We start from the raw sequence: 56,210 nt of genomic DNA on the forward strand, positions 1-56,210 counted from the left end.
GATCACCCTCGCGCCCGTTGCGGTTCTCGTCGTCACGCTCACGTTGGGGCTCGTCTATAGCGTGGTGACCCCGCCCTCAACCCTGATGCTGGGCCGATGGTTGACGCTCCAGGGCGCGCAGCGCGCAAGCGTGCCCCTGGAGGCGATCGCGCCGGCCCTGGTCCAGGCGGTGATGGCGTCCGAGGATCAGCGCTTCTGCCTGCATAACGGCGTCGATTGGGGGGCGCTGCGCGAGGTGGTGGACGACGAGGAGGGGCCGAGCCGCGGCGCCTCCACGATCACCATGCAGACGGTCAAGAACGTCTTCCTCTGGCCCGGCCGCTCCTACATCCGGAAAGGTCTGGAGATTCCGCTCGCGGTGATGGCCGACGCGCTCTGGGGCAAGCGCCGCACCCTGGAGATCTATCTCAACGTGGCCGAGTGGGGGGAGGGGATCTTCGGGGCCGAGGCCGCCGCGCGTCACTGGTTCCGCAAGAGCGCCCGCGACCTGACCCGGGGCGAGGCGGCCCTGCTGGCCGCCGTGCTGCCGAACCCGATCCTGCGCAGCGCCGGCAAGCCGACGCGCGGCGTGCGGGCGATCGCCGCGCGCATTCAGGCCCGGATGGGGCAGGTCGATGGGTTGATGGGCTGCCTGAAGCGCTGAGGCTTCAGCCGACTTCCGCCTCGCAGAGCCGCGTCACGGCCCGCTCGTAGGCCTTGGCATCGAACTTTCGAAGAGAGTTCTCGCTCTGGTAGCGCACGCTGCCGAAAACCTTGCGGGTCTGCCAGGGGCGGTCGTGCAGGCCGAAGATCCAGGCCACGTTGGTGAAGGAATTCGCGTCGCGCCCGTCGAGGAAGTAGCGGTTGTTGAGCCGCAGCGTCCGGGCGAAGGCCTCCTCCGGCGAGGGGGACCATTCGAGGATCTTCTTGCCCCAGTACATGCGCAGCTGGTTGTGCATGTAGCCGGTCTCCCGCATCTCGCGCATGGCCACGTTCCAGTAATGGTCGTGGGTCTGGCCCTCCGCCAGCTCCTCCTCCGAATAGAGGTGCGGGCGCGGATCGTCGGCGTGCTCGGCCAGGTTCTTGCGCGCCCATTCGGGCACCGCGCGGGCGTAGTCGTCGTAGCCCTCCGTGCGGAAGACGTGGTTCATCGCCAATTCGCGCCGGACGATCAGCTCCTCGAGATAGGCCGAGCGGTCGTCGCGGTCGCCGGCCTTGGCGTCACGGATCGCCAGGGCGATCTCCACCGGCGAGATCTGCCCGAAATGCAGATAGGGGCTCATATGCGAGGCGGCGGCCGCCTCCGGCTTGTTGCGGCCGGCGCCGTAGCCGGCGAAGCCGTCCTTCAGGAAGCGGTCGAAGTGCCGCCGCGCCTCGCCGTAGCCGCCGCGGAAGCGCTTGACCGGGCCGACCACCCTGTCGAGCGTCAGCTTGGCCAGGAGCGTGTCCGGGTCCGAGACATCGAGTCCGCCCTTGAGCCGTAGATCCGTCGCGGGATGCGCGACCTTGCGGATCTCCAGCGGCTCCAGAAAGTCGTCCCAGAGCCTCTGCAGCTTCGGGCGCAGGGTTCGCGCGGCGTATTCGTGCTTGGGCGAGGCGGTCTCGACCGGCACCACGACGTCACCCTCGACCTGGACGATGCGGCAGGCCGCGCCCTGCACGATCTCCTCGTACCAGCGCCGCTGGATCGCGAGGTAACCGCGGTCGAGCACCAGCAGGGCGGCCTTGCCCGAGAGATCGACCGCCACCTCCGCGGGCGTCGCCCGGCGCAGGTGGAAGCCGATGCCGCGCTTCGACAATCCCGCCGCCGCATCCGCCAATCCCTGCAGCAGGAAGGCGTAGTGCCGGGCATTGGCCTCGGGAAAGCCGTTCGCGCCGTCGAGCAGGCCGAAGCAGACCAGGACCGGCAGACCCAGGCGGTTGGCCTCCTCCACCGCCAGTTCCAGCGCCGGGTTGAAGGCGGCCCGCATCGATTGCTGCATCAGGTAGAGGACGTACCCGGCCTCATCGCGGGCCGGGACATCGTTCAGCACGCGGATGCGGCCGGTCTGGATCGCCATGCTCGCTTCAGTCCCTCTCTCGCCCGGTGATGCTTCGACGTCGCACGATCCGAATCACCCGTACCCGTCCGGGTGTGGTGATTCGCATTGCGCGCGAGGGTTGTGAGCCGGTTCCCGGTTCGTCGGGGGCCGAATGCACCAGCGCACAAAAGGTTGCGGCGCAATCTGATCGATGCCTCTGCATAGAGTGCCGCACCGCGCTGGCCCGGCAGGATTCGCGAGACGATCGAGGATCATAGCCGACACGAAGACAGTGCCGGCGCCAATCTCTATTCACGGGGGAAGTGGATTACAGATGGCCCATCTGTGAAACTACCTGCGACATTTTGGAGACAGGGCCTGACAGACGTGCGCGGCCGCACCCGCAAATCCGAATATTGCCGGCTGCCGGTCTTGCAAAAATCCGGCGTCGGATCATTTTGTGCATTGCGGGAACGCAGACGGTTTCTGCCTCCCGCTGCCCTCCTTGGGCGTTTCCTCCCTAGACTTCGGGCCGCCCGCGAGGGCGGCTTTTTTTTGCCCGCTCGCGGCCGTCGCTACCCGCGGGCGCGGGCGCGGATCATGAAGTTGTCGTAGGTGTATTCCGCGACCTGGAACCAGAGGTATTCCTCGTTCCGGAAGGTCCGCATCGCGTCGTAGATCCGCTTGAAGTCCGGGTTCTTGGACGAGAGATCCGCGTAGACTTCGTTGGCCGCTTTCAGGGCCGCCTCCATCACGTCCTGCGGGAAGGGGCGAAGCTGGGCCCCGCCCGACACGAGCCGGCGCAGGGCCTGCGGGTTCCGCGCATCGTAGCGGGCCTGCACGTCGGCATTCACCTGGGCCGCCGCGCCCTGCAGGATCGCCCGGTAGGTCTTGGGCAGGCCCTTCCACGCCTCCGCGTTGATCCAGAAATGCAGGAGCGCGCCGCCCTCCCAGAAGCCGGGATAGTGGTAGATCGGCGCGACCTTCTGCAGGCCGAGCTTCTCGTCGTCGTGCGGGCCGATCCACTCGGCCGCATCGAGCGCCTTGCTCTCCAGGGCGCCGTAGATCTCGGGCCCGGGCGTCGCCTGCACCGCCGCCCCGAGCTTGGCCATCACCGTGGCGCCGAGGCCCCCGATGCGCAGCTTCAATCCCTGGAGATCGGCGACCGTCTTGATCTCCTTGCGGAACCAGCCGCCCATCTGCGCGCCGGTATTGCCGCCCGGGAGCGCGACGAGCGCCTGCTTCGAGAAGATCTCGGCGAAGAGTTCCGAGGCGCCGCCCTGGAGCCACCACGCGTTCTGCCCCCGGGCATTGAGCCCGAAGGGCATGGCCGTGGCCAGCGCGAAGGCGGAGTTCTTGGCCATGCCGACACTGGCCGGCGCGTGACCCATCTCGACCTTGGCAGCGCCCACCGCATCGAGCAGGCCGTCGGCGGGCGTCGTCTCGCCCGCGGCCGAGACCTGGATCTGGAAGCGGCCGTCGGTCGCCTCGGCCACCGCCTTGGCGAGGGTCTCGGAGGCTCCGAACAGGATGTCGAGATTGCGCGCATAGGCCGAGGACAGGCGCCAGCGCAGCTCCGGTGCGCCCTGCTGGGCGCGGGCGGGAGAGGTCAGCGTCGCGGCGCCGAGGCCCGCGGCGAGCAGGGCGCGCCGCTGCAGGGTCTTTGACATGGGTCTCCCGGCTCGTCCCGAGGGCAAAGGCCGTCTGGCGGCCGGCCCCGTGCCATACACGCGATCGGCTACAAGCGGAAACCGCGTTCACGGCCTCGATCCGAGCGGTCGCCTCCTACGGCGGGCCGTGATACCAAGCGCCCCGTGAAGACCGAAAACCTCAGCCTCCATACCGTCTGCGGCCTCGACGAACTCGTCGAGCATCGGGCGGCCGGCGTCAGCCACGTCCTGTCGATCCTCGATCCCGACCGGGCCGACCCCGAGGCGTTCGGCAGCTACGGCACGCATCGGCGCACCGTCCTGCGCTTCCACGACGCGATCGAACCGGCGCCGGGCGTGATCCTGCCCGAGCGCGAGGACGTCGAGACGATCCTGAGCTTCGGCCGCGCGGCGGCGGCCGATGGCGGGGAGGTCCACATCCTCGTTCACTGCCATGTCGGCATCTCGCGCTCGACCGCGGCGCTGGCGAGCCTGTTCGCGCAGGCCGAGCCGGAGACGCCCGCCGAGACGTTGATTGCCCGCCTGCACGAGCAGCGGGAGAAGGCGTGGCCGAACGCGCGGATGATCGCCTTCGCCGACGCGATCCTCGGCCGGCAGGGCAGCCTGAGCGAGGCCGTGCGGCGCCTGCACGCGCTGCAGCTGCGCAAGCGCCCGTATCTCGATCAGGTGATGCGCGATCTCGACCGCGGCGCGGAGGTCGACGCGGCGCTCCGGGATTGACGCGGCGCGGCGTTCGTCCCGCGCGAGCCGTCAGTTCGCCTTGGCCGGCGTGAAATTGCCGTCGCGCCAGACGTAGAGCACGTAGCCCTGAGCGGTGATGTCGCCCTTGGCGTCGAAGCCGACGGGGCCGAGCACCAGATCGAAACGCTCGCCGCGCAGCGCCTTGGCGATCGCGGCGGGGTCGGTGCTGTGGGCGAAGTTGCCCGCTTCCACTAGCGCCTGGAGTGCGGCGTAGCCGTAGATCATCGAGCCGTCCGCCTCGATGCCCTGCCCCTTGAAGGCGTTGACCACGCCCTGCGCCTCGGGCTTGCGGCTCGGATCGAGATAGAAGGTCATCAGCACGCCGTTGCTTGCCGAGCCCGCGATCTTGGCGAAATCCGACGTGGCGATGGCGGAGGTACCGAACCATTGCGGGCGGAAGCCCCGCTCGGCCGCGATGCGCACGAGGCGGCCCATCTCCTGCGCGTCGCCGCCGTAATAGACCACGTCGATCCCCGCCCCCTTCAGCCGGTCGGCCAGGGCCGCGGCGTCGGCGTCGCTCGGCTGAAAGGCGGTGGCGAGCGCCTCGTTCACGCCGATGCGGTTGAGGTTGTCCTTGGTCGCCGCCGCGAGCGCCCGCGAAGCCGGGGAGAGGTCGCTCAGGATCGCGATCTTCCGGTCGCGGAAGCGCTCGGCGAGGATCGCGGCGGAGAGCTTGGCCTGATCGTCGTCCCGGCCGCAGACCCGGAAGATCGTCGGCAGGCCGCGATCGGTCAGCCGCGCGGCGACCGAGGCCGCGGTGATCATCACGATGCCGTTGGCCGCGTAGACCTCGGAGGCGGCGAGCGAGGCGTTCGAGCAGACGTGGCCGACCACGAGCCGGACGCCGGAATGGACGTAGTGGTTGGCGACCGCGGTGGCCTGATTCGAGTCGCAGGAATCGTCCTGCACGTCGAGGACGATGGGTTCGCCGTTGATGCCGCCCCGGGCGTTGGCGTCCTTGGCCGCTGCCTCGACGCCGCGCAGAACCTGCTCGCCGACGGTGACGTAGGGGCCGGTGCGCGGCACGGCGACGCCGACCCTGACATCCGCCGCGGCCGGCGCGGCCGAGAGGAGCCCGGCGAGCAGCGCGAGAGAGGCCGGACCGAGGGCGAAGGAGCGTCGGACGGTCATAGCGCCTCTTTTTCAGCCCGCCGCCCCGTTGCCAAGTCCTGGGCTGACACCTGCACCCAGACTTGAACGGTCCGAGCCTCCGCCGCCATCAGGACAAAGGTCCTGCCCCGCCGAAGCCGGCGCGGCCCTGCGGCCTTGGATGCAGCCGGCCGTTCCTCCCTATGGAACGACGCGGGCGGGGCCGTTGGCAAGTCGCGATCTCGGTCAAGCGGGGGAGAATCGTACGGGACGACGATCCTAACGTGCGACGGAGTAGAGGGATGCGCCGGAGGCGATCGGGGCGGCCACGGTGGAGAACACGCCGAGCACCTTGCCCACTTCGGCGAACGGCGCGCTCGACACGTAGACGAGGTCGCGGTTGCGCATGCGGAAGCTCTGGGTCAGGAACAGCCCCTGCGGATCGCGCAGGTTCACCCGGTACACCACCGGCACCTGACCCGAGGCCAGGAGCGGCGAGTTCGGCCGCAGACGCCGCACCACCGCCGCCGGCTCGTAGCGGAACAGGAACACGCCCTCCGGGTCGGCCTGGGTCTCGCGCAGGCCCGAGGCCCGCGCCAGCGCCTGCGACAGCGACAGCCCGTCGGCCGAGAACGGCACCTCGGTGGTGGCCCCCAGCGCGCCCACCGAGAGGAAGGTCTGCGGATCGCGCACCAGCGTCAGGGTGTCGTCGGGGCGCACGAAGATGTTCTCGCGCGGGTTGGCCACCACCGTGCTCATCGGCACCGTGACCGTGCGGTTGCCGCGCGAGAGCCGCACGAAGGTCTCGGCCACGGGCGTGCGCACGCCGCCGGCCAGGGCGATCACGTCGAGCAGGCGGTCGGCCCGGCCGGTGAGCGGCACGCGCCCGCCGGTGCTGGCCTCGCCGGTGACGGTGACCGAGCGCGAGACCGGCTTGGTGACGGAGACGAGCACCTGCGGCTGGATCGCCTTGCCGGCCAGCTCGCTCTCGATCAGCGTCTGGACGTCCTGGGTGCGGCGCCCGGCGACCTTGATGCGTCCGGCATAGGGCACGGAGATGGAGCCGTCGGGTCCGACGATCTGCTCGGGGATGAGGGCGGATTTGGAGCCGGCGGAGAAGCGGTCGGCCACGAGCGGCCCGGAGAACAGGCCGCCGGAGCCGGCTTCCCAGACCTGGACGGCGACGGCGTCGCCGACGCCGATGACGGGTTCGACGGCGGGGCGGTTGTCGCCGAAGGTGACGAGCAGGCTGTCGAGGGGGCGAGCGCGCAGGGCTTCGACGACGGCGGGGGTGACGTCGATGATCTCGTAGCGGGCGAACAGGCCCTCGGCGGTGGCCACGTCCGCGCCCGTCTCGATCGCCGAGGTGGTCGGACCGGCTGCCGGAAGGAACGAGCAGCCCGACACGGCGAGCGCGGTGCCGATCACCGCAAGGGCGACCGCGCGCTTCATGGGCCGACCCGTCCGGGCCGCGGCCGGCCGACCGGCCCCGCTCGCCCGTTCCTCGTCCTGCGCACCGATGCTGCGATCCATGTAACCGTTGCCCCCGGGGACTCATACTCGCGACGACGCGCAGGCCGCGCGAAGGCCGCCGAGGGCTCACGCAGCAATGCGTCACCACCGTGGCACGGCCACGCTTAACCGACTCATCCCGGTCGATTCGGCGCGAGGGCGTCCCGCAGGACACAGCCGAGGCCCGCCGCCGTGAGGTCGCACCGAACCGGGGCGGCCCCCTCGTTCCGGCCGAAGCGGAACAGCGCGTAGTCGGTCGCCGCCGGACCCTCCGCCGAGGGGGGCAGATCAGGCAGCGAGGGCGCGTGATCGCCGAACACGCACAGGGTCGCCCGCCGTCCGGACAGGCCGTCGATCAGGCGCTCGATGGCCCGACCCGTATTGGCGACGTGGTGGAGGTACTGGTCCAGCGGACGGTCGATGCCGGCGAGCCGTCCGGGCTTCCAGGGGCCGTGGTTCTCCATGGTGACGCTGAAGACGAAGGTGGGGCCCCGGCCCGGCGCGACCTCCTCCAGAATGCGCTCGGCCACCGCGAGGTCGCCCACGTAGGGGCCCACCCGCGTCGCGCCCGAAAAATCCTCCTCCATGACCAGTCGCTCGAAGCCGAGCCGGCGGAACACCCGCGCCCGGTCGAAGAAGTCGCGGTGGAAGGGATGCACGAACACCGTCGCGAAGCCGGCACCGGCGGCAAGCCGGGCGAGGCTCGTCGGCTCCTCACCCTTGCGAGCAAGGTAGGGATCGAAGCGGCCGAAGCCGAGCGTTTCGGGCTCGCAACCGGTCAGCACGGCGTGCTCGGAGCGCATGGTGTAGGCGCCGTGGGCCGGCACCGCGAGGCGGCCGTACTGCGCCGCCTGCGCCCGGATGCGCGCCATCGCGGGCAGAGCGGGGCCGCCGAGGCGGGAGGGATCGAGGAAGGATTCGAGCTGGACGACGACGACCACCTCGTCGCCGGAATCCGCTCTGGCGGCCGGTGACGGCTCGGCTGCCGGCGCCGCCTCCTCGCCCAGGCGGCGCAGGGCGTAGCCCATCATGGTCGCGACGAGCCCGAACCGTTGCACGTCGCGCTCGAGGTCCGGCCGCGGGAAGAGACGGCGCAGCAGGGCCCGGCCCGGCGTCGTCAGGCCCGCCAGCACGAGGCCGGCCAGCGAGACCGGCAGTCCGAGGACCGCGAGGATCGCGGCGCCGGTCGCGTCGGGCAGGGCGGCCGGCTCGATCAGGTACCACGCGACGACGGCGGCGAGGCCGGCCGAGAGCGGCGCCGCGATGCGCAGGTCGGTGAGCGGCAGCGTGTAGTAGAGCTGCGGATGGCGCGGCACCTGGGCGAGCAGGGCGAGATCGCTGAACACCACCGGCTCGCCGATCACCCGGCGCTTGAGCGAATCGACCACCGCGAGGATGGCGAGCGTCAGCAGACAGGAGGAGGCCGCGAGCCAGGGACGCCAGGAGAACTGGAACCAGAACAGCGTGATGAGCGCGTAGCCCGCCAGCCGGATCGCGAGATCGCCCGGACGCAGGCTCGGCCGGCGCGGGGCGGCCGCCGCCTCGATGGCGAGGGCGCCGGCGAGCGCGACCGCCAGGGGCAGGAGAAGGGTCGCCGCGCTCATCGAAGGCCCTTAACGCCGCGGTCCGCCGGACACGCCGCGCCGGGCGCGCAGGCGGCGAAGGATCGGATTGAGGACGGCGTAGCGCAGTCGCATCGTGGCGTGGCGGACGGCGCCGAGCGCGAGCGGCGAGGGCGGGGCGGCGGCGCGGGCCTCGCTGAGGCGATCGAGCAGTTGCTCCGGCGTGCAGGGCTTCATCGCCACCGGATCGAGATAGAGCGGGTAAAGGATCAGCGCACCCGCCACCAGCTCGTCGAGGGAGAGCCGCCGGCCCCGGTCGGCCTCCGGGGCGAGATCCTCGGTGAGACCCCAGCCGGCGTAGAAGGGCCGGCCGTGAACGGCCACGCTCAGGCCCCGGATCAGCGCCTCGAAGCCCGCCAGAGAGGTCATGGTCTCGACGTGGTCGCAGCGGTCGAGCAGATCCACGATCGAGAGGCCGCCCACCACGCGGTCGGCCAGCGCCCGCACCTCGACCTCGGGAATCGTGCCGGGCCTGAAGCCCGCTTCCACGTCGGGATGCGGCTTGTAGAGCAGGAAGGCGTCCGGATTCCGGGCGCGGGCGGCGCGCAGGAGCGCGAGGTTGCCGCGCACCTGCGGCGAACCGGTCAGCACCGAGGCGTCGTCCTCCACCTGCCCCGGCACCAGCACGATCCGCCGGTCCGTGGGCCAATCCTCGCCGGCACCCGCGAGGCCGACATTGTACTTGCTCAGGCGCCGCGCCACGATGCTCTCGCGCAGGGCGGCGGCGCGCGCGGTCACGTCGGGCGGGAACGCCGCCTCCCGGAGGATGCGGGCCAGCCGGCTCTCGACCCGCGGATCGTAGTAGATGCCGAGGTCGTCCACGACGATGGACGCGCCGGGCTGCAGGCTGGCGCCGAGGCCCACCGAGCGCAGGAAGCCGTCCTCGATGCGCGCGAAGGGGAGGCCGGCCTCCGCGCACAGGCCCGGAAGCTGCTCGGGGCAGCGGGTCGCCCAGGCCTGAACCCGGGCGTCGTGGCTGCGCGCCAGCGCGACCGCCTCCTGCGCCGTCATGGTGTGGAGCGGCGGCCCCGCCGGCCCCGCGGCGAAGACATCGAGCGCCGCCCGCTTCCAGCCCGAGACGCCGACGAGGACGACGCGGCGCGCGTTGTCGCGGAAGCGGTCGCGCAGCCACGCCACCCGCTCGGCGGCCTCCGCCAGGGAAATCGGCCTGCGCGTCCAGGGATCGAAGCCGTGCACGCCCGCGCCGAAGCGGCACGCGAGGAGGGCAGCGGCATCGCCGGGCCGGGGGCCTTCCGCGGGGTCGGAGCAATGCGTCTCGAAGCCTGCGGCCTGCGCCTCCCAACCGGCGTCCCACCGCGCCACGTGGATGCGCCCGGCGAGCGGGAACAGCCGCCACGGATCGGCCGGCGCCGTGATGACGGTGAGCCGCGGATCGGTCGGCGCAGCCTCGGCCGGGCAGCCGTCGGGGCCGGCGGCGACGAAACGCGCGGACGGGAAATCGGCCAGGAGCCGCGCCAGGAAGGCGCGCACGGACCCACGGGAAGCCGCCGTCCGCGCGTCGATCAGGGCCAGATCCGGCGCTCCCGCGAACGCCTCTTCGACCGCACCCGCGCCGGATCGAGGCCAGCGGTTGAAGCCGGAGAGGCGAAGCGCGCGCAGGAGATCGCCCAGGTCCGTCGAGGGCTCCTCACCGCCGACCGGGCGGCCGGCATAACTCAGTCTCAGGCTCGCGAAGCCGGTAGCGGGCGAGTCGTAGGGGCTGAGCAGCGGCCCCGGGGCAACGCGCAGGACCTGCAGAGCGCTCGCCGCCGCGGCGGGGGACCAGAGGGCCGGAGCACCCGGGGCGCGCAGGCGCAAGGGCACGCCCGCGGCCGCCTCGATCTCGGCACGCAGATGCCGGACCGTCCTGCCGAGCGGCAGGAAGGAGCGGGGCAGCCCGGTATCCACGTCCGGCTCGATGTGGCGCAGGTCGATCATGGCGAGGCCCGCTCCATAGCCCAAGCCGCGGGCGCGGCCCAGGGCGGTTCGTGCATGGGCGGCGGAGCAGGGAGCGGACGGTCGTCCCGCGGATGGAGCCGATTTTCCAGGGGATGACGACCGGCCGGACACAACGGAGCCGTAATCTGGCGCGAGACCTCCCCCGACCGATCGTCGCAATCTCAAATGACGTGACGAATCGGCCACGGAGGCTCCCGAATCGCTCGGCGCTCCTCTCGCTGTGGTTGCTGCGGCCGGAAGAGCATGAGATTTCGTCAGCCTCGACGCCGTCGGCCCTTCGCTTCGCGCTTCAGGGATTGAGCACCTCGGAATGTCGCAGCCACGTGCCAGTGCCGTTCATGGTCACGCCGCCACGTTCCTGTTCCTGCAGGGGATCGCCTCCCCGTTCTTCTCGATCCTCGGCGAGGCGCTGATCGAGCGCGGTCACAAGGTCCGGCGCATCAATTTCTCGGCGGGCGACTGGCTGTTCTGGCGTCTTCCAGCCGACCATTACCGCGGCAAGCGCGACGACTGGGACGCCTACCTCGAATCCTATATCCGCGAGCATGCGGTCACCGACATCGTGCTGTTCGGCGATTGCCGGCCCTACCATCAGGCGGCGGTGCTGGTCGCCAAGCCGCTCGGCGTGCGCATCCACGTCTTCGAGGAGGGCTATGTCCGGCCCTACTGGATCACCTGCGAGGCGGGCGGCGTGAACGGCAATTCCACGCTGCCGAAGCGCGCCGAGGAGATCCGGGCGATCGCCCGCAAGCTGCCGCAGCCGGGGCGCGCAATGCCGCTGACGGGCGACATGGCCCGGCGCAGTCTGTGGGATATCGGCTTCAACATCGCCAATATCGGCTTCCCGTATCTCTATCCGGGCTTTCGCACCCACCGGCCGAACCACATCGCCGCAGAGTATGGCGGCTGGATCAAGAAGTTCGTGCGCCGCGGCCGCACCCGGCGCGAGGCGGCACGGGTCAACGAGATCTACGCAGCGATCCAGGCCGACTACTTCCTGCTGCCGCTCCAGCTCGACAGCGATTATCAGATCCGCGTCCACTCGCCGTTTCTCGGCGTCGAGGGCTTCATGGACCGGGTGATCGCCTCGTTCGCGAAGCACGCGCAGGCACCGACCCGGCTCCTCGTCAAACTGCACCCGCTCGACAGCGGGATCATGAACTGGCGCAAGCGCGCCCGGCAATCGGCCAAGCGCCACGGCTGCAACGACCGCCTCGACTTCATCGACGGCGGCGACCTGCCCAAGCTGATCGACGGCAGCCGCGGCGTCGTGCTCGTGAACTCGACGGTGGGGATGCTGGCGCTGGAGCGCGGCCGGCCGACCCTCGCCTTCGGCCAAGCGGTCTACAACCTGCCGGGCCTGACGCATCAGGGCGACATCGACACCTTCTGGAGCGATCCGAAGCCGCCGGACATGGCGCTGATGCGCGACTTCACCCGGGTCGTCATGCACCGCACCCAGATCAACGGCGGCTACTTCTCGCGCCCGGCCATCGAGCGGGCGGTGGCGGGCGCCGTGCCCCGGCTCGAGGCAGCCTTGCCGCCCGCGGCGCTGGCCAGCGCCCGCGACACGCTCGACGAGACCGAGCGCGACGGCCGGCTCTCGCCCGCCTATTGACGGCAGCGCGTCGAGGCCGTTCCGGACCTCGACCGCCGGCTCCCCCGAAAGACAGACATCCTTGCCCGTCATCCTCATCACCGGAGCCTCCAGCGGCATCGGCGCGGCCCTCGCGCGGCTCTACGCGCGGGAGGGCACCAGCCTCGTCCTGACCGGCCGTGACCGGACCCGGCTCGAGGCCGTCGCCGAAGAATGCCGGGAGCGGGGGGCCGACATCCGCACGCGGAGCATCGACGTGCGCGAGCGGACGGAGATCGGCGCCTGGATTCGCGAACTCGACGGCGCGACGCCCCTCGACCTCGTGATCGTCAACGCCGCGGTGAACGGCGGCCATCCGAGCGGCGGCCTGGAGACGGAGGAGACCGCCTTCGAGACCGCCGACATCAATCTCGGTGGGGCGCTCAACGTGATGCTGCCCTGCGTGACCCTGATGAGTGCGCGCGGCCGGGGCCAGATCGCGCTGATCTCCTCGCTCGCGGCCTACGCGCCGCTGCCCGATGCGCCGGCCTATAGCGGGGCCAAGGCCGCGCTCCTGGCCCACGGCCTCGCGCTGCGCCAGAAGCTGAAGCCGCTGGGCGTGCGCCTCAGCGTGGTCACGCCGGGCTACGTGAAGACGCCGATGGGCGGCGTCATCAAGGGTTGGCGGCCCTTGGAGATGAGCGCGGAGCAGGCCGCGGCCCGCATCATCCAGGGGCTGGAGCGCGATCGCGACGTGATCGCCTTCCCCGCAATTCTCGCCGCGCTCGCCCGCGGGGCGCTGCTGGTGCCGGAGCGGATTCGCAGCGCGGGCCTGCGCGGGTTCCGCTTTCGCAACCGTCCGCGGCGCTGATGGCCGCGCCGCGTCTCGCCCTGTTCGCGCTGGAAGCCCTGCCGAACGCCCGCGCGGTGCGCCGCTTCGTGGCGGACCACGCGCAGGACATCGCCTTCGTCGGGCTCTCGAACGCGGAGCGTCCGGCGACGGGTGGGCTGACCGGGCAGATCCGGCGCCATCTCGCCCGCTCGGGGCCGGGCTTCCTGCCCTATCTCGGCGTCAATTTCGGCCTGCCCGACCTGCTGCGCCCGCTCGCCCCGCTCACGCAGCGGCTCGCCGGCAGCCGCGCGGCACCCGAGGCGACGCCGCTCGCCGCGCTCTGCCGCCGCCTCGCCCTACCCGTTCACACGGTGGACGACGTGAACGGAGAGGCGGTGGCGAAGGCCTTCGCCGCGCGGGCGCCGGACCTGATCGTCACCTTCCATTTCGACCAGATCCTGTCTGAGGCGACGCTGGCGCGGGCGCGGCTCGGCGGAATCAATTTGCATCCGAGCCTGCTGCCGCAGCATCGCGGTCCCGTGCCGACGATCCACGCCCTGGCGGAGGGGAGGGGGGATTTCGGCGTGACCATCCACCGGCTGGCCGCGGCGATCGATGCCGGGGCGATCCTGGCGCAGGAGGCGGTCGCGTTGCCCGCCGACACCACGGCCACCCGCGCCGCCGTGCGGCTGCACGAGCGGGGCCGCCACCTGCTCGACCGGGTGCTCGACGAGGCGGCGGCGGCGGGAGCGCTTCCGCCCGGCCGGACGGTGCCGGTGCTGCCCTATTGCGGCTTTCCGGATCGGGCCATGCTCGCCCGGATGCGCCGGGAGGGAAGGCACCTCACCGACGGCCGCGACCTGCGGGACGCGCTCACGCTCTCCCGCAGGGATTGAGGCCGATCAGGCCCGCAGGGCCGCGTCGAGATCGTCGATGAGGTCCTGCGGGTCCTCGATTCCGATGGAGAGGCGCACCACCTCCGGGCCGGCGCCGGCCGCCCGCTTCTGCTCGTCGGTGAGCTGGCGGTGCGTGGTCGAGGCCGGGTGGATCACCAGCGAGCGCGTGTCGCCGATATTGGCGAGGTGGCTGAAGAGCTGGAGATTCGAGACGAGCTTCACCCCCGCCTCGTAGCCGCCCTTGAGGCCGAAGGTGAACACCGCCCCCGCGCCCTTGGGCGTGTAGCGCTGCGCCAACGCGTGGTAGCGGTCGCTCTCCAGGCCCGGATAGCTCACCCACTCGACGTCGGCGTGATCCTTGAGGAAGCGCGCCACCTGCAGCGCGTTGTCGGAATGGCGCTGCATCCGCAGTGGCAGCGTCTCGATGCCGTTGAGGATCAGGAAGGCGTTGAAGGGCGAGAGCGCGGGGCCGAGGTCGCGCAGGCTGAGCACGCGCACGGCGATGGCGAAGCCGAAATTGCCGAAGGTCTCGGCCAGCACCATGCCGGCATATTCGGGCCGGGGTTGGGACAGCATCGGGTAGCGCTCGTCGCCCTGCCAGGGGAAGGTGCCGCCGTCCACGATCAGGCCGCCGATGGAATTGCCGTGGCCTCCGAGGAACTTGGTGGCCGAGTGCACGATGATGTCGGCGCCGTGCTCGAACGGCTTGATCAGGTACGGCGTCGCCATCGTGTTGTCGACGATCAGCGGGATGTTGTGGCGCTTGGCGATGACGCTGAGCGCGGCGATGTCGGTGATGACCCCGCCCGGATTGGCGATGGACTCGCAGAAGATCGCCTTGGTGCGGGGCGTGATCGCCCGCTCGAAGGAATCGGGGTCGTCGGTGTCGGCCCAGACCACCTGCCAGCCGAAGTTCTTGTAGGAGTGGTTGAACTGGTTGATCGAGCCGCCGTAGAGCTTGTTGGCCGCCACGAACTCGTCGCCTGGCTGCATCAGGGCGTGCAGCGTCAGGAACTCGGCGGCGTGGCCCGAGGCTACGGCGAGCGCGGCGGTGCCGCCTTCGAGCGCGGCGATGCGCTCCTCCAGCACTGCGTTCGTCGGGTTGGTGATGCGGGTGTAGATGTTGCCGAAGGCCTGGAGCCCGAACAGCGAGGCGGCATGGTCCACGTCGTCGAAGACGAAGCTCGTCGTCTGATAGATCGGCGTCGCCCGCGCGCCCGTGGCCGGGTCGGGGGTCGCACCCGCGTGGATCGCGAGGGTGTTGAAGCCGGGCTGGCGGTCGGTCATCGCGTAAACTCCTCAGGGTCGGCGGTGTACGCCCGCGATCTCCGGACGTGCAAGCGCCCCGCATCCGGGCACCCGGCGGCAAGGTGACCTTCTGGTGACGGTGGGCGGGGAACGTTGCCGCGCTGCACAGTCCTCAAGCGCGGCAGTCTAGACACGTTCGCATCTTGCATGTCAGAGAGCGCCCGGGACGGGATCGGCAATCCGGTGGTGACCGCGGGTCGCATTGATTGCCGGCGCGCGATGGTGTCTGCCGTCGATCCGGATCTTGAATTGTAAAGCCTCCAAGGTATGCCGGATCGAAGCGTCCGCGGTGCCCGGAGAGGCTCGGCACTGCCGGCTGACGGGAGGGTTACCTTGGCAGACGAAGGGCCTCAGGGCACCAAGCGAGATTTCCTGTTCCTCGCCACCGGCGCGGGGCTGGCCGTGGGCGTGGGCGCGGTGGCGTGGCCCTTCGTGGCCTCCATGGCGCCGGATGCCGCCACGGTCGCGGCCGGCGCGCCGCTCGATGTCGATCTCAGTCCGATCCAGGACGGCCAGATCGTCAACGTGTTCTGGCGCGGCAAGCTGATCTTCGTGCGCAAGCTGACGGAGAAGGAAGTCACGGACATGAAGGCCGTGCCCCTCTCCGAGATGATCGACCCGGCCGGATTCGACACCCGCGTCAAGGCGGGGCACGATCGCTGGCTCGTCGCCTACGGCAACTGCACCCATCTGGGCTGCGTGCCGATCGGACATTCCGGCAATTACGAGGGCTGGTCCTGCCCCTGCCACGGCTCGCAGTTCGACGCCGTCGGCCGCGTGCGCCGCGGCCCGGCGCCGACCAACCTGCCGATTCCGCCCTACGCCTTCGAGACCGATACCAAGCTGAAGATCGGCGAAGAAGGCGGCAAGGCGGTCGCCTAAGAACAGGACACGAGAAGCCGGAGCGGGCAACCCGATGAGCAGCGCACACGCGACTTCGACCTACGTCCCCAAGAGCCGCCTCGCGAAGTGGTTCGAGTCACGGCTGCCGCTCGTCGGGCTGGTGCACTCGTCCTTCGTCGCCTTCCCGGTTCCGCGTAACCTCAACTACTTCTGGACCTTCGGCGCGATCCTGATCGCCTTCCTCGGCATCCAGATCATCACCGGCGTCTGGCTGGCGATGCACTACGATCCGAACGCGAGCAACGCCTTCGATAGCGTCGAGCACATCATGCGCGACGTGAACTACGGCTGGCTGCTGCGCTACGCGCACGCCAACGGCGCCTCGATGTTCTTCGTGGCGGTCTACGTCCACATCTTCCGCAACCTCTATTACGGGTCCTACAAGGCCCCGCGCGAGGTGCTCTACCTGCTCGGCGTCATCATCTACCTCCTGATGATGGCCACCGCCTTCCTCGGCTACACCCTGCCGTGGGGCCAGATGAGCTTCTGGGGCGCCACCGTCATCACCAACATCCTGGCGGCGATCCCCGTGGTTGGCGACACGATCCAGAGCCTGCTCTGGGGCGGCTACTCGGTCGGCAACCCGACCATCAACCGCTTCTTCTCGCTGCACTTCCTGCTGCCGTGGATGATCGCCGGCGTCGTCGTCCTGCACGTCTGGGCGCTGCACGTCACGGGCCAGAACAACCCGGCCGGCATCCCGATCAAGTCGAGCAAGGACGCGGTGCCCTTCACCCCCTACGCGACCATCAAGGACGTGTTCGCGGTGGTGGTGTTCATGATCCTGTTCGCTTGGTTCATCTTCTACCAGCCGAACTATCTCGGCCACGCCGACAACTACGTCCCGGCCAACCCGTCGGTCACGCCCGCGCACATCGTGCCGGAATGGTACTTCCTGCCCTTCTACGCGATCCTGCGCGCGGTGCCGGACAAGCTCGGCGGCGTCATCCTGATGTTCGGCGCGGTGCTGATCCTGGCCTTCGCGCCGTGGCTCGACACCTCTCGGGTCCGCTCCTGCAATTATCGTCCGGTCTACCGGGTGTTCTTCTGGGTCTTCCTCGTCAACGCCATCATCCTCGGCTGGCTCGGCGCGAAGCCCCCGGAGGGCGGCTACGTCCTCGCCTCGCGGATCTGCACCTTCTACTACTTCGCCCACTTCCTCATCGTCATGCCCCTCGTCGGCCTGTTCGAGACGCCCGACCGCCTGCCGGGATCGATCCTCGAAACCGTGACCGGCAAGGGCAAGCAGGTGAGCGGATCGGGCATGCCCGCGGGCGCCGCGGCCGAACCGGCCAAGCGCTGACGGGCAGGGGGAGACAACAACGATGCGCATCGCACGCCTCGCCGCCGCGACCCTTCTCGCGGCCTCCCTCGGTGCCGCCTCGGCGCTCGCCGAGGACGGCCACGGCATCAACCCGCCGCGGGAGAAGTGGAGCTTCGCCGGCATGTTCGGCCGCTTCGACCAGGCGCAGCTCCAGCGCGGCTTCCAAGTCTACAAGGAAGTCTGCGCGAGCTGTCACTCCATGCGTCTGGTCGCCTTCCGCAACCTCGCGGAGCCCGGCGGTCCGGGCTTCACCGCGGGGCAGGTCAAGGCGCTCGCCGAGACCTACAGCGTCAAGGAAATCGACGATTCCGGCGCCGAGAAGGAGCGTCCGGCCCGTCCGGCCGATCGCTTCCCGTCGCCCTTCCCCAACGAAAAGGCGGCGGCCGCGGCCAATGGCGGCAAGGCGCCGCCGGACTTCTCGGTGCTGGCCAAGGCCCGCACCTACGAGCGCGGCTTCCCGCTCTTCGTCTTCGACGCGCTGCCCTTCACCGGCTACTCGGAGCAGGGTGTCGATTACATCCACGCGCTGCTGACCGGCTACGAGGATGCCCCGAAGGGCTTCACGATGCCCGAGAGCGGCTACTATAACAAATACTACCCCGGCCACGTCATCGCGATGCCGAACCCGCTCAGCGATGGGCAGCTCACCTATCCCAAGAACGACAAGGGCGAGCCCGTCGTGCCGGAGACGGTGGAGCAATACTCGCACGACGTGGCGGCCTTCATGGCCTGGGCCGCCGAGCCGCACATGATGGCCCGCAAGGCGCTGGGCCTGCGCGTGATCCTGTTCCTGATCGTGCTCGCGGGGCTGCTCTACTACGTGAAGAAGCAGGTCTGGAAAAAGGTCGGTGGCGAGGTGCACGGCCTCCAGCCCGAGCTGCACAAGACCTACTGAGCCGACCCTGCAGGTCAGCACGAACGAACGGGCCCTTCGCGGGCCCGTTTGCGTGTCGGCGCAAGCCTGCGATAAGGGCTGGCAAGTGCCGGACATGGCCGGTCCGGGCGAACTCAAAACGTCATCGCTAGACCATCGTGCCGGATATCGTATCCGGCACGATGGTCTAGCCTCCTGTTTTGCATCGTCTTTTTCCGAAAGCCGGCGGCCACCTTTCGGGACGATGCTCTAGACCCTGCGACGCGTCCCGCGACGGGCGCGCGCGGCGTCGCGCAACGGCCGGAGACAGGGGATTCTCGCATGACGGCAGCGGTTCTCGGCGTGATCGGCGGCTCGGGCGTCTACGACCTGCCCGGCCTGGAGGATGTCCGCGAGGAGGCGATCACCTCTCCCTGGGGCGAGCCTTCGGACGCGCTGCGCATCGGCCGCATCGGCGAGACCAAGGTGGTGTTCCTGGCCCGCCACGGCCGCGGCCACCGGCTCTCGCCCACCGGCATCAACTACCGTGCCAACATCGACGCGCTGAAGCGCGCGGGCGTGACCGACATCATCTCGCTCTCCGCCTGCGGCTCGTTCCGCAACGAGCTGCATCCCGGCCTGTTCGTGCTCGTCGATCAGTTCGTGGATCGCACCTTCGGGCGCGCCACCTCCTTCTTCGGGAATGGCTGCGTCGCCCACGTGCCCTTCGCCCACCCGGTGGGACCGGTGCTCCAGAAGCGCATCGCCTCCGCGGCCGAGGCCGAGGGCATCGCGGTGCACCGGGGCGGCACCTATGTCTGCATGGAGGGGCCGCAATTCTCGACCCTCTCCGAATCGAAGCACTACAAGGCCTCGAACTTCGACGTGATCGGCATGACCAACCTGCCGGAGGCCAAGCTCGCTCGGGAGGCCGAGATCACCTACGCGACCATTGCCATGGTGACCGACTACGATTGCTGGCACCCGAGCCACGACAGCGTGGACGTGGCCTCGGTCGTCGCCGTGGCCCGCGCCAATGCCGGCAAGGCGGCGCAACTCGTCGCCCGCGTCGCCCGCGACTTCCCGGCCGAGCGCGAGGATTGCCCGGCGGGCTCGCACCGGGCGCTCGACGGCGCGATCATGACCGCGCCGGCCCATCGCGACCCGGACCTCGTCGCCAAGCTCGACGCGGTGGCCGGGCGGGTGCTCGGGGGCTGATCGCAGGGGAGCCTCGTCCGAGACTTCAGCCGAAGCGAGCCTGGGCTCTTCCCCTTCGGAATGGTCGCGCCGCCGGACGGTTTTGCTGCCCTCGCAGGGACGGCGAGCGGTAAAAAACTCAGCGCGCGCAGCCGTTGACGCGCTCCTGGCGCTGGATTTCGACGATGTCGGCGCGCTGGCGGGCCGAGAGCGGCACGTCGGCAAGTTCATCGTACCGGCAGCCCGCATTGCCGAAGGCGCGGATCGCGCGCTCGGTACGGAAGCAGTAGCCCGCATCCTTGTAGATCGCGTTGCGCTCGCCCCACAGCGCGTCGCAGGGGAAGGCCGCGAGCGCGGGCGTGGCGGCGGCTGACAGCAGGATCGTGGCGGCGAGAAAGCGCATGGAACGGGCTCCGGTCCGCCGGAGCACGGGCGCCTCAGGCGGCTTTGAGGGTGAGCGAGCGGCTGGGCTCGCGGCCGAAACCGCGGATCTCCATCCGGTCGCCCGCGATCTCCAGCACGGCAAAGGCCGAGGTGTCGGCCGTGTCTACCATGCCGTGGAAGTTGACGTAGTGGATGCCGTCGGCCTGCGCGTAGTTTCCCGCGTGATTGTGGCCGTTGAAGTAGGCGACGACGTGCGGCTGCCGGGCGAGCAGCCCGGAGATCCGGCCCGCATCCCAGAGATTGTGCGGGTTCTCGGGCGCGACCGGATAGTGGCAGAGCACGATGACCCGCTCGCCCGCCGCGCGGGCCGCCGCCAGAACGCCCTCCAGCCACGTCACCTGCGCCTCGCCGAGCGATCCGTTCCAGCCCTGCGCCTGGGCCAGCCCCGCTGCCCTCGCCTCGGCCAGCCGCGTCTCGGCCAGCGCCCGGCGCGGATCGCCCGGCGGGGGGGCGAACAGCGAGACGTCGTTGCCGTCGAGGACGACGAAGCGCAGGCCAACTGCCGCGAAATCGTAGTGGGCGCGCTCCATCCCGAGCCATCCCGGCACGCGGCCGAGATGGTCGGGCCCGACCTCGAAATCGTGGTTGCCGAGCACGAAGCGGGTCTCGTGGCGCAGGGTGCGGTAGATCGGCAGGATGCGCTCGAAGCTCGCCGCGTCGCGGTCGATGACGTCGCCGAGCGTCACGACGAAGCGCAGATCCTCGCCGTTCAGGGTCGCCACGGCGGCGCGCATCTTGTCGAGGCTGTTGGCGTAGTAGCGGCCGAGCTTCAGGTTGGGCGCGGCATCCGCATATTGCGGATCGGCGATCACGCCGAAGCGCAGCACACCGTCCGCCGCGCGGGTCGGCCCGGCGAGGAGAGCGGCGCTGCCGGCGAGGACGGAACGGCGGGACAGCATGGCGGCGGCCTCGAACGGATGCGACGGGGCAGGCTGGCGCGCCCCAATGACCGCCGGATGACGCCCGCCGGGGCGATGCGCGGCCGGCGGGAGGGATCGGTCCGCAAAACCCTTCCCCCGCCGGGCAAAACCACACTACAAGGCAGGCCCGGCCGGCAGGCCGCTCCAGGGTTTCGAGTCTAAGGACGCGATGCGCAACGCCAGCATCAGCCGCCGCACGGCGGAGACCGACGTCTCCGTGTCGATCGATCTCGACGGCACCGGCAAGGCCGCGATCGCGACCGGCGTCGGCTTCCTCGACCACATGCTGGAGCTGTTCGCCCGGCACGGGCTGTTCGATGTCGAGATCAAGTGCGCGGGCGACCTGCACGTCGATCAGCACCACACCACCGAGGATATCGGCATCGCGTTGGGGCAGGCGGCGGCGAAGGCGCTCGGCGACAAGCGCGGCATCGCCCGCTACGCCGATATCCACATGCCGATGGACGAGACGCTGAGCCGTCTGGCGATCGACATTTCCGGCCGGCCGTTCCTCGTCTTCCGCACGAGCTTCCGCGTCGAGAAGATCGGCCAGTTCGACACCGAGCTGGTGCGCGAGTTCTTCCAGGCCTTCGCGATGAATGCCGGCATTACGCTGCACGTCGAGACGCTCTACGGCGACAACGCCCACCACATCGCCGAGAGCCTGTTCAAGGGGCTGGCCCGCGCCTTGCGCAAGGCCGTGGCCATCGATCCGCGGGAGGAGGGCCGCGTGCCCTCCACCAAGGGATCGCTCTAGGAGCCGGGAGACGAGGATGCGGACCTACACGCTGCACGTTCCCGAGGGCTCCGTCCGGGGTGACGCCTCCGCGCTGGAGCGGGCGGAACTCGTGCGGGACGGTTTCTCCTGGAGCGCCTTCGCCTTCACCGTGCTGTGGTTCCTGCGCCACCGGCTCTGGCTCGCCGCGCTGATCGTTCTCCTGGGCCTCGTCGGGCTCGCGCTGGCGGGCCGGGCCCTCGGCCTGTCGCCCTTTGCGGCGTTCCTCGTCACCGGGCTCGCGAGCCTGCTGATCGGGCTGGAGGCGTCGAGCCTGCGCCGCTGGACCTACGGCCGCCGGGGCCGGCCCGCCCGCGACGCGGTGATCGCCGGCTCCCAGGAGGAGGCGGAGATGAAGGCCGTCGCCCGCTGGCTCGATGCGGAGGCGCCTGCCCGCCTCGCGGCCCAGCCCCAGGCCGGCGCCCGCCCCGTCGTCCGCCGCGACGAGGACGCGCCCTTCGGTTTCTTCCCGGCAAGCGAGGGTGGACGGTGAGCGAGCAGACCGTCGCGATCATCGATTACGGATCGGGCAACCTCCATTCGGCGACCAAGGCCTTCGAGCGCGCCGCCCGCGAGGCCGGGCTCGACGGCACGCGCATCGTCGTCACCGACCGGCCCGAGATCGTGGCCGGGGCCGACCGCGTGGTGCTGCCCGGCGTCGGCGCCTACGCCGATTGCCGGCGCGGCCTCGATTCGGTGCCCGGCATGGTCGAGGCGATGACGAAAGCCGTGCGGGAGCAGGGCAAGCCCTTCCTCGGCATCTGCGTCGGCATGCAACTCATGGCGAGCCGCGGCCTCGAATACGAGGAGACGCCGGGCCTCGGCTGGATCGCCGGCGACGTCGCCCCGATCGAGCCCGCTGATCCGCAGCTGAAGATCCCGCATATGGGCTGGAACACGCTGCATCTCGACCGCGAGCACGCCCTGCTCGCCGGGATCGAGACGGGCGAGGGCGGGCTGCACGCCTATTTCGTCCACAGCTTCGCGCTGAAGGCCGCCGAGCCGGCCGAGGTCGTGGCCCATGCCGAGTATGGCGGCCCGGTCACGGCGCTCGTCGCGCGCGACAACATGGCCGGCACCCAGTTCCACCCCGAGAAGAGCCAGCGCCTGGGCCTCGCTCTCCTCGGCAACTTCCTGCGCTGGCGTCCCTGAGGGCGCGTCAGATCCGATACCCCGATTCCGGCGAGTCAAACGCGTGATCCTGTATCCGGCCATCGACCTCAAGGAAGGACGCTGCGTCCGCCTCGTTCAGGGCGACATGGCCCAGGCCAAGGTCTTCAACGACGATCCCGCCGCCCAGGCCGAAGCCTTCGAGATGCAGGGCTTCTCCTGGCTGCACGTGGTCGATCTCGACGGCGCCTTCGCCGGCGCGCCGCGCAACGCGGCGGCGGTCGACGCGATCCTGGCGCGGATCAAGCTCCCGGTGCAGCTCGGCGGGGGCGTGCGTGAGATGCGCACCCTGGAGGGCTGGCTGGAGAAGGGCGTGAGCCGGGTCATCATCGGCACCGCCGCCGTGCGCGATCCCGCCTTCGTGCACGAGGCGGCCCGCCGCCATCCCGGCCGCATCGCCGTCGGCATCGACGCCAAGGACGGGCGCGTGGCCGTCGAGGGCTGGGCCCAGACCTCCAGCATGACGGCGGAAGAACTCGGGCGCCGCTTCGAGGATGCGGGCGTGGCCGCCATCATCTACACCGACATCGCCCGCGACGGCATCCTCAAGGGCCTCAACATCGAGATGACCCTGGCGCTCGCCTCGGCCGTCAACATCCCGGTCATCGCCTCGGGCGGCCTCGCCTCGATGGCCGACGTGGAGCGCCTGCTGGAGCCGGATTGCGCGGTGCTGGCCGGCGCCATCACCGGCCGCGCCCTCTACGACGGCCGCATCGACCCGAAGGAGGCGCTGGCCGCCATCGCCCGCTCCAAAGGGACGGCGACTTCGTGATAGGATGCGGGCAGGAGGCTCGCATGAGTGCTGTGAAGGCTGCCGCCGTTCAGACCCGGCCCGGCACCGCCTACGAGGACGACTTCTACACCTGGACGCAGGAGCAGGGCGCGCGCCTGCGGGCCGGTGACCTCTCGGCCCTCGACCTCGCGAACCTGGCGGAGGAGATCGAGAGCTTGGGACGCAGCGAGTTCAACAGCCTCGTCAGCGCGTGGCGCGTGATCCTCCTACACATGCTCAAGTTCGATCATCAGCCGGACAAGAAGACCCGAAGCTGGGCTATTTCGATCGCGGCACAACGGAACGAGGCAGAGTTCATCCTCAAGGACAATCCGGGCCTGAAGGGCCGCTTGGATGAGGCGTTGGAACGCGCCTATCACGGCGCCCGTCTCGGTGCGTCGAAGGAGACGCGCCTTCCCTTGAAGCGCTTTCCCGAGACCTGTCCCTACTCTCCGGAAGAAATCCGGTCGCGACCCTTCCCCGTCGATCCCGACGATCCGACCGCCTGAAAGACGTCTCCGTGCTCAAGACCCGCATCATCCCCTGCCTCGACGTGAAGGACGGGCGCGTCGTGAAGGGCGTGCAGTTCCTCGAACTGCGCGATGCCGGCGATCCGGTCGAATCGGCCAAGGTCTACGACGCCGCCGGGGCTGACGAACTCTGCTTCCTCGACATCACCGCGAGCCACGAGGCCCGCGGCACCCTGCTCGACGTGGTGAGCCGCACGGCGGAGGCCTGCTTCATGCCGCTCACCGTCGGCGGCGGGGTGCGCACCGTGGCCGACGTGCGCACGCTCCTGCTCGCGGGCGCCGACAAGGTCGGCATCAACACGGCCGCCGTGAAGAACCCCGACTTCGTGGCCGAGGCGGCGGAGAAGTTCGGCGACCAGTGCATCGTCGTGGCCATCGACGCCAAGCGAGTCTCCGGTCCGGACGAGGCCGCGCGCTGGGAGATCTTCACCCATGGCGGGCGGACCCCCACCGGCATCGACGCGGTCGAGTTCGCCCGCACCGTGTCCGAGCGGGGGGCCGGCGAACTCCTCGTGACCTCCATGGACAAGGACGGCACCCGCTCCGGCTACGATCTTGCGCTGACCCGCACCATCGCCGACGCGGTGCGGGTGCCGGTGATCGCCTCGGGCGGCGTCGGCGGGCTCGACGACCTCGTGGCGGGCGTGCGCGACGGCGGCGCCAGCGCGGTGCTCGCCGCCTCGATCTTCCACTTCGGCCAGCACACGGTCGGTGAGGCCAAGGCCCACATGGCCGCGGCAGGCCTTGCGATGCGGCTCGATCCGTAACGGGTAACCGCTACGGCGGTGCCCGCGCCCCTTGACCGGGGCGCCCGCCCTGCGCAGGGTCCGGCGAGCCGGTATCCGATCATGCGATGCCGCATGGTACGGTTTCCGCTTGCGCGCCTGATGACGAAGTTCAGCCTCGACGACCTCGCCGCCCTGGTGGACAGCCGGGCCGGCACGCCTCCCGAGACCTCCTATACCGCCAAGCTCCTCTCCGAGGGGCCGGCCAAGGCCGCCAAGAAGCTCGGCGAGGAGGCGGTCGAGGCCGCCATCGCCGCGGTGCAGGGCGACCGGAAGGCGCTCGTCTCGGAGGCGGCCGACGTGCTCTATCACCTCGTGGTGACGCTCAAGACCGTCGGCGTGCCGCTGAGCGAGGTCATGGCCGAGTTGGATCGGCGCACGGCGCAGAGCGGCATCGCCGAGAAGGCGGCGCGGAGGCATACATGATCGGCGCCCCGATCCCGTCGGCCGGGATCGAACCGGAAGAGCGCCAGAATCCGGTGACCGGCCAGGGGCCGGGCCGCCTCTCGCCCTACCGGATCTTCGCCCGCGAGGAGTGGGCGCAGCTGCGCGCCGACACGCCGCTGACCCTGACCGCCGAAGACATCGGCCGGCTGCAATCCCTCAACGACCCGATCTCCATCGAGGAGGTCGTGGCGATCTACCTGCCGCTCTCGCGCCTGCTCTCGCTCTACGTCGCGGCGACGCAGGGACTGTTCAAGGCGACCCAGCGCTTCCTGCTCGCCGAGCACGACGCCAAGGTGCCCTACATCATCGGGCTCGCCGGCTCCGTGGCCGTCGGCAAGTCGACCACGGCCCGGGTGCTCAAGGCGCTGCTGGCCCGCTGGCCCAACACCCCGAAGGTCGATCTGATCACGACCGACGGCTTCCTTCACCCCAACGCCGAATTGCAGCGGATGGGGGCGATGGAGCGCAAGGGCTTTCCGGAGAGCTACGACAGCGCGGCGCTGCTGCGCTTCCTCGCCGACATCAAGGCCGGCCACAAGCGCGTCGCGGCGCCGGTCTATTCCCACCTCGTCTACGACGTGGTGCCCGGCGAGGAGCAGGTGATCGAATCCCCCGACATCCTGATCGTCGAGGGTTTGAACGTCCTCCAGCCCGCGCGGCTGCCGCGGGACGGCACCGCGATTCCCTTCGTCTCCGACTTCTTCGACTTCTCGATCTACCTCGACGGGCACGAGGACGACCTGCACCGCTGGTACGTCAACCGCTTCCTGCGCCTGCGCCAGACCGCCTTCCGCGACCCGCTCTCCTACTTCCGCAAATACGCCGAGGTGACCGAGACCGAGGCGCTGGAGATCGCCGACCGGCTCTGGACCACGATCAACCTGCCGAACCTGCGCGACAACATCCTGCCAACGCGCCAGCGAGCGAGCCTGATCCTGGCCAAGGGGCCGAGCCACCGCATCGAGAGCGTTGCGCTGCGGCGGTTGTGAGGCTCGAAGGGGTCGGCAGCTTCATCCGCTCGATCGCCCCGCGCCCGACCCTGCAAGGGCCTTCGTGACGCCCGCTTCAGACGGTTCGTGATTGGGGTGACTCGCTCACTGGCGGCTTCGAATGAGAGTGCGTTCCAAAGCAGATGCCGCGCTTGTGCCGGATCGGATGGTGAGAGGCATGATTCTTCCTCGATGGATCACCGCACCTCGGAGTCGAAGAGATCATGTAACTGGAATATTTTTCAGTCTTGTCTGGTCTGTCGCGATCCTGATCATCTTTGGCCATATCTTCGGCTGGAGCAGCGTAATGTATGGTGCGATGGCCTTCGTGCTGAGTGCTTTGGTTTTGCTCACGCGCATCGTTCCATGGCTGTGCACTCGAAGAGATGCCTGACGGTAGTTGCCGGTTCTGATGCGTGATTCGGCGAGCACGAGAATTGTGCGAGAAAGTACCTGATTGGACAGGAGCTGAGCATTCGCCATTGAGGGCTGCTTCGCAGACCGCTTCCTGCCTATCGTTGCCATCCGGACGCATCGATCCGCGCCCGTCTCGAACTTCCCCGATCGTTCCTCCGATCTCGGTCGTCCGTGGAAAACACCGGGGATAACCGCCCAAACGGCTCAGCTTGCCCGGAAATTGCCCCGGCTTGCCCTGGGGATGACACAACCTCGGCCGTGATTGCGCCACATCCGGCGGCGTAACTGTTGCCCATACGCCGCTGGCGCCATCACGAAGAGTGAGCGACGACAACGATGCAGGGCCGTACGATCGGATCGCAACGGACCACCCGGGACCCCCGCAAGGGCGGGCGCCCCGCCTCGAACGCCGACGTCATCACCCTCTCCGCCCGCACGGGGCGCGACCACGGCAGCCGCACCGCGCTGCTGCGGTCCATCCTCTCGATGACCCTGCTCGCCGGCGGCCTGAGCGCGGTCCTGCTCAATGCGGGCACCGATCTCGGCCGGGCCGAGGCCTCGACCAAGGCGGCGAGCGACCTCTCGATGCCCAAGCCCCGGCTCCAGTCGCTCGCGCCGGAGGCCCCGGTCCCGTCGGTGCTGGCAGCCTCCTCCAGCTTCCGCGCGGTGGATGGGCTCGACAGCGAACTCGGCACCAACAGCGTCGATCGCGTCTCCTACGACTTCCTGCTCTCGCAGACCTCCAGCGGCGATCCGAACGACATCCTCGAATTCGGTCCGATGAAGATCCGCCGCCACCTCGTGCAGACCATCGTCAAGGCGGCGCAGGCGGTCGAGACCGATCCGGTCCTGCTCATGGCGGTCGCCGACAAGGAATCGAGCTTCATCACCGCCGTGCAGGCCAAGACCTCCTCGGCCACCGGCCTGTATCAGTTCATCGAGCGCACCTGGCTCGGGGTGATCCGCGATTTCGGACCCAAATACGGGTACGACAAGGACGCCGCCCTGATCGTGCCGGACGGCAACGACCGCCCGAGCGTCCAGGATCAGGCGGAACGCGCCCGCATCCTCGACATGCGCCGCGATCCCTATCTCTCGGCCGTCATGGCTGGCGAGATGCTCAAGCGCGACGCCGCCCGCATCGCCCTCAAGATCGGCCGCGAATTGTCGCTCGGCGAAGTCTATCTCGCCCACTTCCTCGGCCCCGACGACGCCGAGAACTTCCTGTCGAAGGTCGTGGACCAGCCGACTTCGGCCGCCGCCACGCTCCTGCCCGGCCCGGCGCGGGCCAACCGCTCGATCTTCTTCGGCGGGACCACCGGCCGCGGCCGTCACCGCAAGCCGGCCAGCCTCTCCGTCGCCCAGGTCCACCAGAAGTTCGAGGCGATGATGAGCGCCCGGGGCGACCGCTACCGCGACGTGCGCAGCGTCGCCGGGCTGATCGCCGTTGCCAACGCCGAGACCGCCCAGTGAGCTGAGAGGAAGCTGCGGCCCCCCGCCGCGCGGCAGGGGGCGCGACGGCGAAAATCCTCCCTCGTTGCAACTGAGCGGCCCCGGTCCGCTTTGATGTCCTGTACCGCGTCGTCCCTCGCCCCACGGATGGGCGTCGGTCACCGGAGCGGTTGCGCGATGGCATCCGCGGCAGGCTTTGGGAGAGGATCGTTTCGCTTTGAACGGCTCGTTTCGAGATCGGACGTATCGCGGCCGGGCCGGTGATTCTCTGTCGCCGGGCATGCAGCTCGACCAGATCGGCGAGGCGCTCGCCTCCTGCTACGACAACCTCGTCGCCGAGGGCATTCCCGATCACCTCGCCGCCCTGGTGCGGCGGGTGGACCGCTCGCATCCCCCGGAGCCCGAGAAGGATCCTCGCCCGGAGCCGCGCGTCGCCCTGGTCGTCGAGGACGACGTGGCGACCCGCGATCTGGCCGAGAGCGTGCTGGAAGAGACCGAGCTGCGAGTGGTCGGCTGCGACAGCGCCGAGCAGGCCCTGAGCTTCCTTCAGGACAAGGGCGGGGATGTCGCCCTCGTCTTCGCCGATATCCGTCTCGCGGGCGCCATGGACGGGCTTCAACTCGCCCGCGCCATCGCCACCCTGTGGCCGCGCACCCGCCTCGTCGTGACCTCGGGCGTGGAGCCCGAGCCCGGGGTGACACTGCCCGATGGAGCGGTGTTCATCCCCAAGCCCTGGCGCGCGCTCGACGTGCTGTTGGAGGCCGAGCGGGCCGCCCGCGACCCCTCGCCCCCGGTGAGCTGACCGCAGGGTCCGCGTTCACCGCGGTTCACGCCGCAACCGCCTCGCGGCGTCTGCGGGGCAGGAAGAACAGACCCGCGCCGATCAGGCCGACCACGCCGGCACTCAAACCCGCATAGACGAGTTCGCGGTCGGTCTGCTCCTGATGGGCGGTGTCATCCAGAACGATGACGTTCTCATCACCCTTCGGCGATCCGGCTTCGCCTACCATGTACTTGATGGGAAGGCTGGCGACGGCCAGCCGATCGTCGACGATGAGCTGCGCGGCGAGGGCATGCGAGATGGAGACGCCCTCCGCCTTGTGCCGGAGGCCACCGCCATCCGCCCAGCTGAGGTCGAGCTTGTAGCTGGTTCCGCCGCGGCGCCGCTTGACCCGCGTCGCGCTGTCGATGGATGCCTCGGTCTGAACCCCCATCGCCATCACGTCCCGCCGACGATTAGCGTCTTGCCAGCAGGCCAGCGCCACGATGGGTCCGCCGACAGCGCACAGGACCATGATCCACTTCAGTTTGCCGAGGATCCATCCCACCATACCTTCGACCTCTTCCAAGTTTCGAGGTGGCAAGGCTAGGATGATGCTGTCGAGAAATCAAATCTGCTGACGTGCGAGCTGATGTCGGCCAGGGGTTTTTCGATAAAACTCAATGCTTTGATTGGTTTGTCTTGAGAGCCACTCTCGGCCTCTTCCCGCTTGGGCTCCTTGGCTCACGCGCCGCCTCCGTTCCCCTGGAGGGCGCGACCGACCGGCTCAGCCGGCTGCTCGCGTCACGTCGCTCAAGTCACGCTGCCCACGTCGCGCCTCGCGGCCGTCCCAGGGAGTAACCGTGGCCGTATGGCCAAGCTCATGTGAGCGGGCGCACGGCCGAGTCGTGGAAAATCCGTAAACAGCCGGGAACCGACGAAGCACAGTCACGCTTGTAATAGCAAAGATTACTGCACAGGTAGGCCTCTCGATGAAGACCCTGGCATCTGTTGTCGCCGGCGTTGTCGGCGTGTGTGTTCTCGCAGCCGGCACGGCTCATGCCGCGCCCTACGATCCGTTCGGCTCGGACGGTGACGATTACTACGAGGAGCAGTCCTCGCGCGGCGGCTGGCCCGTCTACGACCCCTACGCCAACCAGCGCGGTACGAGCGCCCAGGGGTACGGTCAGGCCGAGGCCGCGCAGGCCCAGGTCGCGCAGATCCCGCGCGAGATCGTTTCCTACACCGGTCGCTACGCGCCCGGCACGATCGTGGTGTCCACCGCCGAGCGGCGCCTCTACTACGTGCTTCCCGGCGGGCAGGCGGTCCGTTACGGCGTCGGCGTCGGGCGTCCGGGTTTCACCTGGAGCGGCGTGAACAAGATCACCGCCAAGCGCGAGTGGCCGAGCTGGACCCCTCCGGCCGCGATGCTTGCCCGCCGCCCCGACCTGCCGCGCTACATGGCCGGCGGCATCGAGAACCCGCTGGGTGCACGCGCCATGTATATCGGCCGCTCCGAGTACCGCATTCACGGCTCCAACGAGCCGGATACGATCGGGCAGGCGGTGTCTTCGGGCTGCATCCGCATGACCAACGAGGATGTGACCGACCTCTATTCGCGGGTGAAGGTCGGTGCCACGGTCGTCGTGAACTAACGCCTCGCGCACTCACTCGAGTCTTCGGGAGAGGGATCGCGCCGGACGCACCGGCACGGTCCCTTCCTGCGTTCGGGGCTCCGGCGTCAGGGGGCGACGCGGCCGACGGCCGTGCGCGGTCCGTTCAGGAACGAGACCGGCATGTCGCAGAAGCAGCGGGCGCCCAGCGGACGCGGGCCCGGCAGCGGGCAGGAGAAGGGCTGCAACCCGCTGATGCCGGATTGCACGGCATCGCAGTTGAGGCCCATGGCGCGGCGCGGCGGCGGGCCGCCCCAGTCGCGGTCGCGGTAGACGCGGGCGCGCGGCGGAGGGGCATCGTAGCCGTCGTCGTAATATTGGGCCTGTGCGGGCGCGAGGCTCCCAGCCGCGAGGGCGAGCAGGGCCGCGAAGCCGAGGATACGGGCGGGGCGCATGGAATCGGGATCTCCGCTGGGCCGGCGCGTGGCGGAGCCGGCAGAGCGTGAGCCTTGCGGCCCCCGGGCGGCGGAAAAAGGGCGAAGGTGCCGTCGAACGAAAACGGCCCGCGCCGGAGGGAGCGGGCCGTCGGACTCGGGTGCGGACCGGGGCCTGCGCCCCGATCGCCGTGGGGAAGGCGTCAGGAGGTCGCCTTCTGCGCGTCGTTGGCGTTCTCGCGGGCGGTCTCGACGCCCTGCTCGTAGGCCTGACGGGCCTCGGCCGCACCCTGCTGCATCGCGCTCTTGGCGTTCTCGGCGCTCTGCTGGAACGCGTTCTGGGCCAGTCCGCCGAACTCCTTGGCCTGGGCCTGGATCGCAGCGAACTGCGCGCGGACGAACTCCGCCTGATGCTGCATGGCCTCCTGCACATCGCGGGCGCGGACGAGCTTCTGAGCGAGGTCGAACGCCGCGTTGACGTTCTGCTCGGCGTACTCGAAGCCGCGCGAGGAGATGCTGGTGGCGTTGGAACGCGCCAGATCCGTCGAGCCCTGCACCGTCTCGGCGGTCCGGCGGGCGGCGCCGATGAACGAATCGAACGCCTTGCGGGCCTGGTCGACGCTCTTCTCGGCGAAGTCGCGCATCTCGGCCGGAACTTCGTAATTCGGGGTGTTGCTCATACCTGTCTCCTCAGAGTTGCATCGTGCGCTCTTTGTGCGGCGCACAATGTGCGGTGCAAAATAGCGCAGGGGTGGCACTTTCGCCAGCCCCGCAGGGCCGATTAAGGTTACCAGTTGATAAACGTGTGTCGGCAGGCTTCAGTGTCCACGTCCGGCGCCGGTTAAGTTACACAGGGCGCCGTGATATTGCCCCAAGCGACCGTCGATAGGGCCATGAAGGGGCTTATGACCAGGGTTCGGATGTCGGACCGCGCAGGACAGGCAGGTTCGCCCCAGGGCGATCCGGCCCTCGCCGACGCCCTCGCGCGGTGGCGGGAGGAACCGTCGACGGCTCATCTCGTGCGCGAAGGCGCGTCGCTTCTCGTCTTCGATGCGGGCGCGGAGGCGATTCTGCACGCGGCCGGCTCGGCACTCGCCCTACGTGCCGGCATCGCCGATCCGGAGGGCGCGGTGCTCCCGTCGCTGCGCCTGGGCGAGCAGATCCGCCGCGCCGGCTCCCTGGAGGGTCGGCCGCGTCTCGTGCGGCTGCGTCTCGATCCTCGCGGGGTCGCTTCCCCCGTCGTCGGCCTCGCCCTCCGGGTCGAGATCGAGCCGGGCCGCCCGGCGATCCTGCTCGCGCCCATCGGCGCGCTGCCGACGCTCCGGCCGGCCGATGTCGCGAAGGCTTCTCCCACGACCGTCGTGACGCCCGAGGACGCGAGACCGGTCGAGGCGGACAAGTCGGCGGGATCAGCCAATTTCGTCGATCCGCGGCCCGCGGAGCCGCCCGCTCCCGCAGAGACGGCCGAAGTGCCCGCGCGCTTCGTCTGGCGCAGCGACGCCGAGGGCGTGCTGACCCATCTCTCCCCGACGCATCCGGACCTCGCCGAAGTGCTGACCGGCCGCGACTGGCAGGGGCTGGCGGCCGACGGCGTGATCGAGGGGGCGGCCTTCACCGGCGCGCTGAGCGAGCGCCGGACCTTCCGGGCGCTGCCGCTCGTGGTCCGGGGCCGCCTGTTCGAGCACGCGCTCGAAATGTCCGGTGCCCCGGCAGGCCGCCCGACCCAGGATTTCTCAGGCCTCGGCGGCTTCGCGATCCTGGGCGAGCGGCATCCGCGCCCGGTCGATGCCGATGACAGGATCGGGGAGGCGCTTCGGCAAAAGGGAAGTCAGCAAGCGGGCAGTCAGCAAGAGGGCGATCCGCACGAGGCCGATTGGGAGGAGCCTGGGGACACGGCCGAGAGGACGGATCGGGCGGCGGACGAGAACGGGCCGGGCGAGATCCCGGCGGACGACGGGGAAGCCGGTCTTTCGGTCAACGAGCACGCCGCCTTCCGCGAGGTCGCCCGTCTTCTCGGCCTGCGCTTCGCCGCCGACGAGGCCGCCGTGGAGGAGGGGCCCGCCCCGCCCCGCGCCGATCTCCCGTCGGGCGGCTCGGTGACGCCGTTTCCCACGCCGCCGGGCCGCCTCGCCGAGGCCGAGGGCCGCGCGCGCTCGGCGCTGGCCGAGCTTCTCGAAAGCCTGCCGTTGGGCGTGCTGGTCTACCGCGACGGCGAGGCGCTGTTCGCGAGCCGGGCGTTCCTCGACCTGACGGGCTACGCCGACCTGCCGGCCCTGCGGCGGGCGGGGCTCGACCATCTGTTCCGCGGCCTCCCGCCGTCCGAGCGCCGATATGCCGGCGCGACGCCCTTCGCCGGGGCCGAGGGCAGCACCGTGGCGCTGCTCGTCGATCACGCGCATCTCGTCTGGGAGGGGGCCGCGGCCGAGATCTGCCTCGTGCGAGCCCTGCCCGCGGCGGCGACCGGCGAGGCACCGCTCGTCCCGCCCAACGCCGCCCGGCTCCGGGCGGAGAAGGTGCTGGACAGCCTGGAGGAGGGCGTCGTCACCCTGGACGGGGAGGGCCGCGTCGTCGGCCTGAACCCGAGCGCGGCCGAACTCGTGCACGCGCATCCGCGTGAAATCGTCGGCGGTCGCTTCGCCGACCTGTTCTCGCCCGACAGCCTGCCGGCCCTGGAGGCAGCGGTGACGGATTCGCGCGACTCCGGCGCCAGCGAACTTCACGCCGTCACCGCCCGCACCGGCGCCGCCGCCCTGCGCCTGCGCATCGCCCGGCTCCTCGGCGAGGATGCGCCGGGCTACTGCGCCAGCCTGCGGGAGATCCGGGACGAGATTCCGGCTGTCCGGGCGATCGAGCCGGCACGGAGGGAGGAGGCCGAGGCGGCCGCGATCTGGAAGGCCAATGCCCTCGCCCGGGTCAGCCGCGAGATCCGGCCCTCGCTCAACGCCATCCTCAGCCTCACCGACATGATGCTCTCCGACCGCTTCGACCGGGCGGATGCCGAGCGGCTGGAGGCTTATCTGCGCGAGGTGCGCCTGTCCGGCGGTCGGATCGGCGGGTTGATCGACGACCTGCGCGACCTTGCCGAGATCCAGGCCGGCCGCAGCCACCTGACCTTCGCCGATCTCGCCCTCAACGATCTCGTCGCCTCCTGCATCGCCGCGCGGCAGGCCCAGGCGGCCCGCGACCGCATCGTCCTGCGCACCAGCCTCGCCCCGGACCTGCCGCTGCTGCGGGCCGACGAGCGCTCGATCCGGCAGGCGACGCTGACGGTGCTCGGCAACGCGATCCAGGCGAGCGAGGCCGGCGGGCAGGTCATCGTCTCGACCACCCTGGCCGAGCGCGGCGAGGTCGCCCTGCGGGTGCGCGACACGGGGGCGGGAATGAGCGAGGACGAGATGCTGAGCGCCCTCGAACCGTTCCGGGCCGATGCCGGGCCGGCGGAGGGCGAGGAGAAGGGGTTCGGTCTGCCGTTGACCAAAGCCCTGGTGGAGGCCAATCGCGGGCGCTTCCGGATCAGCAGCCGCAAGGCCGAGGGCACCCTCGTCGAGATGATGTTTCCAGCCGCCTGACGCGCAGCGGCCGGTCTCGCCTCCGGCCCCGGAACGACCCTGTCCGGGCGGGATCAACCCCGCGCCCTCGCGGGTTTTCCCAGGGAACGACCAGTCCAGGCGCCGGCTCTTCGATGCGCGATTTAATTTTGTGCAATTCTGTTGCCCAAAACCGCGAGCTTCGACTTTTTGGCGCTTGCCGGGTCTGTTCATCTGCGCTTAAGAGTTTGGATAAGCCCCGGCTGCGCGGACCTTCGCGATACGATCGGGAACCGTCAGGGAAGAAACGACATGAGCGAGAAGGTCATCGACGTTCAAGACGCGTGGCGTGAGCACGCCCTGATCGACGACGCCAAGTACAAGGAAATGTACGCTGCTTCCGTCTCCGATCCGGAGGCGTTCTGGGCTGAGCACGGCAAGCGGATCGACTGGTCGACACCTTTCAGCAAAGTCAAGAATACCAGCTTCGCGCCCGACAACGTTTCGATCAAGTGGTTCGAGGACGGCAAGACCAACGTCGCGCTCAACTGCATCGACCGCCACCTCGAGAGCCGCGGCGACCAGACCGCGATCATCTGGGAAGGCGACGATCCCAACGACTCAAAGCACATCACTTACCGGCAGCTGCACGCCGAAGTGTGCCGGATGGCCAACGTCCTGCGCAACCGCGGCGTCGGCAAGGGTGACCGCGTCACGCTCTACCTGCCGATGATCCCCGAGGCCGCCTATGCCATGCTGGCCTGCGCGCGGCTCGGCGCCATCCACGCCATCGTCTTCGGCGGCTTCTCCCCCGACTCCCTCGCCAGCCGCATCAAGGGCTGCGGCTCGAAGCTCGTCATCACCGCCGACGAGGGTCTGCGCGGCGGTCGCAAGGTGCCGCTCAAGGCCAATGTGGACGAGGCGATCAAGCGCCTGGACGCGGATTTCGTGGACCACGTCATCGTGGTCAAGCGGACCGGCGGCACCGTGGCGATGGAGCCCGGCCGCGATGTCTACTACCACGAGGCCGCCGAGCAGGTGACCGACGAGTGCCCGGCCGAGGCGGTCGAGGCCGAGCATCCGCTCTTCATCCTCTACACCTCGGGCTCGACCGGCCAGCCGAAGGGCGTGGTGCACACCACCGGCGGCTATCTCGTCTACGCCGCGATGACCCACGAATACGTCTTCGATTACCACCAGGGCGACGTCTACTGGTGCACCGCGGATGTGGGCTGGGTGACGGGCCACAGCTACATCGTCTACGGGCCGCTCGCGAACGGTGCGACCACGCTGATGTTCGAGGGCATCCCGACCTATCCGTCGAACTCCCGCTTCTGGGAAGTGATCGACAAGCATAACGTCAACATCTTCTACACCGCGCCGACCGCGATCCGCTCGCTCATGGGCGGCGGCGAGGGGCCGGTGAAGAAGACCTCCCGCAAATCCCTGCGGGTGCTCGGCTCGGTCGGCGAGCCGATCAACCCGGAGGCCTGGGACTGGTACTACCGCGTGGTCGGCGACTCGCGCTGCTCCGTCGTCGACACGTGGTGGCAGACCGAGACCGGCGGCATCCTCATCACTCCGCTGCCCGGCGCCACGCGGCTCAAGCCCGGATCGGCCACCCGGCCCTTCTTCGGCGTGCAGCCGGTGATGGTCGATGCCGAGGGCAAGGAGCTGGAGGGGCCGTGCGAGGGCAACCTCTGCATCAAGGACAGCTGGCCCGGCCAGATGCGCACGGTCTACGGCGACCACGAGCGCTTCGAGCAGACCTACTTCTCGACCTACAAGAACCTCTACTTCACCGGTGACGGCGCGCGCCGCGACGCCGACGGCTACTACTGGATCACGGGCCGCGTGGACGACGTCATCAACGTCTCCGGCCACCGGATGGGCACGGCGGAGGTCGAGTCCTCGCTGGTGGCGCATCCGAAGGTCTCGGAGGCCGCGGTGGTGGGCTACCCCCACAACGTGAAGGGCCAGGGCATCTACGCCTACGTCACCCTCAACGAGGGCGAGGACGGCTCGGACGAGCTGCGCAAGGAGCTGGTCACCTGGGTCCGCAAGGATATCGGCCCGATCGCCTCGCCCGACCTGATCCAGTTCGCCCCCGGCCTGCCCAAGACCCGCTCGGGCAAGATCATGCGCCGCATCCTGCGCAAGATCGCCGAGGACGATTTCGGTTCGCTCGGCGACACCTCGACGCTCGCCGAACCCGCGGTCGTCGACGATCTGATCGAGAATCGCCAGAACCGCTCGGCCTGAACCACGCGACCCGGCCGCAACGGCGCGGTGGGACGCGGCAGGCGGCACATGTCACGACGCGGCGCGTTTCCCGTGCCGCGTCGGCACCCGGCGCTCGCCCTGCATCCAAGCACGAAGCCGGCGAAAGAAAGCGAGAGGCGGCAGTGGCTTAGCGTCTCTGCCGTTGCAATCGGCCTTTCGTGGGTTCACACCGTGCGACCCTGGCACCGGGGCACTGCTCCCGGTTCCCGACCGGGCTCCGCAACGAAGCGGAACAACGACGCCCGCGTCGCGATCACCCTCAAGACGAACAAGCCGCGGACCCTGCCGACGTGTGGGGTTGATCGGGCGGGAGGAAATTCATGAGCGTCACACAGACGGCCGGCCCGTCCGCGACCGCGGATGCCCGCACACATCACGGGGACGGAGCCCTCGACATGCCCGAGCCCGATCACCGGCTCGACCGCATCGCCGAACATCCGATCTTCAAGACCCTGGTCCACGACCGCACCCGCTTCGGCTGGATCCTGACGGGCCTGATGCTGTTCGTCTACTTCGGCTTCATCGGCCTCATCGCCTTCGACAAGACGCTCTTGGCCACCAAGGTCGGCGGCACGGCCTCGCTCGGCTTCTACATGGGCATGTTCGTGATCGTCTTCGCCTTCGTGCTGACGGGCATCTACGTCGCCCGCGCCAACACCCGCTACGACCGGCTCTCGGCCGAACTCATCCGGAGCCTCGCCAAATGAGCCGCCTCGTCCCATTCCTCGGCGCCGTTCTTCTCGGCGCGACCCCGGCGCTCGCCGCCGGGCCCGATCTGGGCGCGGTGCAGCAGCAGGCCACGAACTGGCCCGCCATCTTCATGTTCCTGTTCTTCGTGCTGTTCACCCTCGGCATCACCTACCGGGCGGCGAAGGGCTCGAAGTCGGCCGCCGACTTCTACGCCGCGGGCGGCGGCATCTCGGCGCGCACCAACTCCCTGGCGATCGCCGGCGACTACATGTCGGCGGCCTCGTTCCTCGGCATTTCGGGGCTCGTCTACTCGTCCGGCTTCGACGGGCTGATCTACTCGACGGGCTTCCTCGTCGGCTGGCCGATCGTGCTGTTCCTGATCGCCGAGCGCCTGCGCAATCTGGGCAAGTTCACCTTCGCCGACGTGGCGAGCTTCCGCCTGGACCAGACCTCGATCCGCATCATCTCGGCCACCGGCACGCTGGTCGTGGTGGCCTTCTACCTGATCGCCCAGATGGTCGGCGCGGGCAAGCTGATCCAACTCCTGTTCGGCCTGCCCTACCTCTACGCCGTGGTGATCGTCGGCGCGCTGATGATCGTCTACGTCGCCTTTGGGGGCATGAAGGCAACGACCTGGGTGCAGGTCATCAAGGCCTGCCTGCTGCTCGGGGGCGCCACCTTCATGGCCGGCGCCGTGCTCTACAAGTACGGCTTCAGCCCGGAGAAGCTGTTCGCGACGGCTACGCAGACCCATCCGAACGGCGACGCCATCATGGCGCCGGGCGGCCTCGTCTCGAACCCGATCGACTCGATCTCGCTCGGCGTCGGCCTGATGTTCGGCACCGCCGGCCTGCCCCACATCCTGATGCGCTTCTTCACGGTGTCGGACGCCCAGGCCGCCCGCAAGTCGGTGTTCTACGCCACCGGCCTGATCGGCTACTTCTACATCCTGACCTTCATCATCGGCTTCGGCGGCATCGCCCTGCTGATGTCGGACCCGAGCTACTTCAAGCTCGGCGCGGACGGCACGACCTACGACAAGATCAAGGACATGGTCGGCGGCACCAACATGGTGGCCGTGAACCTCGCCAACGCCGTCGGCGGGCCGTACTTCCTCGGCTTCATCTCGGCGGTCGCCTTCGCGACCATCCTCGCGGTGGTGGCGGGCCTGACGCTGGCCGGCGCCTCGGCGATCAGCCACGATCTCTACGCCCAGGTCTTCGCCCGCGGCCGCACGACCGAGAAGGCGGAGGTCAATCTCTCCAAGGCCTCCGCCGTCGGCATCGGCATCGTGGCGATCTATCTCGGCTACGTCTTCGAGAACCAGAACGTCGCCTTCATGGTCGGCCTCGCCTTCTCGGTGGCGGCGAGCTGCAACTTCCCGGTCCTGGCCATGTCGATCCTGTGGCGCGGCACCACGACCTGGGGCGCCCTCCTCGGCGGCCTCGTCGGCCTCGTCGCGGCGGTCGTCATGGTCGTCCTGTCGGATGCGGTCTGGGTGAAGACCTTCGGGCACCCGAAGGCGCTGTTTCCCTACGCCAACCCGGCCCTGTTCTCGATGCCGCTCGCCTTCGTGACGATCTGGGTGGTCTCGACGCTGGACCGGACGCGCCGGGGGAACCGCGAACGGGCCGCCTTCGACGCGCAGTACGTGCGCTCGGAGACCGGCATCGGAGCCTCGAGCGCCCACGCGCACTGAGCGTCAACGCAGACCCGAAGATCAGGGGCGCGGCCGAGGAGGCCGCGCCCTCTTTGCATCGTGGGAACTTCATCCGCCACAGCCGCGCAAATTCTGTCGACTACGCAGCCTGCAGCGCGATTTACCTATTGGGCGCTTTCAAGGCATGCGGTAACACGATCGTGCACATGCGCCGAGCGCATGAAGCGGGAGAATTCGGATGACCGGACACCCGCTCGGAGCGTGATCTGGAGGAGCGACGACAATGGCTGGGGCAACCGCAGTACCGCGGTCCGAGGACGCAGTCAGGCCGATGACTGCGGGTGAGAAGAAGGTCATCATGGCCTCTTCGCTCGGGACTGTTTTCGAGTGGTACGATTTCTATCTCTACGGCTCGCTCGCCGCGATCATCGGCGCGCAGTTCTTTTCCGCCTACCCGGAGGCGACGCGCAACATCTTCGCGCTGCTAGCCTTCGCCGCGGGCTTCCTGGTGCGCCCCTTCGGCGCCCTGGTCTTCGGCCGACTGGGTGACATGGTCGGGCGTAAGTACACCTTCCTCGTCACCATCCTGATCATGGGCATCTCGACCTTCTGCGTCGGCCTGCTGCCCTCCTACTCGACGCTCGCCGCCTACAATGTCGGCTGGATCGCGCCGGTCACGCTGCTGGCCCTGCGCATGCTTCAGGGCCTCGCGCTCGGCGGCGAGTATGGCGGCGCGGCGGTCTACGTGGCCGAGCACGCGCCCCCCGGACGGCGCGGCTTCTACACCGCCTTCATCCAGACGACGGCGACGCTGGGCCTGCTGCTCTCGCTGATCATCATCCTCTCGACGCAGGGCTACGTGAACAGCGCCTTCCCGGCCACCACGGTGACCAACGCGGACGGCACCACGACCACGCTGACGGCCTTCCAGGTCTGGGGCTGGCGCATCCCGTTCCTCGTCTCGGTCGTCCTGCTCGGCATCTCGGTCTGGATTCGCCTGCAGATGCAGGAGAGCCCGGCCTTCCAGAAGATGAAGGCGGAGGGCACCCAATCCAAGGCGCCGCTCTCGGAGGCGTTCGGCCAGTGGAAGAACGCGAAGTGGGCCCTGCTCGCCCTGCTCGGCCTCACCGCCGGCCAAGCGGTGGTCTGGTACACCGGCCAGTTCTACGCGCTGTTCTTCCTGCAGAGCATCCTGAAGGTCGATCAGTTCACGGCCAACATCATGATCGCGTGGTCGCTGATCCTCGCCACCGGCGGCTTCCTGTTCTTCGGCGGCCTCTCGGACCGGATCGGCCGCAAGCCGATCATCCTCGGCGGCTGCCTCATCGCGGCGCTCACCTACTTCCCGCTGTTCAACCTGCTGACCGCCCAGGCCAACCCGGCCCTTCACGCGGCCCAGGCGAGCGTGCCGGTGGTGGTGAAGACGAACAAGGACGAGTGCTCGTTCCAGTTCAATCCGGTCGGCACCGCCAAGTTCACCAAGGAGTGCGACATCGCCAAGGCGCTGCTCGCCCGCTCGGCCGTGAACTACAGCACCGAGAACCAGCCGGCCGGCACCCCGACCGTGGTCAGCGTCAACGGCCGCGACTTCCCCGTCGCCGACCCGAACTTCGCCAAGGCGGTGCCGGCGGCCCTGACCGAGGCGGGCTACCCCTCCGCGACGGCCAACCCCACGGTGATCAAGGCCTCGAACCCGGTCGACATCTTCACCGGCCAGAAGCTCGCGGTGGTCGGCATCCTGACGATCCTCGTCCTCTACGTGACGATGGTCTACGGCCCGATCGCCGCCGCGCTGGTGGAGCTGTTCCCGACCCGGATTCGCTACACCTCGATGTCGCTGCCCTACCATATCGGCAACGGCTGGTTCGGCGGCCTCCTGCCCGCCACCGCCTTCGCCATGGTGGCCCAGACCGGCGACATCTATTTCGGCCTCTGGTACCCGATCGTGATCGCGCTCTTCACCTTCGTGATCGGCCTGATCTTCATCCCCGAGACCAAGGACCGGGATATCCTGGCCTGACCTCGGATCGGATCCGCTCATACGGAAAAGGCCCCGCCGCGAGGCGGGGCCTTCTTCGTTTCGCAAGCCGTGTGCTCCGGCGAAAGACGAGGCGGCGGTGTCTCAGTGCCGGAAGTGGCGCACGCCTGTGAACACCATGGCGAGACCCGCGTCGTCGGCGGCGCGGATCACCTCGTCGTCGCGCATCGAGCCGCCGGGCTGGATCACGGCGGTGGCGCCGGCCTCGGCCGCGGCGAGCAGGCCGTCGGCGAAGGGGAAGAAGGCGTCCGAGGCCACCGCCGAGCCCTTGGCCAGGCTCTCGGACAGCCCGAGGCGCTGCGCCGCCTCCGTGGCCTTGCGCGCGGCGGTGATCGAGGAATCGACCCGCGACATCTGCCCGGCGCCGATGCCGACCGTGGCGCCGCCCCGCGCGTAGACGATGGCGTTCGACTTGACGTGCTTGGCCACGCGGTAGGCGAAGCGCATGTCGGCAAGTTCGGCCTCGCTCGGCTGCCGCTTGGTGACAACGGTCAGGTTCATGTCGTCCACGCTCAGCGCGTCCCGGCCCTGGACGAGGAAGCCGCCGGCGACGGTGCGGATGGTCTCGCCCTTCGCCCGCGGATCGGCGAGGCCGCCCGCGAGCAGGAGCCGCAGGTTCTTCTTGGCGCCGACGATGGCCATGGCCTCCTCGGAGGCGTCGGGGGCGATGATGACCTCGGTGAAGATCTCGACGATCTTCCTTGCGGCCTCGGCATCGAGGGGGCGGTTCAGGGCGACGATGCCGCCGAAGGCCGAGGTCGGATCGCAGGCGAGCGCCCGCTCATAGGCTTCCAGCAGGCTCGGTGCTTGCGCCACGCCGCAGGGATTGGCGTGCTTGATGATCGCCACCGCCGCCGTCCGGGCGGGGTCGAACTCGGCGACGCACTCGTAGGCGGCGTCGGTGTCGTTGAGATTGTTGTAGGAAAGCGCCTTGCCCTGCACCTGCCGTGCGGTGGCGATGCCGGGGCGCAGCGTGCCGGGCAGGCGGTAGAACGAGGCCGTCTGGTGCGGGTTCTCGCCGTAGCGCAGGCTCTGCGCCAGCGTGCCTCCGAGCGCCTTGAAGGTCGGAGCCTCGCTTCCCCCCTCGACCTCGGCGAGCCAGTTGGCGATGGCCGCGTCGTAGGAGGCCGTGCGCGAGAACGCCTTCTGCGCCAGCCGCCGCCGGGTCGCGGCGGTGAGGCTGCCCGAATTGTCGGCGAGTTCGGCGAGGACGGCGTCGTAATCGGCGACATCGACCACCACCGCCACGTCGGCGTGGTTCTTGGCGGCCGCCCGGATCATCGCCGGCCCGCCGACATCGATGTTCTCGACGCAGTCGTCATAGGCCTTGCCGGCCTTCAGCGTCTCCTCGAACGGGTAGAGATTGACCACGAGCAGATCGATGGCGCCGATGCCGTGGGCGGCGAGCGCCGCCTGATGCTCGGGATTGTCGCGCACCGCGAGCAGACCGCCGTGGACGGCCGGGTGCAGCGTCTTCACGCGCCCGTCCATCATCTCGGGAAAGCGCGTCAGCTCCGCGACCTCGGTGACGGGCAGGCCTGCCTCGGTCAGGGCCCGGTGGGTGCCCCCCGTCGAGACAAGGGTGACGCCTCGCTGGTTCAGGGCGGCCGCGAAGGCCGTCAGCCCGGTCTTGTCCGAAACGGAAAGGAGGGCGCGGGTGACCCGGATCTGGTCGCGCGGCATCGTTGTGGCCTTGAATCGTCGAGGGAAATCGCGCGCGCGGTAGCACGGAACCGGCCGGAGCGGCCAGTTCGCCGGCGAAAAGCCCCTGTGCACGCGCGCGAAAGTGTCTCCCGTTCCGTCAGACCCGCTCGATCCGCCAGCGCACCAGCATGTCCTCGGCCACCGTCAGGTGCAGCACGAGCTGCGCCGTGCGGCGGGCACCGACGACGCCCGCGAAGTAGACGCTGTCCTCGATCGCCAGCGTCGCGCCCTCGGCCGTGAAGCGCCAGGTTTCCCCGGTCTGAAGGGTCAGCAGCACGCCGCCCTCCTCCTGCGCCTGCACGGTGACCGCCGTGTGGAGATGGAAGCGCACCGCCACCGCGGGCGGGTGCCCGCGCCGGTGCCGGCCGTCGCGGCGGAAGGCGTCCTCGCCCTCCAAGCGCACCGGCGCCTCGGCGAGCCGCCAGCGGCGCTCGTGGACGATCCCGAACTCGCTGGCGTAGCCGTCGTGCCGGGCGGCGAGGACGAGCGCGCCCGGCTCGGTGCGCCGCTCGACCGCGACGTCGGTCGGTCCCCTCAGCACCACGGGGCCGCGCCGCGCCAGCAGCCAGCGTGCGGCGAGCCGACGGCCCCACCAGCCCTCGGGTTCGTCGAGGAAGCGGCAGGAGGAGGTATCGGCGACCGTCGCGGTCGCGTGCGCGGCGGTGCTGCGGGACATCCGGCGCACCTCGCCGCCGCTCGCCGGGGTGCCGCAATTGACGACGATGCGCTGGGCCCCGCTCGTCAGCTCGAAGGAGAGGCAGCCCGCGCCGGCCTCGCGCGACTGCTCCATCGGCGGCGGTGCGCCGACATCGCAGACCAGGACGACCCGCCCGGTCTCCAGCCGGGCATAGCCGGAATGGGGGGCGTACATCAGCGGCTCGGTGCCGGCCCCGTCATAGACCAGCAGCGTAGCGAGATGGTCGGCGGCCGTCACGCCCATGCCGTTGAAGTGGCTGAGCGAGGCGTCGCCGTGGCGCAGCAGGCGCAGGGCCGGCAGCATCCGGTCGACGGCGCGCAGGAGCGCCTCCGGCGGATCGACGCTGCGGCTGAGGAAGCTCTGGCGCAGGGGCAGCAGGTCGAGCAGCAGCTCCATGGCGAAGCGCGGGTCGCGGGAGCGGTGGCCGCCATCCGGCAGGATCTGCGCGTCGAGTTCGCGCACGAGGATCCGCGTTGCCCGGCGCAGGATCGGCTCGATTCCCTCGCAGCACAGGCCGGCATAGGTGAGCGCCACCGCCGCGAGCAGGCGCGATTGCGGCGGGGCAGAGCGGCGCAGCGAGCGCTCCAGATCCCGCGCGCCCTTGCCGACCGCCTTAAGGAAGCCCTGATAGAAGGCGTGGTCGGCCCCCTCCAGCACCAGCGGCGACTGGCACAGGAACGAGATCAGCCGCCGCGCGGCCACGGGCACCGGGCTCGCGCGAGCCGCCTCGCCGCGACCGCTCATGAAGTCCGAGACGAAGGCCCGGGCGTTGGCGCGGGCGAGCGCCGTGTCGGCGGCGCGCAGGTGGCGCAGCCAGCCGAAGCCATAGAGCGCGTCCGCCCATTCGGGGGAGGGGGGATCGTAATCGAAGGGTGAGCGCCCGCTCACCACCAGCGAGCGGCCGGCGAAGACGAACAGGCCGGAATAGATGTCGTCGGCCAGCGATGCGTCGCTGGTGCGCAGGTCGTGGGGCGCGATGACGAGGGCGGTCACCCGGGCGCGGGTGAGGATCTCGGGCCGCGCCGTGAACCGCGCCGCCCGCTCGCGGACCGCGCGCACCACCTCGCGGCCGAGGAGACGGTAGAGCTGCCAGCGTTCGGGGCCCCTGCCCAAGCGGAATCCTCCGAGCCTCGTGGAGCCCCGCCTCCGCGCGTGGGGGAGGGGCGGTGCCGAGCCGTTGTCCTGATGCGCGCATCCGCGCCGCGATCCCGATCGGCCGATCGCGTTCGGCCCGAGCCGCGCCGGGCGCGACGGGGCACCGGAGGGCCCGCTTCGGCGAAGCTTAGGCCGGCCCTCTTAACCTTTCGCTAACGCTGTGTCGTCCTTTTCCCGCCCCGCATCGCGCGATGCCTCCGGCGGGAGAGGGGGGGGGACGACGGCCGCGCCGTCAGGCCGGCCCCGTCTCGACGGGGCGGGCGGGATCCGAGCCCCATTCCGCCCACGAGCCGTCGTAGAGGGCCCGCGGCGGTCGCCCGAGCGTCTCCAGCGCCAGCGCGACGATGGCCGCCGTCACGCCGGAGCCGCAGGTCGTGATCACGGGCTGGCCGAGATCGACCCCGGCCTCGGCGATCGCCGCGCGCAGGGAGGCTTCGTCCCGCAGGCGGCCATTGGCCTGGAGGGCGGCGTAGTGGAGGTTCTTGGCGCCGGGCATGTGGCCGGGGCGCACGCCCGCGCGCGGCTCGGCCTCCTCGCCGCGGAAGCGCGGCCCGGAGCGGGCATCGACCACCTGGACCGTGCCGCCGGCCAGGGCCCGGGCGATGTCGCCCGCGTCGGCCACGGCGCCGTTGTCGAGCCGGGCGGTGAAGTGGCGCCGGTCCCGCGGGCGGCCCTCGCCGTCCTCGGTGGGGTAGCCGGCCGCGATCCAGGCCGGCAGGCCGCCTTCCAGGATCGAGACGTCGCGCATGCCGAAGGTCTGCAGCATCCAGCGCACCCGCGGAGCCGAGAACAGGCCCATCCCGTCATAGACGACCACCTGCGCCCCGTCGCCGACGCCGAGCGCCCGCATCCGCGAGGAGAACACCTCGGGCCGGGGCAGCATGTGCGGAAGGGGAGATTCGGTGTCGCTCATCGCGTCGAGGTCGAAGCGGATGGCGCCGGGAACATGCGCCGCCCGGTACTCGGCCTCGGCGTCGCGCCCCTGCGCCGGCAGGTACCACGAGGCGTCGAGCACGACGATGTCGGGCGCGCTCAGGCGCTGGTGCAGCCAGTCCGGCGTCACGAAGGGCGATGTCGTCATGGATCTCCTCGCTCGCGAGTCTGCCCCGGCGGTCAGACACCACATCCGGCATCGGCGAGGTTTCGGCAAGGCCGGGGATGGGAAACCCCCGCGTCACCGCGTCCCGTTTGTCCGGCGCCCTTTCGCCGGCCTGCGGGCGGCCCGATCTTGCGGTATGCCCCGATCGAGAGAGGCGAGGAGCCGAAACGACGTGCGAGAGACCTATCACATTGAGGTGCTCGGCCCCGAGGAGGCCGACGCGCCGGGGGGCGTCCAGCAGCGGATCTCGGTTCGCACGCCGACCCGGGAGGGCGCCGAGGAGCGCGCGCGGCGGATGTTCGCCCGGGCGCGGGTGCCGCAACGCAGCCGTCCGGCCGCGGAGGCGGTGCGGGTGATCGACGGGGCGGGGATCGAGGTCTTCCGAATGAGCCGGTTCGACGAAGGGTAGGCCACGCCGCACTGATGCGGCCCCACGAGCGAGACCTCGCGGAACCGCACCGATCATCCATGCGCCGCGGGCGGCCCGATGCTGCTCAGGCGAAGGTGCCGTCGCCGAAGGTCGAACGGCCCTCAACGGCGCCGTATTCGAGATAGTGCTGCAGGGGGTTGAGGCCCGCTGCCGCCACATCCCCGTAGGCCGAGAGGTAGGCCTTGGTGTCGAACTGCGCCGAGGGATCACGTCCCTCCTTCCAGCCGTAGGTCAGGTAGTGCTCGAGGGGGTTGATGCCGGCCGCCGCGACGTCCTTGTAGGCCGCCAGATAGCCCTTCGTGTCGAAGAAGGCGTTCGGATCGCGGCCCTCGCGCCAGCCGTAATCGTTGTAGTGCTGCTCGGCGTCGTTGCCGTTCCGGTAAACGTCACCGTAGCGGCTGAAGTAGAACAGGTCGTCGACGAGCGCGTTGCCGTCGCCCTGCACGATCGCGCGGTCGGCGAACTCGAAGATCTCGGTGTTCTTGACCGTATCGGTCGAGTTCGAACCGCCAATGATGGACAGGGTGCCGGCCGACGAGACCCGGGCATCGGCGAAGTTGAAGGCGAACACCGCCGTGTCGGTGCCGACCGCCCCGTCGAGGATGTTGGCGCCCGAGCCGCCCGACATCCGGTCGTCGCCGAAATCGCCGAAGACGGTGTCGTTGCCCGCGTCCCCGAACAGGAGGTCGTTGCCCGCGTCGCCATCGACGAGGTCGTCGCCGTCGCCGCCGCGGACGGTGTCGTAGTCGTCGCCGCCGGCCACGAAGTCGTTGCCCGCCTCGCCGACGACGAGGTCGGCGCCCGCCTCGCCGACCAGGAAGTCGTTCCCCGATCCGCCGTAGAGGGCGTCGTCACCGGGATTGCCGGCCGCGTAGTCGTCGCCGTCCTGACCGTAGATCGTGTCGTTGCCGGCCTCGCCGATGATCTGGTCGGCGCCGTTCCCGCCGAAGATCGTGTCGTTGCCCGGCCCGCCGGCGATGAAGTCGAGTCCGGTGCCGCCGGTGATCGTGTCGTTTCCGTCCTGGCCGTCGATCCGGTTGAAGCCGCCCGGGTCGGAGATGGTGTCGTTCCCGAGCAATCCAAGAATGATGTCGTCGCCGGCCGTGCCGTTGAGAATGTTGTCCCCGTTCGTTCCCGAAATGATCGCCATCGTCTGTCTCCTGCCCACAGAGCCGCCAAGCAGCCGTCCTGGCATCCAATGCAGACGTGGGGCGGTTCCCGCCGGAATGAATATTTTTGGTTAGTACAATAAATGATAAAAATCGGCGCGCTGTGTGCGCCGTCATTTCAAATGAAGGGATTTAGACTTGAGCGTATCGAGCTTTGCCGTCAGGAGAGGCTTCGAAAGCTGTTTTGCGGCGCGAGTGCGTTCTTCAATGCGGCGATCGTCCGTGGCGGCCGGCCCACTGTCGGGTGAGGCACCGTCATTGACTTCGCAGGTGCAACGTCGCATATCGCAGGTGCAGCGTCAGCGGCCGAACGGGGTCGCTTGAGGGGGCTGCGTGACGGTTCGCGTCTCGTTTCGAGATCGCGCCCCGGCCCCTCTCTTCAACGTGCATGCACCCCAGGCTGCCCCATCACGCGGGCCGCCTTCCGGACCGACGGACCCGCCGACGATCCCGCGTGAGCCTTGCTCGCCGGCCCCGGGTTCAGCTGCCTCGAAAGTACCCACTTGACCCAGTTTACCGATTTCGGCCTTGCCGAGCCCGTCCTGCGCGCGCTTGCCGAGGCCGGCTACGTGACGCCGACGCCGATCCAGTCGCAGGCCATTCCGGCCGCGATGGAGGGCCGCGACCTCTGCGGCATCGCCCAGACCGGCACCGGCAAGACCGCCGCCTTCGCCCTGCCGATCCTGCACCGCCTCTCGCTCGACAACCGCCGCGCCCCGCGCCGCGGCTGCCGCGTCCTCGTCCTCTCGCCGACCCGCGAGCTGGCGAGCCAGATCGCCGAGAGCTTCTCCGACTATTCCCGCCATCTGCCCTACACCAACACGGTCGTGTTCGGCGGCGTGAACATCAGCCGTCAGGAGCGCGCGGTCGCGCCGGGCGTTGACATCCTCGTCGCCACGCCGGGCCGCCTGATCGACCTCGTCGACCGGCGGGCGCTGACGCTCGAGGGCGTCGAGATCCTCGTCCTCGACGAGGCCGACCAGATGCTCGACCTCGGCTTCATCCACGCGCTCAAGCGCATCGTGAAGATGCTGCCGGCGCGGCGCCAGAGCCTGTTCTTCTCGGCCACCATGCCGAAGAACATCGCCGGGCTCGCCGACCAGTATCTCTCCAACCCAGTGCAGGTCGCGGTGACGCCCGTGGCGACCACCGCCGAGCGCGTCGAGCAGCAGGTCATCTTCTGCCACACCGGCGCCAAGCAGGCGCTGCTGAACCACATCCTGCGCGATCCCAAGATCGAGCGGGTGCTCGTCTTCACCCGCACCAAGCACGGCGCGGACCGGGTGGTGCGCGGTCTCGACAAGGCCGGCATCGTCGGCGCGGCGATCCACGGCAACAAGAGCCAGCCGCAGCGCGAGCGGGCGCTGGCCGCCTTCCGCGACGGCTCCTGCCGGGTGCTGGTCGCCACCGACATCGCCGCCCGCGGCATCGATGTCGAGGGTGTGACCCACGTCGTGAACTACGACCTGCCGAACGTCCCCGAATCCTACGTCCACCGGATCGGCCGCACGGCCCGCGCCGGCGCCGAAGGTCAGGCGATCTCGTTCTGCAACGACGAGGAGCGCGCGTATCTCCGCGACATCGAGCGCACCACGCGCCAGAAGGTGCCGGTGGCCGGCTTCCCGGAGGGCTTCGCGCCCCCGTCCCGCCAGGAGGCGCAGGAGACGGCCGCCGAGGAGGCGCGCCGTCCGCCGCGCCAGCCGCAGGGCCGTCCCGGCCAGCGCCAGGGCCGCCCCGGCGGTCGCGGCGGCGAGGGGCGTGGAGAGGGACGCGGCGAGCCGCGCGCGCACGAGGGCCGTGGCGGTCGCCCGGGTCAGCCGGGTCACCGGCAGGACCAGCGCTCCGGTGCGCCCCGCTCCGACGCGCCGCGGCCCGATCAGCGCCGTCCCGAGCGGGCCGGCGAGGGTCGGCCCCAGGCAGCCCGGCCCCAGGGCGCACGTCCGCAGGGCGGTCGTCCGAACGGCGGCGCCCGTCGTCCCGACGGCCAGCCCGGCCGCTCCGGCGGCGAGGGCGGCCGCGCGATCGGCTGGCTCGATCGCGCTCCGCGCTCCTGATCGGCTCAGCGCGCCGTCCATCCCTCGCGAAACGCCTGCTGAGCCCTCCGCGTCAGGTTGGGTCCCGAGCGGGCGCTTCGTGAGACAATCCGAATCGATCCTTTCGGCGCGGGATGCGTTCTATCCCGCGCCGCGCTTTTTTCGACGCGCGGTCCGGCAGGAGGGATGCGGGATGCGCTTCGAACTCTATCGTGACGCGGGTGGCGAGTGGCGCTGGCGCCTCCGGGTCCAGAACGGCAACGTCATCGCCGATTCCGGCGAGGGCTATGTCCGCCGGGAGGATTGCGAGCACGCCATCGCCTTGGTGAAGCGCAGCGGCGAGGCGTCCACCGTCGACATGACGATGAAGATCGCCTGATTGTCACCCCGCCCCGGCGGGACTCCGCGAAACCCTTTCGGTCGCTCGTGCGTTTGGGCCTCGGCGGCATGCCGGCAGAGGCATGTGCGTTCGCGATTGCCGTAGAGGGAATGCAGACTTGCTGAAAAAACTCCTGATCGCCGCGCTGATGGCCCTCGGCCTCGTCGCGGTCGCCCCGCAGGGCGCTTCGGCCGCCCCGGTCGGCCCGGCCGCTGCCCTAGTGGCCGACGCGGCACCGGTCGCCGCCGAGAAGGCGCAGTACTACCGTCGCGGCTGGGGTCCGCGTCCGTATTACGGCCGCCGCTTCTACGGCCCGCGCCCGTTCTACCGTCGCCCCTATTACGGCCGCCGCTTCTACGGTGGTCCGCGCCGGTTCTACGGCCCGCGCCGGTTCTACTACTGAGCCGAACCGCGCGCCCGGCATTGCGGGGCGCGCGATCGAGACGGCCCGACGCCGAAGACCCCGGAGCCTCGCCCCGGGGTTTTTCCTTGGGCGACGGTCACAGGGTCGTTGTCGCCGGGGCGCTGGCCGCCGGAGGCCGAACCGTTATAGGATCATACCTTGCCGAGCCGGCCCGCGTCAGACGGGCCGCTCTGGAGGACGCCCGATGATCGATCTCGTGACGCAGCAGCGCGCGGCGGCGCGCTTCCGCAACCTGTCCTGGCAGGACATCCCCCTCGAACTCTTCGTCTGCGCGGCGGCGATCATCCTCGCCGCCGGCTTGAAGCTCGCCGGGATCATGCCCTGACGCGGGCTTCGGGCCGGCCCTGGCGCGCATCCTGCGGCCGTGCTTGGCTCCCATCAACGAGTCGCGGACGGGGGAGGGGGCGATGACGCGGGCGATCGACGGGGACGAGGAGCATCCGATCGGCGACCTGACGGTGCGCACCATCGCCATGCCCGCCGACACCAACGCCAACGGCGACATCTTCGGCGGCTGGGTGCTCTCGCAGATGGATCAGGCCGGCGGCATCGCCGGGGTCGAGCGGGCCCAGGGCCGGGTCGTCACGGTGGCGGTCGATGCGATGACCTTCATCCGCCCCGTGCGCGTCGGGGACGTGCTGTGCGTCTACACCCGGATCGGCCATGTCGGGCGCACGTCGATGAAGATCCACCTCGAAGCCTGGGCGCGCCGCTTCCAGACGCAGTTCCGCGAGAAGGTGACGGAGGCGACCTTCACCTTCGTCGCCATCGACGACGAGGGCCGGCCCCGTCCGATCCCTGTCCAGACCTGAGCGGGCCCGCATTGGCGCTTCGCCCGGTGGCGGGCTAGAACCGGACGAGAGCCGTCCACGAGAGCCAGACGAGTCCGCATGCCCGCCACGCCCCGCGCCGCGATCATCCCGGTCACCCCGTTCCAGCAGAACTGCACCCTGATCTGGGACGATGCCACGAAGGTCGGCGCGGTGGTCGATCCGGGCGGGGATCTCGACCGAATCGAGGCGGCCATCCGTTCGCAGGGCGTCACCGTCGAGAAGATCCTGCTGACGCACGGCCATATCGACCATGCCGGCGGCGCCGCGGAGCTCAAGGAACTGCTGGGCGTGCCCGTCGAGGGGCCGCACGAGGCGGACAAGTTCCTGCTCGACTCGCTGCCCGAGACCGGCGCGAGCTACGGCCTGGAGGGCGCCCGCGCGATCGCGCCGGACCGCTGGCTGAACGAGGGCGACGCCGTCACCGTCGGAGGCCTGACCTTCGACATCTGGCACGCCCCCGGCCATTCCCCGGGCAGCGTCGTCTTCATGAGCCGCGACGCCCGCTTCGCCCTGGTCGGCGACGTGGTGTTCCAGGGCTCTGTCGGCCGCACCGACCTGCCCGGAGGCAGCCACGAGCAGCTCATCCGCATGATCAAGGAGAAGGTGCTGCCGCTCGGCGACGACGTGGCCTTCATCCCCGGCCACGGGCCGACCGGCACGCTGGGTCAGGAGCGGGCGACGAACCCGTTCCTGCAGGACTGACCGGCAGGGATGCTCACGATCGCGCGCCGCTGGGCGGCTCGCCCACGGGAGGGCAGCCGACCGGCCGGCGCGCCTAACGGAGGATTAACGAGAACCGCGTCACAAAGCGGGTCGTAGCGGCGCTTTCCCGACGCGAAAAGCGATGCAAAATCAGGGGGGAACGCCTATATGAATGCGACACGGAGATAGCAGGCACGCCCGGCCCGGCCGGTGTCGAAAAGAGGCTCGCGAGCCGCCTGCCCGAGGAATTTCATGGCTGACTCCCCGAACACTGAACACGCCGATGACTACGGCGCGGAATCGATCCGCGTTCTCAAGGGCCTGGATGCCGTGCGCAAGCGGCCCGGCATGTATATCGGCGACACCGACGACGGTTCCGGCCTCCACCACATGATCTACGAGGTGGTGGACAACGCCATCGACGAGGCGCTGGCCGGCCATGCCGACCTCGTGACCGTGACGCTCAACGCCGACGGCTCCGTGACGGTCTCCGACAACGGGCGCGGCATCCCCACCGACATCCACAAGGAGGAGGGGGTCTCGGCGGCCGAGGTCATCATGACCCAGCTCCATGCCGGCGGGAAGTTCGACCAGAACTCCTACAAGGTCTCGGGTGGCCTGCACGGCGTCGGTGTCTCGGTCGTCAACGCGCTCTCTACCAGCCTCAAGCTGCGAATCTGGCGCGCTGGCAAGGAGCACCGGATGGAGTTCCGCCACGGCGATGCGGTGGCGCCGTTGGAGGTGGTCGGTCCGGCGGGCGACCGGCGCGGCACGGAGGTGACTTTCCTGCCCTCGACCGAAACCTTCACGATGACGGAGTTCGATTATCCGACGCTGGAAAAGCGCCTGCGCGAACTCGCCTTCCTGAATTCGGGCGTGCGCATCGTGCTCACCGACGCCCGCCACGCCGAGCACAAGCGCGAGGAGCTGTGCTACGAGGGCGGCGTCGAGGCTTTCGTGCGCTATCTCGACCGCTCCCGCAAACCCGTCGACGGCATGGCCAAGCCCGTGACCGTGCTCGGCGAGCGCGACGGCATCCGCGTCGAGGTGGCGTTCTGGTGGAACGACTCGTTCAACGAGACGGTCCTGCCGTTCACCAACAACATCCCGCAACGCGACGGCGGCACGCATATGGCGGGCTTCCGCGCCGCGCTGACGCGCCAGATGACCGGCTACGCCGAATCCTCGGGCATCGCCAAGAAGGAGAAGGTCTCCCTCACCGGCGACGATTGCCGCGAGGGGCTGACCGCGGTCATCTCGGTGCAGGTGCCCGATCCGAAATTCTCCTCGCAGACCAAGGACAAGCTCGTCTCGTCCGAGGTGCGCCCGGCGGTCGAGAACATCCTCAACGAGGGCCTCTCGACCTGGCTGGAGGAGAATCCGGCCCAGGCGCGCTCGGTGATGGCGAAGGTCGTGCTGGCGGCCGCCGCCCGCGAGGCGGCGCGCAAGGCGCGCGAGACCATCACCCGCAAGGGCGCGCTCGACATCGCCTCGCTGCCCGGCAAGCTCGCCGATTGCCAGGAGCGCGATCCGTCGAAGTGCGAGCTGCTGCTGGTGGAGGGCGATTCCGCCGGCGGCTCGGCCAAGCAGGGCCGCGACCGGACCTTCCAGGCGGTTCTGCCGCTGCGCGGGAAGATCCTGAACGTCGAGCGGGTCCGCGCCGACCGGATGCTGTCCTCGGCCGAGATCGGCACGCTGATCACGGCGCTCGGCGCCGGCATCGGCCGCTCGAGCACCGATCGCGAGGGCTTCAACCCGGACAAGCTGCGCTACCACCGCATCATCATCATGACCGATGCGGACGTGGACGGCTCGCACATCCGAACCCTGCTCCTGACGTTCTTCTTCCGCCAGATGCCGGAGCTGATCGAGCGCGGGCACCTCTACATCGCTCAGCCGCCGCTCTACAAAGCGGAGCGGGGGCGGCGCGTGCTCTACCTCAAGGACGAGCGGGCGCTGGAAGATTACCTGATCGATCAGGGCGTCGAAGGTGCCGTGCTGCGGCTGGCCTCCGGCACCGAGTTCGGTGGCCCGCAGCTCAAGACCCTGGTGGAGGAGGCTCGCGCCTTCCGCGGCATCCTCGGCAGCCTCCACACCCGCTACGACCGCGCCGTGGTCGAGCAGGCGGTGCTGGCGGGCGCCTTCGAGAAGGACGCCGCCGAGCATCCCGGCGAGGCGGAGGTGCTGGCCGACCGCACCGCCAAGCGGCTCGACCGGATCGCCGACGAGATCGAGAAGGGCTGGACCGGCGCAGCCTCGGAGGGCGGCTACGTCTTCAGCCGCACCTTGCGCAGCGTCACCCAGGTCGCGAACCTCGATGCCACGCTGCTCTCCTCGCAGGAGGCGCGCCGCCTCGCCGAGCGGGCCGAGACCCTGCGCGAGATCTACGCCGAGCCGGTGACGCTAGCCCGCAAGGGTGACGAGACCGAACTCTACGGACCGGTCGGCTTGTTCGAGGCGGTGATGGCCTTCGGCCGCAAGGGGCTGCAGCTGCAGCGCTACAAGGGGCTGGGCGAGATGACGGCCCAGCAGCTCTGGGAGACGACCCTCGACCGCGACGTGCGCTCGCTGCTGCAGGTGAAGGTCAAGGATACGACCGACGCCGACGACCTGTTCGTCAAGCTGATGGGCGACGTGGTCGAGCCGCGGCGCGAGTTCATCCAGGAAAACGCACTCAGCGTGGCCAATCTCGACGTGTAAGCTGTCCGGTGGCGCGGGATCAGACCCGTGCCGCCGAGAGGCCGTCCGGCAAGCCCTCGTACGAGCTGACGAGGAAGGCCCGCGCCCGGCTGACGCGGCTCTTCACCGTGCCGACCTGACAGCCGAGCTGCTCGGCGGCCTCCTCGTAGGTGAAGCCTTCCGCACCCACGAGCAACAGGGCCTGCCGCTGCGGCAGCGGCAATGTGCCGATCAGGTTCATCACCATGCGCAGGCCCGCCGCGTGCTCCTGATCCGGATGCGCCGTGAGCATGCCGGCATGAACGCCGTCGGCATCTTCCACTTCCCGGCGGCCCTTGCGCACTTCGGTGTAGAACTGGTTGCGCAGGATCGTGAACAGCCACGCCGTGAAGTTGGTGCCCGGCGTGAAGCGCTCTCGGTTCGCCCAGGCCTTGACCATGGTCTCCTGAACCAGGTCGTCGGCCCGGGCCGGGTTGGCGGTGAGCGAGATCGCGAAGGTGCGCAGCATCGGCAGCGCCTTCACGAGATCGTCCCGGAAGATCACCTCCATCCGAGTGCCATGGACGGCGAGCGCCGCCTCGAACTGCTGGATGAGTTCGGCCAACCGGTTCGGGAGAGGGGCCTGTCCGGCCAGATCGAAATAGTCGCGCAGGGCCAAGGTGAGGTGACCGGGCACGGCTTTTGCCGCTTCGCCCCGGTTTTCACCGGGAGCTTCTGGCAAGAGGGGGTGCGTCGGGTCGTCGATCATCCGAAGGGAAGCCTCGGGTTGCGTCGGGGAGCGTGCGAAGTAGTCCCTGTTCGGTAGCAATTGAAAAATGAACTGACTCTAAACGGACGCTTCGGCGGAGTGATCGGCTCTCGTCCCGCCGAGCAAAGGAACGGATCGGAACCAGTTTTTTTGTTTCCGAAGGTATCTGCGAAACTAACCGCCCGGCGTCGGCAGAGGCTGAACATTGCCCTAAGGCACGCTTCTGCTTCCAAGGCTGATCGCACGAAGCTTGGCCTGATCCGACCGATTCGGATTGCCGGTCGGTGGAATGTGCCTCGGTCGAAGTGACAGGCTCGGTCGCCGCGAGGGTTGGACCGCGCAGGCGAGATGAGGCCGGTATGGGGCGCGCGGACGCGGGCCCGTATCCTCTTGGCGCCAGGATCGCCCGTCTTAGTTTCCCGCGTTGAGAACATCGTGCCGGATGTCGTATCCGGCACGATGTTCGAGCCTCTTGTTTCGCATCGTCTCTCTCCGAAAGCCGGCAGCCACCTTTCGGGACGATGCTCCAGCGCGGCCATTTTCGGCGGGAGTCCCAGGATGCTTGAAGAATTCAAGAAGTTTGCCCTGCGCGGCAACGTGGTCGATCTCGCTGTCGGCGTGATCATCGGCGCCGCTTTCGGCGCCATCGTCAATTCGCTGGTGCAGGACATTATCATGCCGATCGTCGGCGCGATCACGGGCGGACTCGACTTCTCGAACTACTACATCCCGCTCTCGTCCAAGGTGCAGTCCGGCATGGCCTATGCCGATGCCAAGAAGGTCGGCGCGGTGGTCGGCTACGGCCAGTTCCTGACGCTCGCCGTCAACTTCACCATCGTCGCCTTCGTGCTCTTCCTCGTGATCCGCGCCATGAACTCCCTGAAATCGCGGGAGGAGGCCAAGCCGGAGGCCGTCGCCGAGGTGCCGGCGGACGTGAAGCTCCTGTCGGAGATCCGCGATCTCCTGGCCG

At 69.6% G+C, this 56,210-nt stretch carries 51 protein-coding genes (2 of these 51 cut by a window edge); 34 read left to right on the top strand and 17 right to left on the bottom strand.

Going from position 1 to position 56,210, the window contains the following annotated elements; genetic code table 11:
* On the top strand, positions 1 to 643 hold the 3' portion of the coding sequence (gene mtgA, locus ACPCJR_RS00500; RefSeq protein WP_391515146.1) for a monofunctional biosynthetic peptidoglycan transglycosylase. The gene continues 116 nt to the left of window position 1, outside the view; the window shows 643 of its 759 coding nt (coding positions 117-759); its start codon lies beyond the left edge, outside the window; the stop codon is at positions 641 to 643.
* A gap of 4 nt (positions 644 to 647) precedes the next feature.
* Here the strand turns inward: mtgA and ACPCJR_RS00505 are convergent, their stop codons facing one another.
* Both ACPCJR_RS00505 and ACPCJR_RS00510 read right to left on the bottom strand, forming a co-directional pair.
* Positions 648 to 2,039, bottom strand: a complete 1,392-nt coding sequence (locus tag ACPCJR_RS00505) for a deoxyribodipyrimidine photo-lyase (RefSeq protein ID WP_391515148.1) — start codon at positions 2,037 to 2,039, stop codon at positions 648 to 650.
* 536 nt (positions 2,040 to 2,575) lie between these two features.
* Positions 2,576 to 3,670 carry a TRAP transporter substrate-binding protein gene (locus tag ACPCJR_RS00510; protein WP_391515149.1) on the bottom strand — a complete coding sequence of 365 codons (1,095 nt, stop codon included), beginning with the start codon at positions 3,668 to 3,670 and terminating at the stop codon, positions 2,576 to 2,578.
* Between the two features lie 144 nt (positions 3,671 to 3,814).
* Between ACPCJR_RS00510 and ACPCJR_RS00515 the strand changes: the two genes are divergently transcribed.
* Positions 3,815 to 4,390 carry a tyrosine phosphatase family protein gene (locus tag ACPCJR_RS00515; protein ID WP_391515151.1) on the top strand — a complete coding sequence of 192 codons (576 nt, stop codon included), beginning with the start codon at positions 3,815 to 3,817 and terminating at the stop codon, positions 4,388 to 4,390.
* Between the two features lie 30 nt (positions 4,391 to 4,420).
* Here ACPCJR_RS00515 and ACPCJR_RS00520 read toward each other — a convergent pair whose 3' ends face one another.
* From ACPCJR_RS00520 to ACPCJR_RS00535, 4 genes are all read right to left on the bottom strand, one after another.
* On the bottom strand, positions 4,421 to 5,542 hold the full coding sequence (locus ACPCJR_RS00520) for a branched-chain amino acid ABC transporter substrate-binding protein (RefSeq protein WP_391515153.1): 1,122 nt from the start codon (positions 5,540 to 5,542) through the stop codon (positions 4,421 to 4,423).
* Between the two features lie 237 nt (positions 5,543 to 5,779).
* A complete protein-coding gene (locus ACPCJR_RS00525) occupies positions 5,780 to 6,952 on the bottom strand; it encodes a polysaccharide biosynthesis/export family protein (protein ID WP_423451073.1) in 1,173 nt (390 codons plus the stop codon).
* A 194-nt stretch (positions 6,953 to 7,146) separates the two neighbouring features.
* The gene (locus tag ACPCJR_RS00530; RefSeq protein WP_391511191.1) at positions 7,147 to 8,616 is read right to left on the bottom strand and encodes an LTA synthase family protein; all 1,470 of its coding nucleotides are present in this window, start codon (positions 8,614 to 8,616) and stop codon (positions 7,147 to 7,149) included.
* Between the two features lie 9 nt (positions 8,617 to 8,625).
* Entirely contained in the window at positions 8,626 to 10,572 is a 1,947-nt protein-coding gene (locus ACPCJR_RS00535) for a capsular biosynthesis protein (RefSeq protein WP_391511190.1), read from the bottom strand.
* A 331-nt stretch (positions 10,573 to 10,903) separates the two neighbouring features.
* Between ACPCJR_RS00535 and ACPCJR_RS00540 the strand changes: the two genes are divergently transcribed.
* From ACPCJR_RS00540 to ACPCJR_RS00550, 3 genes are all read left to right on the top strand, one after another.
* The gene (locus ACPCJR_RS00540; RefSeq protein WP_391511189.1) at positions 10,904 to 12,211 is read left to right on the top strand and encodes a capsule biosynthesis protein; all 1,308 of its coding nucleotides are present in this window, start codon (positions 10,904 to 10,906) and stop codon (positions 12,209 to 12,211) included.
* A 61-nt stretch (positions 12,212 to 12,272) separates the two neighbouring features.
* Complete coding sequence (locus tag ACPCJR_RS00545) at positions 12,273 to 13,040, top strand: SDR family NAD(P)-dependent oxidoreductase (protein ID WP_391511188.1); 768 nt, start codon at positions 12,273 to 12,275, stop codon at positions 13,038 to 13,040.
* Complete coding sequence (locus ACPCJR_RS00550; protein WP_391511187.1) at positions 13,040 to 13,897, top strand: formyltransferase family protein; 858 nt, start codon at positions 13,040 to 13,042, stop codon at positions 13,895 to 13,897. Before ACPCJR_RS00545 ends, ACPCJR_RS00550 begins: the two co-directional genes overlap by 1 nt.
* A 6-nt stretch (positions 13,898 to 13,903) precedes the next feature.
* Here ACPCJR_RS00550 and ACPCJR_RS00555 read toward each other — a convergent pair whose 3' ends face one another.
* Positions 13,904 to 15,184: an O-acetylhomoserine aminocarboxypropyltransferase gene (locus ACPCJR_RS00555; protein WP_391511186.1), complete on the bottom strand. Its 1,281-nt coding sequence runs from the start codon at positions 15,182 to 15,184 to the stop codon at positions 13,904 to 13,906.
* Between the two features lie 354 nt (positions 15,185 to 15,538).
* Between ACPCJR_RS00555 and petA the strand changes: the two genes are divergently transcribed.
* From petA to ACPCJR_RS00575, 4 genes are all read left to right on the top strand, one after another.
* A complete protein-coding gene (gene petA, locus ACPCJR_RS00560; RefSeq protein ID WP_110353795.1) occupies positions 15,539 to 16,087 on the top strand; it encodes a ubiquinol-cytochrome c reductase iron-sulfur subunit in 549 nt (182 codons plus the stop codon).
* A gap of 34 nt (positions 16,088 to 16,121) precedes the next feature.
* Positions 16,122 to 17,411, top strand: coding sequence for a cytochrome b (locus ACPCJR_RS00565; protein ID WP_391511185.1), 1,290 nt, complete (start codon positions 16,122 to 16,124; stop codon positions 17,409 to 17,411).
* A gap of 22 nt (positions 17,412 to 17,433) precedes the next feature.
* Complete coding sequence (locus tag ACPCJR_RS00570) at positions 17,434 to 18,327, top strand: cytochrome c1 (RefSeq protein WP_391511184.1); 894 nt, start codon at positions 17,434 to 17,436, stop codon at positions 18,325 to 18,327.
* Between the two features lie 300 nt (positions 18,328 to 18,627).
* Entirely contained in the window at positions 18,628 to 19,503 is an 876-nt protein-coding gene (locus ACPCJR_RS00575) for an S-methyl-5'-thioadenosine phosphorylase (RefSeq protein ID WP_391511183.1), read from the top strand.
* A gap of 118 nt (positions 19,504 to 19,621) precedes the next feature.
* Here ACPCJR_RS00575 and ACPCJR_RS00580 read toward each other — a convergent pair whose 3' ends face one another.
* The gene (locus ACPCJR_RS00580; RefSeq protein WP_391511182.1) at positions 19,622 to 19,885 is read right to left on the bottom strand and encodes a YARHG domain-containing protein; all 264 of its coding nucleotides are present in this window, start codon (positions 19,883 to 19,885) and stop codon (positions 19,622 to 19,624) included.
* A gap of 34 nt (positions 19,886 to 19,919) precedes the next feature.
* Positions 19,920 to 20,825 (bottom strand): metallophosphoesterase, encoded by a 906-nt coding sequence (locus ACPCJR_RS00585; RefSeq protein ID WP_391511181.1) that lies wholly within the window; start codon positions 20,823 to 20,825, stop codon positions 19,920 to 19,922.
* Between the two features lie 190 nt (positions 20,826 to 21,015).
* Here ACPCJR_RS00585 and hisB point away from each other — a divergent pair, with 190 nt between their 5' ends.
* From hisB to ACPCJR_RS00635, 10 genes are all read left to right on the top strand, one after another.
* Positions 21,016 to 21,603, top strand: coding sequence for an imidazoleglycerol-phosphate dehydratase HisB (gene hisB / locus ACPCJR_RS00590; RefSeq protein ID WP_391511180.1), 588 nt, complete (start codon positions 21,016 to 21,018; stop codon positions 21,601 to 21,603).
* 16 nt (positions 21,604 to 21,619) lie between these two features.
* A complete protein-coding gene (locus tag ACPCJR_RS00595; RefSeq protein WP_391511179.1) occupies positions 21,620 to 22,114 on the top strand; it encodes a DUF2628 domain-containing protein in 495 nt (164 codons plus the stop codon).
* Positions 22,111 to 22,773, top strand: a complete 663-nt coding sequence (gene hisH, locus ACPCJR_RS00600) for an imidazole glycerol phosphate synthase subunit HisH (RefSeq protein WP_391511178.1) — start codon at positions 22,111 to 22,113, stop codon at positions 22,771 to 22,773. Before ACPCJR_RS00595 ends, hisH begins: the two co-directional genes overlap by 4 nt.
* 43 nt (positions 22,774 to 22,816) lie before the next feature.
* On the top strand, positions 22,817 to 23,563 hold the full coding sequence (gene hisA / locus ACPCJR_RS00605) for a 1-(5-phosphoribosyl)-5-[(5-phosphoribosylamino)methylideneamino]imidazole-4-carboxamide isomerase (RefSeq protein WP_391511177.1): 747 nt from the start codon (positions 22,817 to 22,819) through the stop codon (positions 23,561 to 23,563).
* 23 nt (positions 23,564 to 23,586) lie between these two features.
* A complete protein-coding gene (locus ACPCJR_RS00610; RefSeq protein WP_391511176.1) occupies positions 23,587 to 24,072 on the top strand; it encodes a DUF29 domain-containing protein in 486 nt (161 codons plus the stop codon).
* Positions 24,073 to 24,083: 11 nt separating this feature from the next.
* Entirely contained in the window at positions 24,084 to 24,860 is a 777-nt protein-coding gene (gene hisF, locus ACPCJR_RS00615; RefSeq protein WP_391511175.1) for an imidazole glycerol phosphate synthase subunit HisF, read from the top strand.
* A 120-nt stretch (positions 24,861 to 24,980) separates the two neighbouring features.
* Entirely contained in the window at positions 24,981 to 25,304 is a 324-nt protein-coding gene (locus tag ACPCJR_RS00620) for a phosphoribosyl-ATP diphosphatase (RefSeq protein WP_391511226.1), read from the top strand.
* Entirely contained in the window at positions 25,301 to 26,314 is a 1,014-nt protein-coding gene (coaA, locus tag ACPCJR_RS00625; RefSeq protein ID WP_391511174.1) for a type I pantothenate kinase, read from the top strand. The genes ACPCJR_RS00620 and coaA overlap by 4 nt, the downstream gene beginning before the upstream one ends.
* A gap of 753 nt (positions 26,315 to 27,067) precedes the next feature.
* Positions 27,068 to 28,204, top strand: coding sequence for a transglycosylase SLT domain-containing protein (locus tag ACPCJR_RS00630; protein WP_391511173.1), 1,137 nt, complete (start codon positions 27,068 to 27,070; stop codon positions 28,202 to 28,204).
* 259 nt (positions 28,205 to 28,463) lie between these two features.
* Positions 28,464 to 28,985: a response regulator gene (locus ACPCJR_RS00635; RefSeq protein WP_391511172.1), complete on the top strand. Its 522-nt coding sequence runs from the start codon at positions 28,464 to 28,466 to the stop codon at positions 28,983 to 28,985.
* A 25-nt stretch (positions 28,986 to 29,010) separates the two neighbouring features.
* Here the strand turns inward: ACPCJR_RS00635 and ACPCJR_RS00640 are convergent, their stop codons facing one another.
* Positions 29,011 to 29,532: a hypothetical protein gene (locus ACPCJR_RS00640; RefSeq protein ID WP_391511171.1), complete on the bottom strand. Its 522-nt coding sequence runs from the start codon at positions 29,530 to 29,532 to the stop codon at positions 29,011 to 29,013.
* Between the two features lie 403 nt (positions 29,533 to 29,935).
* Here ACPCJR_RS00640 and ACPCJR_RS00645 point away from each other — a divergent pair, with 403 nt between their 5' ends.
* Entirely contained in the window at positions 29,936 to 30,598 is a 663-nt protein-coding gene (locus ACPCJR_RS00645) for a L,D-transpeptidase (RefSeq protein ID WP_391511170.1), read from the top strand.
* A gap of 86 nt (positions 30,599 to 30,684) precedes the next feature.
* Here ACPCJR_RS00645 and ACPCJR_RS00650 read toward each other — a convergent pair whose 3' ends face one another.
* Both ACPCJR_RS00650 and ACPCJR_RS00655 read right to left on the bottom strand, forming a co-directional pair.
* The gene (locus ACPCJR_RS00650) at positions 30,685 to 31,011 is read right to left on the bottom strand and encodes a hypothetical protein (protein ID WP_391511169.1); all 327 of its coding nucleotides are present in this window, start codon (positions 31,009 to 31,011) and stop codon (positions 30,685 to 30,687) included.
* Positions 31,012 to 31,193: 182 nt separating this feature from the next.
* Positions 31,194 to 31,670 carry a phasin gene (locus ACPCJR_RS00655; protein WP_391511168.1) on the bottom strand — a complete coding sequence of 159 codons (477 nt, stop codon included), beginning with the start codon at positions 31,668 to 31,670 and terminating at the stop codon, positions 31,194 to 31,196.
* A 240-nt stretch (positions 31,671 to 31,910) separates the two neighbouring features.
* Here ACPCJR_RS00655 and ACPCJR_RS00660 point away from each other — a divergent pair, with 240 nt between their 5' ends.
* The 5 genes from ACPCJR_RS00660 to ACPCJR_RS00680 all read left to right on the top strand — a co-directional run bounded on the left by ACPCJR_RS00660 (position 31,911) and on the right by ACPCJR_RS00680 (position 41,170).
* Positions 31,911 to 34,559: an ATP-binding protein gene (locus ACPCJR_RS00660; RefSeq protein WP_391511167.1), complete on the top strand. Its 2,649-nt coding sequence runs from the start codon at positions 31,911 to 31,913 to the stop codon at positions 34,557 to 34,559.
* A 270-nt stretch (positions 34,560 to 34,829) separates the two neighbouring features.
* Entirely contained in the window at positions 34,830 to 36,779 is a 1,950-nt protein-coding gene (acs, locus tag ACPCJR_RS00665) for an acetate--CoA ligase (protein ID WP_391511166.1), read from the top strand.
* A 341-nt stretch (positions 36,780 to 37,120) separates the two neighbouring features.
* Positions 37,121 to 37,507 carry a DUF485 domain-containing protein gene (locus tag ACPCJR_RS00670; RefSeq protein WP_391511165.1) on the top strand — a complete coding sequence of 129 codons (387 nt, stop codon included), beginning with the start codon at positions 37,121 to 37,123 and terminating at the stop codon, positions 37,505 to 37,507.
* On the top strand, positions 37,504 to 39,189 hold the full coding sequence (locus ACPCJR_RS00675) for a cation acetate symporter (RefSeq protein ID WP_391511164.1): 1,686 nt from the start codon (positions 37,504 to 37,506) through the stop codon (positions 39,187 to 39,189). The genes ACPCJR_RS00670 and ACPCJR_RS00675 overlap by 4 nt, the downstream gene beginning before the upstream one ends.
* A gap of 244 nt (positions 39,190 to 39,433) precedes the next feature.
* Positions 39,434 to 41,170 carry an MFS transporter gene (locus tag ACPCJR_RS00680; protein ID WP_391511163.1) on the top strand — a complete coding sequence of 579 codons (1,737 nt, stop codon included), beginning with the start codon at positions 39,434 to 39,436 and terminating at the stop codon, positions 41,168 to 41,170.
* A gap of 102 nt (positions 41,171 to 41,272) precedes the next feature.
* Here the strand turns inward: ACPCJR_RS00680 and purH are convergent, their stop codons facing one another.
* The 3 genes from purH to sseA form a co-directional block, all read right to left on the bottom strand.
* Positions 41,273 to 42,871 (bottom strand): bifunctional phosphoribosylaminoimidazolecarboxamide formyltransferase/IMP cyclohydrolase, encoded by a 1,599-nt coding sequence (gene purH / locus ACPCJR_RS00685; RefSeq protein WP_391511162.1) that lies wholly within the window; start codon positions 42,869 to 42,871, stop codon positions 41,273 to 41,275.
* A gap of 118 nt (positions 42,872 to 42,989) precedes the next feature.
* Complete coding sequence (locus ACPCJR_RS00690) at positions 42,990 to 44,702, bottom strand: heparinase II/III family protein (RefSeq protein WP_391511161.1); 1,713 nt, start codon at positions 44,700 to 44,702, stop codon at positions 42,990 to 42,992.
* A 274-nt stretch (positions 44,703 to 44,976) separates the two neighbouring features.
* On the bottom strand, positions 44,977 to 45,825 hold the full coding sequence (sseA, locus tag ACPCJR_RS00695) for a 3-mercaptopyruvate sulfurtransferase (RefSeq protein ID WP_391511160.1): 849 nt from the start codon (positions 45,823 to 45,825) through the stop codon (positions 44,977 to 44,979).
* Positions 45,826 to 46,015: 190 nt separating this feature from the next.
* Here sseA and ACPCJR_RS00700 point away from each other — a divergent pair, with 190 nt between their 5' ends.
* Complete coding sequence (locus ACPCJR_RS00700) at positions 46,016 to 46,252, top strand: hypothetical protein (protein WP_391511159.1); 237 nt, start codon at positions 46,016 to 46,018, stop codon at positions 46,250 to 46,252.
* A gap of 85 nt (positions 46,253 to 46,337) precedes the next feature.
* Here the strand turns inward: ACPCJR_RS00700 and ACPCJR_RS00705 are convergent, their stop codons facing one another.
* On the bottom strand, positions 46,338 to 47,423 hold the full coding sequence (locus tag ACPCJR_RS00705) for a calcium-binding protein (protein ID WP_391511158.1): 1,086 nt from the start codon (positions 47,421 to 47,423) through the stop codon (positions 46,338 to 46,340).
* A 522-nt stretch (positions 47,424 to 47,945) separates the two neighbouring features.
* On the opposite strand from ACPCJR_RS00705, the gene ACPCJR_RS00710 reads away from it, so the two are divergent.
* From ACPCJR_RS00710 to gyrB, 7 genes are all read left to right on the top strand, one after another.
* Positions 47,946 to 49,496 carry a DEAD/DEAH box helicase gene (locus ACPCJR_RS00710; RefSeq protein ID WP_391511157.1) on the top strand — a complete coding sequence of 517 codons (1,551 nt, stop codon included), beginning with the start codon at positions 47,946 to 47,948 and terminating at the stop codon, positions 49,494 to 49,496.
* A gap of 172 nt (positions 49,497 to 49,668) precedes the next feature.
* The gene (locus tag ACPCJR_RS00715; protein ID WP_110353766.1) at positions 49,669 to 49,854 is read left to right on the top strand and encodes a YegP family protein; all 186 of its coding nucleotides are present in this window, start codon (positions 49,669 to 49,671) and stop codon (positions 49,852 to 49,854) included.
* 118 nt (positions 49,855 to 49,972) lie between these two features.
* The gene (locus ACPCJR_RS00720) at positions 49,973 to 50,257 is read left to right on the top strand and encodes a hypothetical protein (RefSeq protein WP_110353765.1); all 285 of its coding nucleotides are present in this window, start codon (positions 49,973 to 49,975) and stop codon (positions 50,255 to 50,257) included.
* 205 nt (positions 50,258 to 50,462) lie between these two features.
* Entirely contained in the window at positions 50,463 to 50,603 is a 141-nt protein-coding gene (locus ACPCJR_RS00725) for a hypothetical protein (protein ID WP_391511156.1), read from the top strand.
* An 82-nt stretch (positions 50,604 to 50,685) separates the two neighbouring features.
* A complete protein-coding gene (locus ACPCJR_RS00730; RefSeq protein ID WP_391511155.1) occupies positions 50,686 to 51,090 on the top strand; it encodes an acyl-CoA thioesterase in 405 nt (134 codons plus the stop codon).
* Between the two features lie 78 nt (positions 51,091 to 51,168).
* A complete protein-coding gene (locus ACPCJR_RS00735) occupies positions 51,169 to 51,813 on the top strand; it encodes an MBL fold metallo-hydrolase (RefSeq protein ID WP_391511154.1) in 645 nt (214 codons plus the stop codon).
* Between the two features lie 252 nt (positions 51,814 to 52,065).
* Entirely contained in the window at positions 52,066 to 54,513 is a 2,448-nt protein-coding gene (gene gyrB, locus ACPCJR_RS00740; RefSeq protein WP_391511153.1) for a DNA topoisomerase (ATP-hydrolyzing) subunit B, read from the top strand.
* A gap of 19 nt (positions 54,514 to 54,532) precedes the next feature.
* Here the strand turns inward: gyrB and ACPCJR_RS00745 are convergent, their stop codons facing one another.
* Positions 54,533 to 55,240 (bottom strand): sigma-70 family RNA polymerase sigma factor, encoded by a 708-nt coding sequence (locus ACPCJR_RS00745; protein WP_391511152.1) that lies wholly within the window; start codon positions 55,238 to 55,240, stop codon positions 54,533 to 54,535.
* 558 nt (positions 55,241 to 55,798) lie between these two features.
* Here ACPCJR_RS00745 and mscL point away from each other — a divergent pair.
* Positions 55,799 to 56,210, top strand: partial view of a large conductance mechanosensitive channel protein MscL gene (gene mscL, locus ACPCJR_RS00750; RefSeq protein WP_391511151.1) — the 5' portion only. Its footprint extends 14 nt past the window's final position; only the first 412 of its 426 coding nucleotides appear in the window; its start codon is at positions 55,799 to 55,801; its stop codon lies beyond the right edge, outside the window.

It is taken from the genome of Methylobacterium sp. NPDC097929, assembly GCF_049543375.1.
Classification (GTDB): Bacteria; Pseudomonadota; Alphaproteobacteria; order Rhizobiales; family Beijerinckiaceae; genus Methylobacterium.

Bases quoted from the DNA above. Each gene is read 5' to 3' on its own strand.
- ACPCJR_RS00535 (WP_391511190.1), bottom strand. From the start codon at position 10,572: ATGATCGACCTGCGCCACATCGAGCCGGACGTGGATACCGGGCTGCCC.
- ACPCJR_RS00555 (WP_391511186.1), bottom strand. From the start codon at position 15,184: ATGACCGACCGCCAGCCCGGCTTCAACACCCTCGCGATCCACGCGGGT.
- ACPCJR_RS00745 (WP_391511152.1), bottom strand. From the start codon at position 55,240: ATGATCGACGACCCGACGCACCCCCTCTTGCCAGAAGCTCCCGGTGAA.
- purH (WP_391511162.1), bottom strand. From the start codon at position 42,871: ATGCCGCGCGACCAGATCCGGGTCACCCGCGCCCTCCTTTCCGTTTCG.
- ACPCJR_RS00715 (WP_110353766.1), top strand. From the start codon at position 49,669: ATGCGCTTCGAACTCTATCGTGACGCGGGTGGCGAGTGGCGCTGGCGC.
- ACPCJR_RS00575 (WP_391511183.1), top strand. From the start codon at position 18,628: ATGACGGCAGCGGTTCTCGGCGTGATCGGCGGCTCGGGCGTCTACGAC.
- ACPCJR_RS00630 (WP_391511173.1), top strand. From the start codon at position 27,068: ATGCAGGGCCGTACGATCGGATCGCAACGGACCACCCGGGACCCCCGC.
- ACPCJR_RS00705 (WP_391511158.1), bottom strand. From the start codon at position 47,423: ATGGCGATCATTTCGGGAACGAACGGGGACAACATTCTCAACGGCACG.
- ACPCJR_RS00530 (WP_391511191.1), bottom strand. From the start codon at position 8,616: ATGAGCGCGGCGACCCTTCTCCTGCCCCTGGCGGTCGCGCTCGCCGGC.
- ACPCJR_RS00580 (WP_391511182.1), bottom strand. From the start codon at position 19,885: ATGCGCTTTCTCGCCGCCACGATCCTGCTGTCAGCCGCCGCCACGCCC.
- ACPCJR_RS00610 (WP_391511176.1), top strand. From the start codon at position 23,587: ATGAGTGCTGTGAAGGCTGCCGCCGTTCAGACCCGGCCCGGCACCGCC.
- gyrB (WP_391511153.1), top strand. From the start codon at position 52,066: ATGGCTGACTCCCCGAACACTGAACACGCCGATGACTACGGCGCGGAA.
- ACPCJR_RS00650 (WP_391511169.1), bottom strand. From the start codon at position 31,011: ATGCGCCCCGCCCGTATCCTCGGCTTCGCGGCCCTGCTCGCCCTCGCG.
- ACPCJR_RS00660 (WP_391511167.1), top strand. From the start codon at position 31,911: ATGTCGGACCGCGCAGGACAGGCAGGTTCGCCCCAGGGCGATCCGGCC.
- ACPCJR_RS00595 (WP_391511179.1), top strand. From the start codon at position 21,620: ATGCGGACCTACACGCTGCACGTTCCCGAGGGCTCCGTCCGGGGTGAC.
- ACPCJR_RS00550 (WP_391511187.1), top strand. From the start codon at position 13,040: ATGGCCGCGCCGCGTCTCGCCCTGTTCGCGCTGGAAGCCCTGCCGAAC.
- ACPCJR_RS00670 (WP_391511165.1), top strand. From the start codon at position 37,121: ATGAGCGTCACACAGACGGCCGGCCCGTCCGCGACCGCGGATGCCCGC.
- ACPCJR_RS00565 (WP_391511185.1), top strand. From the start codon at position 16,122: ATGAGCAGCGCACACGCGACTTCGACCTACGTCCCCAAGAGCCGCCTC.
- ACPCJR_RS00725 (WP_391511156.1), top strand. From the start codon at position 50,463: ATGATCGATCTCGTGACGCAGCAGCGCGCGGCGGCGCGCTTCCGCAAC.
- acs (WP_391511166.1), top strand. From the start codon at position 34,830: ATGAGCGAGAAGGTCATCGACGTTCAAGACGCGTGGCGTGAGCACGCC.
- coaA (WP_391511174.1), top strand. From the start codon at position 25,301: ATGATCGGCGCCCCGATCCCGTCGGCCGGGATCGAACCGGAAGAGCGC.
- ACPCJR_RS00675 (WP_391511164.1), top strand. From the start codon at position 37,504: ATGAGCCGCCTCGTCCCATTCCTCGGCGCCGTTCTTCTCGGCGCGACC.
- sseA (WP_391511160.1), bottom strand. From the start codon at position 45,825: ATGACGACATCGCCCTTCGTGACGCCGGACTGGCTGCACCAGCGCCTG.
- ACPCJR_RS00520 (WP_391515153.1), bottom strand. From the start codon at position 5,542: ATGACCGTCCGACGCTCCTTCGCCCTCGGTCCGGCCTCTCTCGCGCTG.
- ACPCJR_RS00645 (WP_391511170.1), top strand. From the start codon at position 29,936: ATGAAGACCCTGGCATCTGTTGTCGCCGGCGTTGTCGGCGTGTGTGTT.
- ACPCJR_RS00510 (WP_391515149.1), bottom strand. From the start codon at position 3,670: ATGTCAAAGACCCTGCAGCGGCGCGCCCTGCTCGCCGCGGGCCTCGGC.
- ACPCJR_RS00655 (WP_391511168.1), bottom strand. From the start codon at position 31,670: ATGAGCAACACCCCGAATTACGAAGTTCCGGCCGAGATGCGCGACTTC.
- ACPCJR_RS00620 (WP_391511226.1), top strand. From the start codon at position 24,981: ATGACGAAGTTCAGCCTCGACGACCTCGCCGCCCTGGTGGACAGCCGG.
- ACPCJR_RS00635 (WP_391511172.1), top strand. From the start codon at position 28,464: ATGCAGCTCGACCAGATCGGCGAGGCGCTCGCCTCCTGCTACGACAAC.
- ACPCJR_RS00735 (WP_391511154.1), top strand. From the start codon at position 51,169: ATGCCCGCCACGCCCCGCGCCGCGATCATCCCGGTCACCCCGTTCCAG.
- ACPCJR_RS00525 (WP_423451073.1), bottom strand. From the start codon at position 6,952: ATGAAGCGCGCGGTCGCCCTTGCGGTGATCGGCACCGCGCTCGCCGTG.
- ACPCJR_RS00585 (WP_391511181.1), bottom strand. From the start codon at position 20,825: ATGCTGTCCCGCCGTTCCGTCCTCGCCGGCAGCGCCGCTCTCCTCGCC.
- ACPCJR_RS00540 (WP_391511189.1), top strand. From the start codon at position 10,904: ATGTCGCAGCCACGTGCCAGTGCCGTTCATGGTCACGCCGCCACGTTC.
- ACPCJR_RS00730 (WP_391511155.1), top strand. From the start codon at position 50,686: ATGACGCGGGCGATCGACGGGGACGAGGAGCATCCGATCGGCGACCTG.
- ACPCJR_RS00570 (WP_391511184.1), top strand. From the start codon at position 17,434: ATGCGCATCGCACGCCTCGCCGCCGCGACCCTTCTCGCGGCCTCCCTC.
- ACPCJR_RS00505 (WP_391515148.1), bottom strand. From the start codon at position 2,039: ATGGCGATCCAGACCGGCCGCATCCGCGTGCTGAACGATGTCCCGGCC.
- ACPCJR_RS00680 (WP_391511163.1), top strand. From the start codon at position 39,434: ATGGCTGGGGCAACCGCAGTACCGCGGTCCGAGGACGCAGTCAGGCCG.
- hisB (WP_391511180.1), top strand. From the start codon at position 21,016: ATGCGCAACGCCAGCATCAGCCGCCGCACGGCGGAGACCGACGTCTCC.